The following is a 56,635-nucleotide window of genomic DNA, read 5'->3' as shown; positions in this document are numbered from 1 at the left end:
GCCGCGCCCTGCTCCTCGACGGCGGCGGCAATCGCCGCGGACACTTCGGACAGCCGCTCGATGGTGCCGCCGATCTCCTGGATGGCGCTGACCGATTCCTGGGTGGCGGATTGGATGCCCGACACCTGCGCGCCGATCTCGCCGGTCGCTTTCGCGGTCTGCTCCGCCAGCGCCTTGACCTCGGACGCGACGACCGCGAAGCCGCGGCCGGCTTCGCCCGCGCGCGCCGCCTCGATGGTCGCGTTCAGCGCCAGCAGGTTGGTCTGGCCCGCGATGGTGTTGATGAGCTCGACGACGTCGCCGATGCGCGAGGCCGCCTGCGACAAGGCGTTGACGCGCTCGTTGGTGCGCGCCGCCTGCTCGACGGCTTCCGCGGCCATCCGCGCCGAGTCCTGAACGCGGCGGCTGATCTCGGTGATGGAGGAGGACAGTTCCTCCGAGGCGGAGGCCACGGCCTGGACGTTGGTGGAGGCTTCCTCGGAGGCCGCTGCGACGACGGTCGCAAGCTCCTGACCGCGCTGCGCCGTATTGGTCAGCGTCGATGCGGATGCCTCGAGCTCGGTCGATGCCGAAGAGACGGTGCCGACGACCTCGCCGATCATGGCTTCGAACTTGCGGGTGATGGCATCGACGCGGCGGCCGCGCTCGATCTTGGCCTCGGCGTCGAGCCTGGCCGCCTCGTCGGCGGCCTTCTTGGCGATCAGCGCCTCCTTGAAGATCTGGAGCGCATCGGCCATCGCGCCGATCTCGGTGTTCTCGCCGCGATGCGGCACCTCGGCCGATAGGTCGCCTTCGCCGAGCGATTGCATCGGACGGATGATCGAGGCAATGCCGCGAGAGACGTCGCGCACGAGATAATAGGCCGCGCCGATCGCGATCAGGACGGCCGCGATGATGACGCCCACGAGCACGCGGAAGATCAAGGCGTAGCTGTCAGCCGCCTGCTTCGTCTCCAGTTCGGCGCCCTTGTTGTTGAGCTCGATGCCTCTCTGAAGCAGCGGATCGGCCGCCTGGGCCATCTTCGCCACCTTGGTCTGCAACATCTCGTTGGCGTCGGTCGGGAAGCGCCCGACGCTCTTGCGCGACAGCGCCATGACGTCCTGCACACCATTCAGATACTCGGCCCACGCCTTGGTCCATTGCTCGTAGAGTGAGCGCTCCTCTGCGGCGTTGATCAGCGGTTCGTAGACCTTGCGAGTCTTCTCGATGCGCTCGCGCAGGCCTGCGAGCCGCTTCTCGGCGGCCTCCTTGCCTTCGGCGGTGTCCTGCATCAGGTGCAGGCGCAGCGCGACGCGCAGCTCGTTGATGTCAGCGCGCATCGAGCCGAGAGCCCGCACGCTCGGCAGCCAGCTCTCCGCGATCTCAATGGTGTGGGCGTTGATGTTCTGCATCGTGCCGATCGCCATCACGCCGACACCGGCGAGCGAGAGCACGAGGATCGACAGCACGGTCAGCAGCTTGAAAACGATCGACAACTTCGACATCACACAAATCCCGATGATACCGGCAACGCGCACGTCACCCGCGCCTCAGGCGTCACGACGGACGACCGGGCGGGGTCAGTTCAACAATGCTGGCTGGTTCTTATCCCGTAAGATTGCGCCGCATTGTCGCAAGCAGTCGTTAACATGCTCCTACGTAAAACTACGGGACGACTGAACGGCCCTTGGACGTCGTTCCCGCCCTTGCTGCTCCAGCGGCGAAGGCGAATTTTGGTCTACCGGCTCACAACCTCTCCGACGAGGCTGATACAAAAGACCGGCTTCTTGTTTTCGTCGAGCAGCTCCATGCGCCACTCGCCGTTCGGCTTCAGGCCGCGGGCGATGCTGCCGAGCAGATTGGCGCAGACCTCGGTCATTTCGGTCCACGCCGCTGCGCGGTCCTCGAACTCGTAGGGCTGATCGGCGGCGCCGGAATAGCGGCCGGTGCTGATGCGGAAGAAGTAAAGCGACATCATTGAACCCTTGCATAGGGCCGCGTCCCCGGCCGTTCGCAAACTGTGACGCGAACAGCTACCAACGCATGAAAGCCGCCGCCCGTATGACTACGGCGCGGCAGCTTCGTGCCCGATCGATGCTTTCAACGAAAACGAGTGTATGGAGAGTCCCGCAGCCAACTCACTGCGTCGAGCGGCGGAGCTCCAACGGGGCCTCGGTCTTCGCGGGTTCCGATTTGGCTTCGGACTTCACCGGCTCCAGACGACCACTCTCGACGCGCGGCGTCTCAACCCGCGCGGCAACTTCGGTGTGGGGTGCAGCGATCGATCCAGTGCGCTCCGATGCGCGCAGCGAGCGCGGACGCGCGGCGGCGCGCGCCATCAGCATCTGATTGCCGCCCTGATGGTGGAAGTCGCAATAGGCAAAGCCCATGCCCGAGACCGAGCCGCGGAAGCTGCGATCATCGGTCTTTTCCAGGTTGAAACAGGGCTCGAACGGAATTCCCTTGATCGAGGCGCAGACGTTCTGGCCGCGGATCTGGAGCGTGTTGCCGGGCAGGCGGAGATGCTTGACCGGGCCGGCACCCGAGAACTGCACGGCACCGGCGGCGCCGAGGTCGTCGAGGATGCGGCCTGCACCACGTGTGCCGTCGAAACAGGTGAAGGCGAACACCTTGCCGGCGACGAAGCGGCGCGCCTCGTCGGCATTCATGCTTCCAGCAATGGCCGGCGCAAACATCGCCGTCGCCGTGACAGCCCCCAACACAATACGCGCAAGCATGCTCAACTCCGAACCGACCCCAGCAGCGGGCGATGCCTTATTTTCCTTTACCCGCTGCTTACCATACTAACCAAGGCAACATTGGAGCAGCTTGGTTGGTAAAGTCTGAACGCCGTCAGACAATTTTTACCACGATGCGGCCGCGGACTTCGCCGGCCAGGATTTTTGCGCCCCAGTCGGGCGCCTCGGACAGCGAAATTTCCTTAGTGATTTCAGTTAGTTTCGTCCGATCCAGATCGGACGCCAGACGCTGCCAGGCGGCTTTCCGCGGCTCGATCGGGCACATAACCGAATCGATGCCGAGAAGGCACACTCCGCGCAAAATGAACGGTGCGACCGATGACGGCAGGTCCATGCCGGCCGCAAGGCCGCAGGCCGCGATCGCTCCACCGTATTTCGTCATCGACAGGAGATTGGCGAGCGTGGTCGAGCCGACGCTGTCGACGCCACCCGCCCAGCGCTCCTTGGCCAGGGGCTTTGCCGGCGCCGACAATTCGTTGCGGTCGATCACCTCGGCCGCGCCCAGGTGCTTCAGGTAGTCGGCCTCCGCGGGGCGGCCGGTCGAGGCGATGACGTGGTAGCCGAGCTTCGACAGCACCGCGGTCGCAACCGAGCCGACGCCGCCGGCGGCGCCCGTCACCACGACCGGGCCGCTCTTCGGCGAGATACCGTGTTTCTCCAGCGCCAGCACCGAGAGCATCGCGGTGAAGCCGGCGGTACCGATCGCCATGGCGTCGCGCGCCGACAGGCCCTGCGGCAGAGCGACCAGCCAATCGCCCTTCACCCGCGCCTTCTCGGCATAAGCGCCGAGATGGGTCTCGCCCATGCCCCAGCCGGTGCAGACCACCTTGTCGCCCGCCTTCCAATGCGGGTGCGAGGACGCTTCGACCGTGCCGGCGAAATCGATGCCCGCGATCATCGGGAAGCGGCGCACTACCGGCGCCTTGCCTGTGAGCGCAAGGCCGTCCTTGTAGTTCAGCGTCGACCATTCCACGCGGATGGTGACGTCGCCGTCCATCAGTTCGGCCTCGTCGAACTGCGTCAGCTGCGCGGTGGTGCCCTTGTCCGCCTTGTCGATCCGGATCGCTTTGAATGTGCCCACGACTGAACTCCCTGACTTTGTTTGTCGGGGATGTTTAGCCGATCAGGCAGGCTGCGCAACCGCTCGCTGAACCGGTTTCTCCACGATCGGAAGATTGATCAGCGCGGAGAGCACACCGAACAAGATCGAGAGCCACCAGATCGGCGTGTAGGAACCGAAACGTTCGAACACGATGCCGCCCAGCCAGACGCCGAGGAAGCCGCCGATCTGATGGCTGACGAAGGCAAAGCCATAGAGCGTGGCGAGCCAGCGCGTGCCGAACATCAGCGCGACCAGCGCCGAGGTCGGCGGCACTGTCGACAACCAGGTCAGCCCCGAGACCGCACCGAATGCGATCGCCGAGAACGGCGTGATCGGGAACGAGATGAAGGCGAGCGTCGCGAGCGCGCGGGTGAAGTAGATGGTGGAGAGGATGTAGCGCTTGGGCAGCGAATTCTGGAGGTAGCCGACGCTGAGCGAGCCCACGATGTTGAATAGGCCGATCGCCGCGATTACCCAGCCGCCGGTTTGCGCCGTGATGCCGTTATCGACCAGGAAGGCCGGCAGATGCACGGTGACGAAAGCGAGCTGAAAGCCGCAGGTGAAAAAGCCGAGCACCAGGAGCACGTAGGAGCGGTGGCCGAAGGCTTCGGCGAGCGCCTTCGTGATGGTCTGCTCGTCGGCAGGCGCCGTGTCGGTCGGTGCTGCGACCGGCGGCGTCGACAGTGCCAGCGACAGCGGAATGATCAGCAGCATCAGGAAGCCGAAGACGGAGAGCGCCTGCTGCCAGCCGAAATTGTCGATCAGCGCGACGCCGATCGGCGCAAACAGGAACTGGCCGAACGATCCCGCCGCAGTGCCGGCACCGAGGGCGAGGCCACGCTTCTCCGGCGGCAGGAGCTTGCTGAATGCCGACAGCACCAGGTTGAACGAGCAGCCGGCGAGACCGAAGCCGATCATGACGCCGGCGCCGATGTCGAGTGATAGCGGTGTCGAGGAGTAGCGCATCAGGATCAGGCCGCCGGCATATAGGAGAGCACCGACACACATCACGCGGAACAAGCCGAAACGATCGGCAACCGCGCCCGCGACGGGCTGGCCCAGACCCCACAACAGGTTCTGCACGGCGATCGCAAGACCGAACACGTCGCGGCCCCAGGCGAACTCATGGCTCATCGGCTGCACGAAGAAGCCCAGCGCCGAGCGCGGGCCGAAGCCGAGCATGCCGATCGCACAGCCGCAGAGGATGATGACGGCCGGGGTGCGCCAGTTGGAGGCACGTGAGGCCTGCCTGAGCTCGCCTACCTGTGTCGACATGGTGTTCCTCGTCTGTCGTCGGATTCGCAAATCAGCAGCCGCTTGCAAGCCGTTTAATGCATCTGCATGAAAATCCCAAGTCGAAAACGATTGCATTCCACGAAGGGCTGCCGTGGGAGCATTGCGTTTCCTGCGTCCGGTCCGAGGCGGGCCCGCCGACTTGACGGGAATGTGTGCGCCTCCACCTAGCGCATCTTCGGAAAGCGTGTTATTTTTGTTTTACTCATACTGAGCATATAAGAGTCTCAATGACATTCTGGTCCGGCCTCTTGGCCGGATTACTCAGGCTCTACATATACTCATATTGAGTATATTACATGCAAGGGAGGCTCCGATGCCCATTACCGCAATCTACGGCCCCGACGATTTCGCCGAACGGCCGCACGGCCAAACCATCAGCCGCCCTAGCACCGCGCCCGCCCGGCCTGGACTCGCCCTGCCGATGCCCGCGCTGGAATGGACACCCGAAGTCGAGCGCGCCACGGCATCCCTCTACGAACGCGTGAAGCACGTGATCCCGCCGATCGAATGGCCGCTGATGGCACCGACGATCAAGGCCATCAACGAGCTGAAGCATGCGCGGAACGCCGTGATCCTCGCGCACAATTACCAGGCGCCGGAGATCTTTCACTGCGTTGCCGACATCGGCGGCGACTCGCTCCAGCTCGCGGTCGAAGCCACCAAGGTGAAGGCCGACATCATCGTGCAGTGCGGTGTGCACTTCATGGCGGAGACCGCGAAGCTGCTCAACCCGGGCAAGACCGTGCTGATCCCGGATTCGCGCGCCGGCTGCTCCCTCGCCGCCAGCATCACCGGCGCCGACGTGCGCCTGCTCCGCGAGAAATTTCCCCGCGTGCCTGTCGTCGCCTACGTCAACACCTCGGCGGAGGTGAAGGCCGAGGTCGACATCTGCTGCACCTCGTCGAACGCGGTGCAGGTGGTCGAGAGCCTGAACGCGCCCAGCGTGATCTTCCTGCCCGACCGCTATCTCGCAACTTACGTCGCGTCCAAGACCGACGTGAAGATCATTGCCTGGAAGGGCGCCTGCGAGGTGCATGAGCGCTTCACCGGCGATGAGCTGCGCGGCCTTCGCGAAGCCGATCCTTCGGTGCAGATCATCGCGCATCCCGAATGTCCGCCGGACGTGCTGGCGGAAGCCGACTTCACCGGCTCGACCGCGCACATGATCAGCTGGGTCCGCAACAAGCGGCCGCGGCGGCTGGTGATGATCACGGAATGCTCGATGGCCGACAATGTGCGTGCCGAGCTGCCCGATGTGGAGATGCTGCGCCCCTGCAATCTCTGCCCGCACATGAAGCGCATCACGCTCGCGAACATCCTGGAGAGCCTGTTGACGCTCCGCGAGGAGGTGACGATCGACCCCGCACTTGCGGCGCGTGCAAGGCGATCGGTCGAGCGGATGATCAATCTGAGGAACTGAGTACGAAGCGCAGCAACGACCACAGCTGTCGTCCCGGACAAGCGCAGCGAAGCGGAGCGAAGATCCGGGACCCATAACCACAGGCAGATATTTGGCGATGACTCGTGGTGACAAGCTCGCGTCGAAACTACTCCCTGGGGTTATGGGTCCCCGCCTTCGCGGGGACGACGGTGGAGCAAGAGGAAACGTCATGACAAACAACATCAACAACCTCACCCCCGGCACCGACCACGTCGTCATCGTCGGTGCCGGCCTCGCCGGATTGTTCTGCGCGCTGAAGCTTGCGCCGCGACCGGTGACGCTGATATCGGCCGCGCCGCTCGGACAGGGCGCCTCCTCTGCCTGGGCGCAAGGCGGCATCGCTGCGGCGATGGCCGACGGCGATACGCCGGAAGCACACGCCGCCGATACCATTGCCGTCGGCGGCGGCCTCGTCGACGAAGCGGTCGCGCTGAGGATCGCGCGAGAGGCTGCTCCCTGCATTCATGACCTGCTCGCCTATGGCGTGCCGTTCGACCGCGATCTCGAAGGCAGGCTCGCCACGGGGCGCGAGGCGGCACACTCGGCACGCCGCATCGTGCATGTGCGCGGCGACGGCGCGGGCGCTGCGATCATCGCCGCGCTGAGCGAGGCCGTGCGCCGCACGCCGTCGATCCGCATCGTCGAAGGTCTCGCCGCCGAAGCGTTGTTCACCGAGGACGGCGCGGTCACCGGTCTTCAGCTGCGCGATGCCAGCAATCCCTCGGCACGGCCGATCCTCCTCGCCGCGCGCGCGATCGTGCTCGCCACTGGCGGCCTCGGGCATCTCTACGCCATCACCACCAATCCGCGCGAGGCCGGCGGCTCCGGCCTTGCGATCGCCGCACGCGCCGGTGCCGTGATCGCCGATCCCGAATTCGTGCAGTTCCACCCCACCGCCATCATGGCCGGGCGTGATCCCGCGCCCCTCGCAACGGAGGCACTGCGCGGCGAAGGCGCCACGCTGATCAACGGCCGCGGCGAGCGCTTCATGACCGCGCGCCATCCGCTCGCCGAGCTCGCACCGCGTGACATCGTCGCGCGCGGCGTATTCGCCGAGATCGCGGCCGGGCGCGGCGCGTTCCTCGATGCGCGCCAGGCGCTGGGCGCGCGCTTCGCCGAGAGATTTCCGACCGTTCATGCGAGCTGCATCGCGGCAGGCATCGATCCCGCCAGCCAGGCCATCCCGATCGCGCCGGCCGCGCATTACCACATGGGGGGCGTTGCCGTGGATGCGCGCGGCCGCAGCTCGATCGACGGGCTGTGGGCGGCCGGCGAAGTGTCCTGCACCGGCGCGCATGGCGCCAACCGGCTCGCGTCCAATTCGCTGCTGGAGGCCGTCGTCTATGCTGCGCGCGTTGCCGAGGACATCGCCGGCTGTGCCGTTCCCTCGCCTGCGCGGCTACCCGAGGCGTTGGTGACGTCGCACGGCGCCGTACCGGATGCTGCGGCCGTGAAACGGCTCCGGGCGATGATGAGTGGACGTGTCGGCGTGATCCGCGAGGCCGATGGGCTTGCAGAGGCTGTGCGCAGCTTCGCCGCGCTCGAGCGCGAAGCTGCGAGCATCGCGCTGCGCAACATGGCGACGGCCGCGCTGCTCGTGACCGCCGCGGCCTGGACCCGGCGCGAGAGCCGCGGCGCGCACTTCCGCTCGGATCACCCGGCTGAGCTCCCTGATCCGGCGCGGAGAACGATGACCACGCTCGCCGCTATGCGCGAGGTCGCGGACGGCCTCGCCGATAGCTCAACACCGCGCATTGCGCAACCCATGCTGGCCTGAGGGAGTTCTCCATGATCACCGCAACCTCACTGCTCTATCCCGACGCCTTCCTCTCGCCGCTCGCGATTGACGCAGCCGTGCATCGCGCGCTCGACGAGGATCTCGGACGCGCCGGCGATGTCACCTCGCTGGCAACGATTCCGGAAGCAACGACGGCGCAGGCGATCCTGGTCGCACGCCAGTCCGGCGTGATTGCGGGATTGCTGCTCGCGCTGGCAACGCTGCAGAAGCTATCCTCCGACATCGAGGTGCGCGCGCATGTCCGCGACGCCGCACGAGTTGCCCGCGGGCAGCATGTGCTGACGATCTCAGGGCCCGCGCGCGCCATTCTCACGGCGGAGCGGACCGCGCTCAACTTCGTCGGGCGCCTCTCCGGCGTCGCGACGCTCACGGCCGACTATGTCGCCCGCACCGAAGGCACGAACATGCGCATTTGTTGCACGCGCAAGACGACCCCCGGCCTGCGCGCGCTGGAGAAATATGCCGTGCGCTGCGGCGGCGGCTTCAATCACCGCTTCGGCCTCGACGATGCGATCCTGATCAAGGACAACCACATCGCGGTCGCCGGCGGCATCCGCCCGGTGCTGGAGCGCGCTCGCGCCCATGCCGGCCATCTTGTCAAGATCGAGATCGAGGTGGACACGCTGGCGCAGCTGCGCGAGGTGCTGACCACCGGAATGGCCGACGCCGTGCTGCTCGACAACATGGACCTCGCCACGCTGCGTGAGGCCGTGAGGCTCAACGAAGGCCGGCTCGAGCTGGAGGCATCCGGCGGCGTCACGCTGGATTCGATCGCAGCCATTGCGGCGACGGGTGTCGACTACGCCTCGGCCGGTGCGCTGACGCATTCGGCGCCGAATTTCGACTGCGCGCTGGATATCGAAGCGTGAGCGGGGCGACCTGCACGAGATCGTCATGCCCGGGCTTGTCCCGGGCATCCACGGCCTTGCCGCACGGACCTAAGAACGTGGATGGCCGGGACAAGCCCGGCCATGACGCAATGGAGACCTTGACGCCCAGCTATCGCCGCTCGCCCATCTCGGCGGAACTCTTGGCTTCCTGCGCGAGTTCGGCGGAGAGCGCCGCGGTCTGTGCGGGCGTCCCCCAGGCCGGCGCCTCGCTGCCGTCGCCCCATTTGCGCGGGCGGTAGAAGGTGTGCACGCCGGTCTTGTACATCTTCTTCATCTCGGCGACCCAGGACGGGCGCACCCAATAGGCATGATAATGCGTGGACTTGCCGACCTCGGGCAGCCAGATCTGACCGTCGAGCATGGCCTTCGAAATCTTCTTGGCGCGCTCCCACATCTCGGGCTCGCGGATCACGTCGGTGTTGTTGTCGCAGGCGAAGGTGAACTGGCAGGCCAGGTGCCGGTGCTTGTTCTGGTAGACCGCGCCGCACACGGTGTCGGGATATTTGCCGGAGAAGACGCGGTTCATCACCACTTGCGCCACCGCGATCTGGCCGCGCACGGCTTCGCCGCGGGCCTCGAAGTAAACGGCTTCGGCAAGACACTTCTCGGACTTGGCGCGCGACTTGTCGTCGAGCGCGAGCCGCTCCGCCGGCGATTTGGTGCGTTGGTTGTCGGCGTTGACCTCGCCCTTCGGCGCGACGCTTTCGCCGCTCTCGATGTCCTTGGCAATCTCTGCCGTCGGCGGCGATAGCGAGGCCGTCACCTTCATGTCGGGATCAGGCGTCACGATCAGCGGCTCGGCCCCGGGCTGCCAGCTTTCGATGCTTTCGAGACTGCCGCCGAGCGACGAGCTGCCGAAGAAAAGATTCGACGTCTTGACGCTGAAGGGATCGCGCGCGGGCGCGGCCGGCGCAGCAACCCGCTTCAGCGCTTCCAGCGGCTGTACCGCGAGCGCGCGCGCAGCGTCGCTCGCCTGCGGCGTATTGGTGTATTGCGGCAGCGGCGGCGCGCGGAGCGCTTCCTGGAGCTCGGGATCGAGCGCGGCTGCGGTTTCCGGCGACATCGGTTGCGGCAAGGCGGCCGTCTTGGCACCGAACACTGAAATGTTCGACGTCGCGGGATCTTCCTGCGCGGGCGCTGACGGCGCAGCCGTGTCGGGAGACGTGGTCGGAGTTGCGATCGCGAGGCGGTCGCCCTTCAGCGAACGGTCGACCTTGGGAAAATCGGCGGCCTGGTAGCGCGGCGGCGCCTGCAGCGCCGGATTGCGGCTGATCGCGCCGGTGACGTCGCGGCCATCGATGCTCGCGAGGCGAACCATCGCGCTCTGCGGAACGGAAGTGCCAATGGGCCGGGAGAAGCTGTAAGTTGCCAGCTGAATGGAGGACGCGGCGGAAAAGACCTGCTTCTGCCACCGCTCGGCGACGCCGGGTTGACGTGCCAACAGCGAGGCAATGTCCTGATAGCCGATCTCTCTCGGCATCAATGCGAAGATGCAGAGACCGATGCCGAAGGACGCGAACCGCGCGCCCTTCGGATGGTTACGCAACACTGACATCGTTACGCTCACGCTACGCTTACGCCAGAAGGACCGAACGTCAGTACATCCGTGCAATTCGATCTTTATCGTAAGTATCCAATTTAGGTTGCCGGGGCGTTAATCCGCGTTGCGCGCACGGCACACTCAAGCGAACACAGGTGTTTTCACGGGAGATCGCGCGTGTTGCTGAATGCGCGCTTACGTGAAGCGGTAAACAATCGGTCAACGCGAATGGTGAAGGAACTCTTGCGCACGCGTATCATTACGGGACGACGGGGGTTCCGCTGTTTAGCGCTTCACAAGATGCCTCCGCACCACAGCTGTCATGCTCCGCGAAGGCGGGGCATCCAGTACGCCGCTGCCTCTCGAGTAAATCACTTCTGTCTCGGAGTACTGGGTCGCCCGGTCAAGCCGGGCGACGACACTGGCGAGCGCGTGCCACGCCCTCGTCATTGCGAGGAGCGGAGCGACGAAGCAATCCAGACTGCCTCTGCGGAGGGATTCTGGATTGCTTCGTCGCAAGGGCTCCTCGCAATGACAGGTGGTGAGAGCGTTGCGCAAAACAAAAGAGGCGGGGCTTGGCCCCGCCTCTTCGCATTCAACATTTCAACGCGTCTTACGCCTGGCTCGCGACGGCCTTGCCGAGCGCGGCCTGGGCGGCGGCGAGACGGGCGATCGGCACGCGGTAGGGCGAGCACGAGACGTAGTCGAGGCCGATCTGGTGGCAGAAGGCAACCGAAGCCGGATCGCCGCCGTGCTCACCGCAGATGCCGACCTTGAGCTGCGGCCGCGTCTTGCGGCCGCGCGCGACGCCGATCTTGACGAGTTCGCCGACGCCTTCCTGGTCGAGTGCGATGAACGGATCGACCTGGAGGATACCCTTCGCGACGTACGGACCGAGGAAGCTCGCCGCGTCGTCGCGGCTGATGCCGTAGGTGGTCTGCGTCAGGTCGTTGGTGCCGAACGAGAAGAACTCGGCGGACTGCGCGATCTCGGCCGCGAGCAGGCAGGCGCGCGGCAGCTCGATCATGGTGCCGACCTGATAGGCGAGCTTGGTGTTGGTGTCGCGCATCACCGCTTGCGCGGTGGCATCGATCCGCGCCTTGACGAGGTCGAGCTCCGCCTTGGTCGCGATCAGCGGCACCATCACCTCGAGGCCGACGGCCTTGCCGGTGCGCTTCTGCGCCTCGACCGCAGCCTCGAAGATCGCACGCGCCTGCATCTCTGCGATCTCGGGATATGCGATCGCGATGCGGCAGCCGCGGAAGCCGAGCATCGGATTGAACTCCGAGAGCTCGCGCGCACGGTCGGCGAGACGCCGCGGGTCGGTGTTCATGGCGCGCGCCACTTCCTCGACCTCGGCATGGGTGTGCGGCAGGAATTCATGCAGCGGAGGATCCAGAAGCCGGATCGTGACGGGCAGACCCTTCATGATCTCGAACAGCTCGACGAAATCGGCGCGCTGCATCGGCAACAGCTTGGCGAGCGCGGCACGGCGCGACTGCTCGTCTTCCGAGAGGATCATCTCGCGCACCGTGCGGATGCGGGTCTCCTCGAAGAACATGTGCTCGGTGCGGCAGAGGCCGATGCCTTCCGCGCCGAACTTGATCGCGGTGCGCGCATCATCGGGCGTGTCGCCGTTGACGCGGACGCCGATCTTGCGGACCTGGTCGGCCCAGGTCATCAGCGTGCCGAACTCGCCGGACAGCTCCGGCTCGATCATGGGCATGCGACCAGCCAGCACCTGGCCGAGCGAGCCGTCGATCGTGATGACGTCGCCGGTCTTGAAGGTGCGCGAGCCGATGCTCATGGTGCCGCGGCCGTAATCGACGCGGATGGTGCCGCAGCCGGAGACGCAGGGCTTGCCCATGCCGCGCGCGACCACCGCCGCGTGCGAGGTCATGCCGCCGCGCGTGGTCAGGATGCCCTCAGCGGCATGCATGCCGTGGATGTCTTCCGGGCTGGTCTCGATGCGGACCAGAATGACCTTGCGTCCGTCGCCCTGGAGCTTGGCCGCTTCGTCCGAGGAGAACACGATCTCGCCGGAGGCGGCACCCGGCGAAGCCGGCAGGCCGGTTGCGATCACGTCGCGCTTGGCATTGGGATCGATGGTCGGATGCAGCAGCTGATCGAGCGAGGCCGGGTCGATCCGCGTGACCGCTTCCTTCTTCGAGATCAGGCCTTCATTGGCGAGCTCGACCGCGATGCGGAGCGCAGCCTTGGCGGTGCGCTTGCCGCCGCGGGTCTGCAGCATCCAGAGCTTGCCGCGCTCGACGGTGAACTCCATGTCCTGCATGTCGCGGTAGTGCTTCTCGAGCTGCGTGTAGATCCGCGTCAGCTCCTTGAAGGCCTCCGGCATTGCCGATTCCATCGACGCCTTGTCGGAGCCCGACTCCTTGCGCGCATCCTCGGTGATGTCCTGCGGCGTGCGGATGCCCGCCACCACGTCCTCGCCTTGCGCGTTGATCAGGAACTCGCCGTAGAGCTTGCTCTCGCCAGTCGAGGGATTGCGGGTGAAGGCAACGCCGGTCGCCGAGGTCTCGCCCATGTTGCCGAACACCATGGCCTGCACGTTGACCGCGGTGCCCCAGGATTCCGGAATGTCGTGCAGCTTGCGGTAGGTCACCGCGCGCGCGTTCATCCAGGATGAAAACACCGCGCCGATCGCGCCCCACAGCTGGTCGTACGGATCCTGCGGGAATTCCTTGCCGATCTCGCGCGCGACCGCGTCCTTGTACTTGCCGACCAGCTCGACCCAGTCGTCGGCCGACAGGTCGGTGTCGAGCGTATAGCCCTGGCTGTCCTTGAAGGTGTCGAGGATCTCCTCGAAGTGATGATGCTCGAAGCCGAGCACCACGTCGGAATACATGGTGATGAAGCGGCGATAGCTGTCATAGGCGAAGCGGCGGTCGCCCGACAATTCGGCCAGCGCTTCCACGGTCTGGTCGTTGAGGCCGAGGTTGAGCACGGTGTCCATCATGCCCGGCATCGAAGCACGCGCGCCGGAACGCACGGAGACCAGCAGCGGGTTCGTGGTGTCGCCGAACACCTTGCCGGTCAACTTGCCGACATGGTCCAGCGCCTTCTCGACCTGCGACTGCAACTCCTTGGGGTAGGACTTGTCGTGTGCGTAGAAGTAAGTGCAGACCGAGGTCGGGATGGTGAAGCCGGGAGGCACGGGCAGACCGAGATTGGCCATCTCGGCGAGGTTGGCGCCCTTGCCGCCGAGCAGGTCGCGCATTTCCGAGCGGCCCTCGGCCTTGCCGTCGCCGAACGTGTAGACCCATTTGCCGGCCTTGACTGCTGCCGGCGCCGCCTTGGCGGGCGCAGCCTTCTTCGGCGCAGGCTTCGCAGCGACCTTCGGCGCAGCCGCCTTGGTCACGGCCTTCGCCGCCGGCTTGGCTGCGGGCTTTGCAGCGGGCTTGGCGATCGGCTTCGGCGCGCTCTTGGCCAGCGCCTTGCGCGCCGCCGGCGCGGCTTTCGCGGAGGCCGAGGACTTTGATTTCACTGGCATTTTCGCTGGGATTTTCTTCGGCTTCGAGGCGGCTTTGGCCATAGCTTGCACACAACCTGCGAGAGGAATGGGAAATCGCGGGCCTTACACCATTTTGGGCGGGCCCGCGCAAGACGGACAGTTCCGAAAAGTGAAACCGCCTAGAAGCGGAGCCACTTCAGGAGCCCGAGCCCGATCGCGCCGTTCACGATGAGGAAGATCGCGACGATCAGATTGAGCAGCCGCGGCATGATCAGGATGAGCACGCCCGCAATCAACGACAGGATCGGCGAAATGTGGGCGACGGTGATGTGCATGAATTATCTTTCTGTGGAGGTGGACGATTCGCGGGCGGATCATAGCGGCCCCGGTTCCGCGAGTAGAGACGCGTGACGCCAACGCGGGTTCCCGGCGCCCACGAAACTGCCCGAAATTGCCGCTGATGCGGCAGGGCTTTTCCCGGAACATTGCCAAGGGTGCATGCATTGGCAAGCGATCGCGCCATTGGCGCATCCGAAAAATCACGTCGAAGGAGTTGTCCATGCGGAACAGGATTCTTGCTCTTGCAGCGCTCGCGGCCGCGATCGGCTCGCCTCTTGCGGCGCAGGCGCAAAGCGGTGTGACCGTCGGACGCGCGCCCGCCGTGGTCGACAGTGAGCCGACCATTGCGGCCGATCAGCGGCCGGCCTTCCGCGATTATGTCGTCGAACAACGTGTGCCGGCCTTCCGTGTCCCGGATCGCGTGGTGGTCGGCGCCACCTTACCCGAGGCCGGCGTCACCTATTATGACGTGCCGCAACGTTTCGGCGCCACCACCTATCGCTACACCGTCGTGAACGGCGAGACCGTGCTGGTCGAGCCGCGCTCACGCCGCATCGTCGAGGTGATCGACTGAGAGAAACCAACTGAGATCGACTAGATGTCCGGCGCGTCACATCAGGCTGGCGCGAGCAGTGTAAAAAACGGACATCAGCCCCGCCCGGTTCTCCCCCCGCCGGGCGGGGCATTTTTTGTGACGTTACTCTCGTGTCCCGGACAAGGCGCAACGCGCAAGCGTTGCGCCGCAGAGCCGGGACCCAGGGGGCTACGAGCACGCGGCAACATGGGCCCCGGCTCTGCAGCGCATCACGCCGCGAAGACGCGGCGCACTGCGCAGCGTCCGGGGCACGAGCTGCGATACCTCGTCCTAATCCTGGATCTTCGAAAAATCCGCCACCGCGCGCGTGGCGCTGCGGATCTCGTTCAGCAGCTTCAGGCGGTTCTCGCGCACTTTCGCATCATCGTCGTTGACGCGAACCTTGTCGAAGAACGCATCGACCGGCGGACGCAGCTTGGCCATCGCGCTCATGGCGGCAGCGAAATCTTCCTTGGCGACGGCGGCGCTTGCTTCCGCCTTCACCTCGCCGATCGCCTTCGCCAGCGCCTTTTCTTCGTTGAGGCTGTACAGCGCAGCATCCGGCCCGCCGTCGAACGCGCGCTTGTCCTTCTTCTCCTCGATCGAGAGGATGTTGCTGGCGCGCTTGGTGCCGGCGAGCAGGTTCTTGCCGTCATCGCTGTCGAGCAACTTTCCGAGCGCCTCGACACGGCGGACGATCATCAGGAGATCATCCTGGTCGCCGAGCGCGAACACGGCATCGACGAGATCATGCCGCGCGCCCTGCTCACGGAGCTGGACTTTTAGGCGGTCGGCGAAGAAGGCGAGCAGGTCGCTTGGGAGCTTGTTCGGATCAGTGAGGGCGTAGTTTGTGCCCGTTTCCTTCAACCCAAGAATTGCGGACTCGGCTACCTTCATCAGCGACAGCCGCAGCGCGTTCTCGGCAATCAGCCGGATCACACCCAGCGCCGCACGTCGCAGCGCATACGGGTCCTTGCTGCCCGTCGGCTTCTCGTCGATCGCCCAGAAGCCGACCAGCGTATCGATCTTGTCGGCGAGCGCCACCGCAACGCTGACCGGATCAGTCGGCACACGATCGGCGGGGCCTTGCGGCTTGTAGTGCTCCTCGCAGGCGGCGGCGACGGAAGCATCCTCGCCCTGCGCCAGCGCGTAATACTTCCCCATCAGGCCTTGCACCTCGGGGAATTCGCCGACGACTTCGGTCAGCAAATCCGCTTTCGCCAGATGCGCAGCGCGCGTCGCCTTGGCGACATCGGCGCCGATCAGCGGCGCGATCTCCGCGGCAAGCCGCTCAATGCGCTTGATGCGTTCCGCTTGCGTGCCCAGCTTCTCGTGGAACACGATCTGCTCGAACTTCGGCAGCCGCTCCTCAAGCCTGGTCTTCAGGTCCGTCTCGTAGAAGAACTTCGCGTCCGACAGCCGTGCGCGGATCACGCGCTCGTTGCCGGCGATGATGGTCGCGCCACCGTCGGTCGCCTCGATGTTGGCGACCAGGATGAACTTGTTGGCGAGCTTGCCCGTTTTGGGATCGCTGACGACGAAGCATTTCTGGTTGTTGCGGATGGTGGCGCGGATCACTTCGGAGGGCGTCGCCAAAAATTCCGGCTCGAACGAGCCCATCAGCACGACCGGCCATTCGACGAGGCCGGCGACCTCATCGAGCAGGTTCGGGTCCTCGACGAGCTCGTAGCCTTGCGCAAACGCAAGCTGCTTGGCGTCAGCCAGGATCGTGTTCTTGCGTCGCTCCGGATCGAGCACGACTTTCGCGGCGAGCAGCTTCGCCTCGTAATCCTCGAACCGGCGCACCTGAATGGGCGCCGGCGCCAGGAAGCGATGACCATACGTGGTCTGGCCCGCCTCGATGCCGTCGACCTCGAACTTCACGACGTCGGGCTCTTCGGTCTCGGGGCCGAAGGTCGCGGTGATCGCGTGCAGCGGACGCACCCAGTTCAGCGAGCCCGGCTTGCCGGAGCGCGCGCCCCAGCGCATCGATTTCGGCCAGGGGAAGGTGCGGATGATCACGGGCAGGATTTCGGCGAGCACGTCGATGGCGTCGCGGCCGGGCTTCTCGATCAATCCGATGTAGAAATCGCCCTTGGGATCGCGCTGGATCTTTGCCTCATCCAGCGACTTCAGACCTGTCCCCTTCAGGAAGCCCTGCACGGCCGCATCGGGCGCGCCGACTTTTGGTCCCCGGCGTTCGGTCTTCAGGTCGGGCTGGCGCGCAGGGATGCCGTGCACGGTCAGCGCGAGGCGGCGCGGGGTCGCGAACGCCTTCGCGCCTTCGTAAACGAGGCCCTCGGCGACCAGCTTGTCGGTGACCATGCGGCGCAAATCGTCCGCTGCTTTGGCCTGCATGCGCGCGGGGATTTCTTCCGAGAACAGTTCAAGCAAAAGATCGGGCATCAGGCCGCTCCGCCCGCTTCAGTATGGATCCAGGCTTCGCCGCAGGCTTTTGCCAATTCCCGCACACGCAGAATGTAGCTCTGCCGCTCGGTCACGGAGATCACGCCGCGTGCATCGAGCAGGTTGAAGACGTGGCTCGCCTTGATGCATTGATCGTAGGCCGGCAGCGCCATCAAATGTTGCTTCTTGTTGCCGCCTTCGCGCCAGCCGGCTTCGAGATATTTCCGGCAGGCTGCTTCGGCCATCTTGAACTGCTCGAACAGCATCGCTGTGTCGGCATACTCGAAATTGTGCCGGGAATATTCCTGCTCCGCCTGCAGGAAGACGTCGCCATAAGTGACCTTCTGATCGCCATCGCGGCCATTAAAATTGAGGTCGTAGACGCGGTCGACGCCCTGCACATACATCGCGAGGCGCTCGAGCCCGTAGGTGAGCTCACCCGCGACCGGCGCGCATTCGAAGCCGGCGACCTGCTGGAAATAGGTGAACTGGCTGACCTCCATGCCGTCGCACCAGCACTCCCAACCGAGGCCCCAGGCACCCAGCGTCGGGCTTTCCCAATCGTCCTCGACGAAGCGGATGTCGTGCACGGCGGAATCGATGCCGATCGCGGCGAGCGACTTCAGGTACAGCTCCTGAAGGTTCGGCGGCGATGGCTTCATGATCACCTGGAACTGGTAATAGTGCTGCATCCGGTTCGGATTTTCGCCGTAGCGGCCGTCCTTGGGCCGGCGCGAGGGCTGCACATAGGCCGCGTTCCAGGGTTTCGGCCCGAGCGCGCGCAGCGTGGTCGCCGGATGGAAGGTGCCCGCCCCCATCTCCATGTCGTAGGGCTGCAGGATCACGCAGCCTTGCTCGGCCCAGAACCGCTGGAGCGCGAGGATGAAGCCCTGGAACGAGCGTTCCGGGCGCATATGGGCGGGCAAGGAGGCGTCCATCGTCAGATCGGGCTCTCGCGGGGGGTTGAATCGCGCGGGACCGTATCGACGGCGGGGGTGGGAATCAAGGCGAAGGGGGGTGGATTCGGGCCCAGTTCTCCGTTATGGCAGGGCTTGTCCCGGCCATCCACGACACTTCTCGCGGTTCGAAGAACGTGGATGCCCGGGACAAGCCCGGGCATGACGAGTAGTGCAACTAACCCGGCCGGTAGGCTCCGGTCACGGGGTCACGCTTCAGCGTCTTGATGTCCCCCATGGGGGCGGCCTCGGCGACGCGCGACAGGCGCATCTCCTCCAGCTCCTGGTTGATCCGGAGTGCGGTCTTGTAGGCCCAGCGGACCACGGCAAGCCCGCCCAGGACGCCCGCGAAAGCGACGAACGGCGGCATCGGTCGATCCTTGTCTCATGCTCAGCCCCCACGCGCATTGTTGCGCAGATGGACCTGCGCCGCAATTGGCGCCGCCCGGGCCAAATGGCGCGGGAGGGCGTTGCCTAGAACCCGAATTTCGCCCAAATCGCCCGCGTCTCGACCGCCGAGATCAGCTCGTCCGGCAGGCCGGCGATTGATTCCAGAGCCGAAAGCTGCCCCGCGCCCGGCGATTTCCGCCCCATCAGGCCGGACAACAGGCCGGTCGGCTGGGCAATCACGGGGGTGAGAACCTTCTCGCCATAGCGGGCACGAAGAGTTGAGCGGAGGTCGCCGATGCTGTCGGCCAGTCCCAGCGCGACCGCACTCTCGCCGGCCCAGTATTCGCCCGTGAACAGCGTGTCGTCATCACCCTTCAGCCGCGTGCTGCGGCTGTCCTTGACCAGCGCGATGAAGATGCGGTGGATCTCGCGCTGGATCGCCTTGAGCTTGGCGACGTCATCCGGGTTCTCCGGGAGGAACGGGTCGAGCATCGCCTTGTGCGCACCGGCGGTGTAGAGGCGCCGCTCGATGCCGAGCCGCCTGATCGCGTCCTGGAAACCGAAGCTGCCGCCGACGACGCCGATCGAGCCGAGGATCGAGGAGGGATCGCAGATGATCTCGTCGCCCGCGCAGGCGATCATGTAGCCGCCGGAGGCCGCGACGTCCTCGACGAAGACGAGCACAGGCAGCTTCTTCTCAGCCGCGAGCTGCTTGATGCGCAGATAGATCTGGCGCGACTGCACCGGCGAGCCGCCGGGCGAGTTGATCACCAGCGCCACCGCCTTGGCGTTGCGATAGGAAAACGCCCGCTCCAGCACGCGCGCGACACCCGCGAGGGTCATGCCCGGTCGCAGCGGCGTCACCGCGCCGATCACGCCAGAGAGGCGGATCACCGGCACCACCGCCGTGCCCGGACGGAACCGCGCCGGAAGATATTGCATGAGCTTGTCGGCCAGGCCGGAACTCTCACGATCGTTCAATTGTTCGGCCATGCCGTTACCTCTGTTTAACCATTTCTTATCACGCGACTGTCATTGGAAGTGCCTGGAACGTGTTTTGCAGATTTTCCGTTGGGAGGCTGCAATGAGGCAGTGGAGAACGCCATGAAAATCTATCTGCTGATGCTGCTGATCGGTGCGCTGTTCATGGCGATCCGCCTGACGACGCCGCAAGAGCAGCAGTCGGAATCGCTTCCGCAGTAAGCCGTCACGGCACCGCCAGCGGCAAGACCGCTCTCCCTTCCAAAATCTCCTTCACCTCGTTCTTGGGCACGCGTGACTCGTCGTTGAGCACGAGCCCCGGCAGCAGGCGCGGCGCGGCGCGGCCGCCTTTCACCGCGCGCACCAGGATGCGGATCGCCGGCCGTCCCGCTTCGCCATGAACCGGCTGAACCGACAGGCTGCCGAAGCCACGTGACAGCGCTGCCAGAACGTCCGCAATCCCATCCGCGCGCCAGATCAGCGTCAGCACACCATTCGAACGAAGGATGCGCCGTGCTGCATGCACCCACGCATGCAGGGTCTGCTCCGTCGCGACATGCGCACTATGGCGTGCCTGGTCCGGCGAGCCACGATGTCGCGCCGGATCGTTGAAGGGCGGATTCATCAGCACCACATCGGCGCTGTCAGGCCCGAGCCCATTTTCGGCAAACGCCTGCGCATCGGCTGTGACGTCGAGCAGGATCGTCTTCGCCGTCATCCCATTCGCCGCCGCATTGGTGCGCGCGAGCTCCGCCAGTTCCGGATCGATCTCGACCAGGCTGAGGTGGATTCCCGCCACGCGCCGGGCCAGCGCAAGGCCCGCCGCGCCGATGCCGGCGCCGAGATCCACCACATGATCGCCTGCCTTGGCCTGTGTCGCCGCCGCGAGCAGGATGGCGTCGTGCCCGGCGCGATGGCCGCTCCGCTTCTGCCTCAGCCGCAGCTGACCGCCGAGAAAGGCGTCCTCGGTGATGTCAGTTGCGGCCTCAATCATCGCCGCGCAATTCGTGGCTGAGGCCGGCCTCGGTGAGGAGCGCCCTGGCCTCCTCGGCGTCGTCCTCATGCACCAGGATCCGCCGCGGCAGGATGCCGAGGGAGCCCTCGATGATGCTCATGTTCTGGTCGAGCACCAGATGATGGATATTGGCGCCGTCGAGCAGCGCACCGATCGCCGACACCAGTACCATGTCGTTGGTCCGAACCAGTTCACGCAAATGCAGGTCTCCTGCCTGAAAGGGGGCAGCGGCAAATGTCAATGGTTCTGCGGGCCTTGCCGCATCCGCCGCCAGTTTCTATTGTCTTTCCATCAGAATAGCCCTTCCGGGGCAAATATTGGAGACCGGCGTGGCCGTCATCGTACCTTTCGAAACTCCCGGCGCGTCGATCGAAGAGCTGGTTGACCTTGTCGCCCCTGACATGGCGCGCGTCAACGCCACGATCCTGTCGCGGACCGGCTCGGACGTGACCATGATCCCGGAGGTCGCCAACCATCTGATCTCCTCCGGCGGCAAGCGCCTGCGGCCGATGCTCACCCTCGCCATGGCCAACCTCGCCGGATACGCCGGCGACGGCCACATCAAGCTCGCGGCCTCCGTCGAGTTCATGCACACGGCCACCCTGCTCCATGACGACGTCGTCGACGAGAGCGAGATGCGCCGCGGCAAGCTGTCGGCGCGCATGCTCTGGGGCAACGAGGCGAGCGTGCTGGTCGGCGACTTCCTGCTCGGCCAGGCCTTCCGCATGATGGTCGAGGTCGGCTCGCTGCGCGCGCTCGACATCCTCTCCGCGGCCGCCGCCACCATCGCCGAGGGCGAGGTGATGCAGCTTGCGGCCGCCAAGAACACGGCGACCACCGAGGACGAGTATCTCGCCGTGATCCGCGGCAAGACCGCCGAGCTGTTCGCGGCCGCCTGCGAGGTCGGCCCCGTGATCGCCAACCGTCCGAAGGCCGAGCAGACCGCCTGCCGCTCGGTCGGCATGAATCTCGGCATCGCCTTCCAGCTGGTCGACGACGTGCTCGACTACGGCGGCAAGAGCGCAAAGCTCGGCAAGAACACCGGCGACGATTTCCGCGAGGGCAAGATCACCCTCCCCGTCGTGCTCGCCTTCCGCCGCGGCAACGACACCGAGCGCGCCTTCTGGATCCGCGCGCTCGAGCGCGGCGAGATCGGCGATTCCGATCTCGATCACGCCATCGGCTTGATGAACAAGCACCGCGCGCTCGAGGACACGCTGAGCCGCGCCCAGCACTACGGCGCCATGGCCGTGGACGCGCTGGCCCTGTTCCCGTCCTCGCCGATGAAGAGCGCGCTGGAGCAAGTCGTGGCGTTCTGTCTGGCACGGTCGCATTAGGCTTCTCGTCGGACAGCGCCGTTGAAGTAGTCGCGACTGAATCAACCGTCATTGCGAGGGGCGCAGCGACGAAGCAATCCAGAATCATTCTGCGGAAGCGGTCTGGATTGCTTCGCTTCGCTCGCAATGACGAAGCAAGGTGCGCCGACTCTTTCCCCAACTCGCATTCACAGAATGAAGCTACTGCTCCGCGCCTCGCGGCTTTCTGCCTTGTGACTTGCATTTTGCAAGTCACTGACCTACGTTCCGCTCATGCAGCCCAAATCCCCGTCCGTCCAGGAATGCCCCGTCGGCCGCGCCGTGGAAACCGTCGGCGAATGGTGGAGCATCCTGATCCTGCGCGATGCGCTTCAGGGGGCGACGAAGTTCGACGAGTTCTCGCAGAGCCTCGGCATTGCGCCGAACATCCTGTCGCGGCGGCTTGCGCATCTCACCGAAAGCGGCATGTTCGTCCGCCGCCGCTATCAGGAGCGACCGCCGCGCTACGAATATGTGCTGACGGACAAGGCGCGGGACTTCTTCCCGGTGATCGTGGCGCTGCTCGCCTGGGGCAACAAGCATCTCGCGCCCAAGGGCGAATCCATCCTGCTGGCGAACCGCAGCGACGTCCGCCCGCTCGATCCGGTCGTGGTCGATGCCGCCGACATGCGGCCGATCACGCTCGCCAATGCGGTGGTGGTCGCAGGCCCCCGCGCCAGCCGCGGGATGCGCGCGCGCCTCGCTTCGCTCAAAGCCATGAACCCGGCCATCGCGCCGGCTGGAGACTGACATGCGCCGTATCGTCGTGACGGGAATGGGCGCGGTGTCGCCCCTCGGCTGCGGTGTCGAATTGTCGTGGCGGCGGCTGCTCGCAGGTCAAAGCGGACTGCGTCCGTTGCCCGAATGGGCGCAGGTGCTGCCGGCGCGCATCGCCGGGCGCGTGCCGGACCGGGCCGATGACGCCGAGGGCGGCTTCGATCCCGCGCAGGCAGCCGCGCCGAAAGACCAGCGCAAGATGGACCGCTTCATCCTGTTCGCGCTGCTCGCCACCGCAGAAGCGGTCGCGCAGGCCGGATGGACGCCGCAGGACGCTGGCGCACTGGAGCGCACCGCGACGATCATCGCCTCCGGCGTCGGCGGCTTTCCGGCGATGGCGGAGGCTGTGCGCATCACCGAGCAGCGCGGCGTCCGCCGGCTCTCGCCCTTCACGATCCCCTCGTTCCTCGCCAATCTCGCCGCCGGTCATGTCTCGATCAAATACGGCTTTAGGGGCGCGCTGGGCACGCCCGTCACGGCCTGCGCCGCCGGCGTGCAGGCCATCGGCGATGCCGCGCGCATGCTCCGATCAGGCGAAGCCGATGTCGCGATCTGCGGCGGCGCGGAGGCTTGCATCGACATCGTCAGCCTCGGCGGCTTTGCAGCGGCCCGCGCGCTCTCGAGCGGCTTCAACGACGCGCCCGCCCGCGCCTCGCGCCCGTTCGATCGCGATCGCGACGGCTTCGTGATGGGCGAAGGCGCCGGCATCCTGGTGATCGAAGCGCTGGAGCATGCGCTGGCGCGCGGTGCGACACCGATCGCGGAGATCATCGGCTACGGCACGACCGCGGATGCCTATCACATGACGTCGGGCCCACCCGATGGCGACGGCGCCCGTCGCGCCATGGAGATCGCGCTACGGCAGGCGAAGCTTGCACCCGCGGATGTGCAGCACCTCAATGCGCATGCGACCTCGACCCCGGCCGGCGACGAGAGCGAGCTCGGCGCGATCGCCGCCCTGTTCGGCCGCAACCGCGGCATTGCCGTCAGCGCGACCAAATCGGCCACCGGCCATCTGCTCGGCGCCGCCGGCGGGCTGGAAGCGATCTTCGCCGTGCTCGCCTTGCGTGACCAGATCGCGCCGCCGACGCTCAATCTCGAAAACCCTGATCCCGGCGCGGATGGTATCGACATCGTCGCAGGCAGCGCGCGGCCGATGCCGATGCAGCATGCCATCTCCAACGGATTCGGCTTCGGCGGGGTGAACGCGAGCGTGATCTTCCGCCGGATGGGCTGAACGACGTCTTGGAACGAGAGCCTTGCAATCGCGGCAGGCTTCGTTACCAAAACAGCATGATCGAACCGAATTTCTGGCTGTTCCTGGCCGCCGCTGTCCTCATTGCCGCCGTTCCCGGCCCCGGCATCTTCTACGTCGCCGCACGGACCTTGTCGGAGGGGCGCGCCAGCGGTTATGCATCGACCGCGGGCACGGCACTGGGCGGACTGGTTCATGTGGTGGCGGGCAGTCTCGGTATCTCCGCGATCATCCTGGCCAGCGCCGAGCTGTTTGCGGCCGTGAAATTCGTCGGCGCGCTCTATCTGGTCTGGCTCGGCATCAAGACGTTTCGCAACGCCGGCCGCGTGCTGACGCTCGCGGGCGAGCCCATCGGCGACAAGCGCGCGTTCCGCGACGGCGTGCTGGTCGAGGCGCTGAACCCCAAGACCGCGGCGTTCTTCCTCGCCTTCATTCCACAGTTCCTCGATCCTGCGGGATCGAACCCCACGCTGCAATTCATCGTGCTCGGTGCGATCTCGGTGGCCCTGAACACGCTCGCCGACGTCGTGGTGGTGCTGATGGCCTCGGCAACGCGCGCGCAGCTGATCGGACGGCCGCATCTGATGCGGCGTCTCACGCAGGGCTCCGGCGTCTTCATCGCGGGGCTCGGTCTCTCGCTTGCGCTGGCGCGGCGGCCGGCAAATGGCTGATGCGCCGCAAAGCCGCTATTACGAGTCGCACGGCCTGCGGCTGCACTACGCGGACTGGGGCAACGAAAGCGCGCCCGTCGCCATCCTGGTTCACGGCGGCCGCGATCATTGCCGGAGCTGGGACGTGATCGCGCGATCGTTGCAGCCGCATTTCCACGTCATCGCACCGGACCTGCGCGGTCACGGCGATTCCGACTGGACCAAGGGCGGCAGCTACGCGCTGACGGAGTATGTTTACGATCTTGCGCAGCTGATCCGCAGCATCGCAGCACCTGACGTCACTCTCGTCGGCCATTCGATGGGCGGCATGGTGAGCCTGATCTTTTCAGGATCGTTCCCCGAGCTGGTCACCAAGCTGGTCGTGCTCGACGGTGTGACCATGTCGCCGGATGCGCAAAAACCGCCGGTGCATGAGCGCATCGGCAAATGGGTGGCCCAGCTCGACAGGCTGCACGACCGTACGCCGCGCCGCTACCGGACCCTCGAGGAGGCAGCCGCGCAGATGGTACTTCATAACAAGCGGCTCTCTCGCGACCTCGCGCTGCATCTCGCCACGCATGGCGCGCGGCAGAACGAGGACGGCACCTTTAGCTGGAAGTTCGATCCCTATCAGCGCGCCAGCGTCCCGCACCGGCTCTGGCCGGACGACCACGTCGCGCTGTGGTCGCGCATCGCCTGCCCGACGCTGCTGCTGAATGCCGGCGAAAGCTTTCTGGCGGGCGCAAAAGCGGCAGGCCTGGAGCGCTATTTCCCGAACGCGCGCATCGAGACCATCGCCGGCGCGGGCCACTGGCTGCAGCATGACAAGCCGGAGGAGGTGTTGGGCGAGATCCGGCGGTTTCTCGGGTTGGACCCGGACAGCGCGGAATAACGTAACTACATCCACGTCATTGCGAGCGCAGCGAAGCAATCCAGGCTGTCACCGCGGAGCGATTCTGGATTGCTTCGCTGCGCTCGCAATGACGGTCGGACCTAGCTCAACGTCCCCGCATGCACCCACCAGCCGGGGTGATCGCGCCGGATCCTTTCGGCGGCGGCGTGCGCATCGGCCGGCACGCTATAGATGGCGAAGCAGGTCGCGCCCGAGCCGGACATGCGGGCGAGCTTGACGCCGCCGGAATCGCGCAAGGCTTGCAGCACATCGCCGATCACGGGCTCGATGCGCATCGCGGGCGCTTCGAGGTCGTTGCCCACCGTCTCGAGAACCTCGATCCAATCGGCGATGGAGCGGCCCTCCTCCGGCCAGGCCGCGGCGCGGATGACGTCGGTGACGCCGACCAAGAGCTCGCCGTTGCGCAAGCCCAGCGCCTTGAACACGTCCTGGGTCGCGACCGGCAGGCGCGGATTGACCATGACACAGGGCATGCTCGGCAACGCCAGCGGCAACAGCTGCTCGCCGACCCCGGTCATGTCGCAGGCGCGCGAGACGAGGCACACCGGCACGTCCGCGCCGGTCGCGAGCGCGACCTTCTTAATGCGGGGATCATCGAGCGGCAGATCGTTGAGACGCGCCAGGAGCCGCAGCGCCGCCGCGGCATCCGCCGAGCCGCCGCCGATGCCGGCTGCGACGGGGAGCACCTTGTCGAGCGCGAAGGCGCCGAGCTTCAGGCCCGGCACCGCCTCGGCCAGGAGCCTCGCCGCCTTGATCACGAGATTGTCGGCGGTATCGCCGCAAGCCGCAGCCAACGGTCCGGTGGTGGTGAGCTTCAGCTCGCCGCCCGGCTCCAGCGTCAGCCGGTCGGCGCAGTCGGCAAACGCGACCACGCTTTCGAGATCATGATAGCCGTCGGCACGACGGCCGACGACGCGAAGGCTCAAATTGACCTTCGCGCGCCCCTCTTCAATCAACGCCGACATCGGCCACACGCCCCAACTTCAGATTCTCGTTGCGCATGATCTCCGCGGAAACGCGTTCAGCGTTTGTCGCGAGGAAAACCGCTACACACTTTTCCGGATCAAGCGCCAGCTCAGCCGCCCCTGCCGTCGTCCTTCTTCTTCTCGGCCTGCGCCGCGGAAGAGTTCGAGTTGTCGTCCGGAAGGCCGTTGGCGATCTTGGCCTCGATCTTCGGCAGCTCTTCCGGCTCGGGCTTGAGATCGCGCGCATGCGACCACTGGAATTTGGCTTCCAGCGTGCGGCCGACGCGCCAATAGGCATCGCCGAGGTGGTCGTTGATGGTGGGGTCCTCGGGCTTGAGATCGATCGCGCGCTCGAGGTTCTTCACCGCTTCCTCGTAATTGCCGATGCGGTAGTAGGCCCAGCCGAGGGAATCGACGATATAGCCGTCGTCGGGACGCTGCTCGACGGCACGTTTGATCATCTTCATGCCTTCGTCGAGATTCACGCCCTGGTCGATCCAGGAATAGCCGAGATAGTTGAGGACATGAGGCTGGTCGGGCTGGAGCTCCAGTGCCTTCTTCATGTCGGCCTCGGCCTTGCTCCACTGCTTGGAGCGCTCCTCGCAGATGCCGCGATAATAGTACCAGACGCTGTTGGCCTTGTCGTTGCCGGCCGGGAGCACCTCGATGCCTTGCGAATAGGTCGCGCCGCAATCGTTGAACCGCTTGCGGCCGCGCTCGATGTTGCCGAGCGCCATGATGGCTTCGAGGTCCTTGGGATCCTCCGACGTGACGCCCTTCAGTATCTTGATCGCCTCGTCGGTGCGGTCGGCGGAATCGAGGTCGATGGCCAGCTGGATCTGCGCGTTGCGCTTGAGGGGCGAGGACGCGGGCACGCGCTCGTAGACCTTGATCGCCATCTTCGGCCGCTTCACCGATTCATAGAGATCGGCGAGCGAGAGCAGCGCCAGCGGATGGCTGGGCTGGAGGTAGAGCGCCAGTTGAAGATAGACCAGCGCCAGATCCTCGCCGCCGCGGCGGGTCAGCGTGGCGCCGATGCCGTAGAGCGCTTCGGCAGCGCCCGCTTGCGCCGAATCGACCAGCGGCGACATCTTCTTGCCGGCCTTGGTGTCGCGCAGGCCTTCCTGAATCAGCGGATGACGCGCGAGCTTCTTGTCGAAGGCCTGGTAGACATTGGTCGCCGCGGCGGAATCCTTGTTGCGCGACAGCCAGCGCCCATAGGCTTCAGTGACGCGCAGCATGGAATCGTCGAGCTTGTAGGCGCGCTCGAAGCGCGTGCCGGCGTCCTTCTCCTTGCCGGAGAGCTCGAGGATCATGCCGGTGTGGAGGTCCTTGAACAGCGGATACCATTCGGGACCTGTCAACTTGTCGATGGTGGCGACACCACCCTTGGCATCGCCCGCGCCATAGGCAGCCCAGCCCGACAGCAGCGTGGCGACGAGATCGGTGATGGGACCACGGATCGACTGGTTGATGTTGGTTTGGGCCGACGCGTACTTCTTCAGCTTGAGATCGTGCACGCCGACGACGAGGCGCGCGACGCGGTTGGTCTTGTCGATGGTGAGGATGCGCTCGGCGAGCTTGACCGCCTCCTCGATGTCGCCGTCGGCGACCGACGAGATGAAGGCGCGGTCGAGCAGCTCGTTGTTCTTCGGGTCGGTGCGCAGGGCGGAGCGGTAGAATGCGGCGGCCGAGGCCGCGTCACGCTCGACGCTGGCGTGGCGGGCGGCGAGATAGCTGCCGGCACCGGTCAGCGACTTCAGATCGTTTCGCGTCGGAAACTGCGCCGCCGTGTTCTCCGGGTGGTCCGGCGTCTGCGCCAGGACCGCGCCGGGGACCGCCACGAGCGCGGTGCCCATGAGGGCGATGGCGGCAGCAGTCCAGCGGTTGAAACGATTTGAAAACATCAGGGCTCGCCTTGAGTTGGTAGTGCCTGGGTTTGCAGCAGAGGGCCGTATCGCATGCGAACGCGGCCGGTGGCATCGGGACCCGGAACCGTCAGGCCGACAATGCCGCTTTTGGCGCTTCGCCGCAAGGATTCGGACCGGGCGATCGCGCCGCACGCCCCAGACCGGCCAAGTGAATCCGCCAACAGCGCCCCAAGACGCCGCTACTATGGCCTTATCGTGGCCGCGAGCCGCTTCCGCCGCCCGGTTCTCACGCGAACGTGCGCACACGCCAGAGCCACGTAACCTTGGTCACATTGGCCCGGGCTGGACGGGATTCGGCCTTACATCGCCTCGTAGTTCGGACCGCCGCCTCCCTCCGGAGGAACCCAGGTGATGTTGCCGTTGGGGTCCTTCACGTCGCAGGTTTTGCAGTGGACGCAATTCTGGGCGTTGATCTGGAAGCGCGGGCTCGTCCCCTCCTCGACCCACTCATAGACGCCAGCGGGGCAATAACGGTTCGAGGGACCGGCATAGACGTCGTGCTCGGAGGTCTTCTGGAGGTTCATGTCGGTCACCTTGAGATGGACCGGCTGGTCCTCCTCATGATTGGTGTTGGACAGGAATACCGAGGACAGCTTGTCGAAGGAGATCTTGCCGTCCGGCTTGGGGTAATTCTTGGGCGCGTGCTGCTTGGCCGGATCGAGCGTGGCGCGGTCATGCTTGAGGTGGGACTGCGTGCCGAACAGCGACGCGCCAAACAGCGTGTTGCACCACATGTCGAAGCCGCCCAGCGCAACGCCCAGCACGGTGCCGAATTTCGACCACAGCGGCTTGACGTTGCGGACCAGGAACAGGTCCTTGCCGACCGACGAGGACCGCCAGGCGTTCTCGTATTCGACGAGCTCGTCATTGGCGCGCTCTGCGGCAAGCGCGGCTGCGACATGCTCGGCCGCGAGCATGCCGGTGCCCATCGCATTGTGCACGCCCTTGATGCGCGGCACGTTGACGAAGCCGGCCGCGCAGCCGATCAGCGCGCCGCCGGGAAAGCTGAGCTTCGGCACCGACTGATAACCGCCTTCGGTGATGGCGCGCGCGCCGTAAGCGAGCCGCTTGGCGCCGTCGAACGTGCCGCGGATCGAGGGATGGGTCTTGAAGCGCTGGAACTCGTCGAACGGCGACAGATAGGGATCGTCGTAGTTGAGATGCACGACGAAACCGACGGCGACGAGATTGTCGTCGTAGTGATAGAGGAACGAGCCGCCGCCGGTCTTCATGTCGAGCGGCCAGCCGAAGGAATGCTGGATCATTCCCTTCTGGTGCTTGGCGGGATCGATCTGCCAGACTTCCTTGAGGCCGATGCCGAATTTCGGCGGCTCGCTCTTGGCGTCCAGCGCGAATTTGTTGATGAGCTGCTTGGTCAGGCTGCCGCGGGCGCCTTCGGCGAACAGCGTGTACTTGCCGAGCAATTCCATGCCGCGGGTGAAGGAATCCTTCGGCTTGCCGTCACGCCCGATGCCCATGTCGCCGGTGGCGATGCCCTTGACCTTGCCCTCCTCGTCATAGAGCACTTCAGCGGCGGCAAAGCCCGGATAGATCTCGACCCCGAGCGCCTCGGCCTTGCGCGCCAGCCAGCGGCAGACATTGCCAAGCGAGCCGATGTAGCAGTGATGGTTGTTCATCAGTGGCGGCATCATGAAGTTCGGCAGCTTGATCGCGCCGGCGCCGGTCATCCAGTAAAAGCGGTCGTCCTTCACCTGCGTCTTCAGCGGACAATCGGAATCCTCGCGCCAGTCCGGGATCAGCTTGTCGAGCCCGGCTGGATCGATCACGGCGCCCGAGAGAATGTGCGCGCCGACCTCGGAGCCCTTCTCCACCACGACGACATTGAGATCGGCGTTGAGCTGCTTCAGCCGGATCGCCGCGGCAAGGCCCGAGGGGCCGGCGCCGACGATGACGACGTCGAATTCCATGGATTCGCGCGGGGGAAGTTCTTCGGTGCTCATCTGATCTCAGCCCTTGAGACGGTCCTTGGTCATTGCGCCCTCTTGTTTCCGATTTTTCCGGGCAGGACAACCTCGGAAATGCGTTTCGCCGGTGTGCAAGGGGGTGCAAGGCGCCTTAAACTGAACTAATAGTCAGACTTTCCAATGATACCCGAACCCGCACCCACCGTCCGCGAGCTTCTCGCCTTCTATCTGGAGGCCGGCGTCGACTGCGCGCTCGCGGAGGAACCGATCGACCGCCTGGCGGAATTGGATGCCCCACCGCCGGCGCCGCGCGCGGCAGCTCCGGTCGAGGCGCCGCGGCCGCTCGCCGCGCCCACGGTCATGCGCGGCGAGACCGCCCCTGCACCGGACGTTGCGATCGCGTCCGCACGCGAGGCCGCGCGCACCGCGCCGACACTGGAGGCGCTGCGCGAGCTGATGCAGAGCTTCGAGGGCTGCGCGCTGAAGCACACCGCGACGCGGCTGGTGTTCGCCGACGGCAATCCCAAGGCGCGCGTCATGTTCGTCGGCGAGGCGCCGGGGCGCGACGAGGACATCGAAGGGCTGCCCTTCGTCGGCCGCAGCGGCAAGCTGCTCGATCTGATGATCGGCGCCATAGGCCTCAATCGCACCACCGCCTACATCGCCAACGTCATACCCTGGCGGCCGCCCGGCAACCGCACGCCGACGCCGCAGGAGACTCAGATCTGCCTGCCCTTCATCCAGCGCCAGATCGAGCTGGTCGATCCGGATGTGCTGGTGACGCTCGGCAATCCCTCGACGCAGACGCTGCTGTCGACGCGCGACGGCATCATGCGCACGCGCGGGCGCTGGTTCGACTATGAGACCGGCCAGCGCACCATTCGCGCGCTGCCGACGTTTCACCCGGCCTATCTGTTGCGCTCGCCGGCCTACAAGCGGCTGGCGTGGCAGGATCTACGGTCGATCGCGAAGGCGCTGGCGCAAGACGCGTGACGCTCCATCCTCGTCATTGCGAGCGCAGCGAAACAATCCAGACCGCCCCCGTGGAGATATCCGAGAGCGCTAGGTCCCCTTCGGCCGCACGATGGCCCAGCCGATGCGCAGCAGCTGCTGGCGGCCGGTAACCAGCCATTCGAAGGCGCGCGGGACTTCCGGCACGATGCCGGGGAAGCGCTTCAGGATCTCCGGCGGCGGCGTGCCCGCGGTGTCGGAAGCGCGCCAAACCACGACACCGCCGGTCTCTCTGAATTTGGTCTGGTTCATCCACGGCGTGCGCGCAGGATCGTCGTCGATGAACAGATGCGGCCGGCCGGAATGCAGCGTGATCAGGCTCGCAAGCTGAGTCTCGCCGGCGACCGCGCGCAGGCGTTGGTTGGTGCGGCGGGCAAAGCTTTCGTCGAAGAAATCCGCGATGGCGCGCCCCGGCATCGAGGTCGCGATCTCGTTGGTGCCGGTCCAGGGCATGAGCAGGACGGCAAGCACGACGCCGATGGCAGGCGCCACGACCGCGGCGGCCCAGACCATGCGCAGCATTCGCGCGCGGCGCATCGCGATCAGATCGCCGGCGGCAACGACCACGGCGAGGCCCGACATCAGCAGCACGACGCCGGCGCCGCCGACGACGGATTCGAGCCCGAGCAGGCCGGAGATCAGCACCGCGCCGAGTGCGGGCGCGACCGCGAAGAAATAGACGAAATTGCGCGCGAGCGGCGCGACCGGCGGCCGGTAGATGATCGGCGGCTCCTCGCCCTTGCCGGCAAACAGGCCGGTATTGAGGAAAGTCAATGCGGGGATCGCCGCCGCGCCAAGCACGAGCCCACCAAGCAGCCAGGCTGCGTGCAGCGCGCGCGCGTTGAGCTCGGATCCCTGCGGCAAGGCCGGCAGCGTCAACGTCTCGGCACGCATCAGCCAGACCGCATAGGGCAGCGCCAGCACGGCGACCACGATCAATGCGAACAGCGGATCGAGCCCACGCAACGTCCTGCGGCCGCCGGCGGTCGAAACCGCGAAGGCGACGATCAACAGGAGGAGGAAGATCGCGGCAGGCGTCGTGAGCAACAAGAGGCCGGCCTCGATCGACCAGGCAAACCAGGCATTGCCGCGGCGCTGGCCGATGATTTGCCAGGAGTGCAGCAGCAACAGCGCCCAGAGCGGCCGCGCCAGCACCAGGGGCCCGAAGTCCAGCGCAGGCGAGGAGAAGGCCAGCACCGTCATGGTCAAGAGCACGGCGAGCACCGCCTGCTGCGAGCCGACCACGGCGCGGGCGAGATGATAGAGCGCAATGAAGGTTGCGATCTCGCAGAGCTGGGCGAGCACATAGACGCCCAGCATGTGGCCGCCGGCGGCGCGATAGGCGATGTCGGCCAGCCAGATCGGCAAGGGCGGGCCGAGATCGGTGCCGACCTGGTACTCGCGGCCGAAGGCCAGCAGCGTCGCAAGGGTGCCGGGCGGGCTGCGGTAGAACACCAGCGCGACGAACAGCCACATCGCAGCCTGCAGCAGCACGGCGATCCACACGATCAGCCGCGGCCGGGCGCGAATGAGCTCGATGACCAGGGAGGTAAACCGCATGCAACGTCCGAAAGATGCAGCCAACCCGTCCAGCCGGCCCTATTCGCTCATGGCTACTTTGATAAGGGGCGCTGTGCGTCGTGGCAACCGCTGCAGGTCGTCATGCCGAGGCTTGTCCCAGGCATCCACGTTCTTCCTGCCGCGGGAAAGACGTGGATGGCCGGGTCAAGCCCGACCATGACGGATGGAGAAGCCGTGGAGCCAACCCTAGAGATTTGCCGTCGCGTTGATCTCCACGGCCGCCTCCACCTGCACCTCGACCTCGGTCACCGTGAACAGGTCCTGCACCGGCTCGACCGTCCACGGCATGTGCTTGGCGCGAGCGGCGGCGACGGGGGCGAAGAAGCTGCGGTGGTGGATGGAGGGGCCGAGACGGTCGAGGGCGTCGAGATGCTCGGGGACGGCGTAGCCCTTGTGTTGCTCGAAGCCGTAGCCGGGGCAGTCCTGTGCCAGCGCGCACATCAGACGGTCGCGGGTGACCTTGGCGACGATGGATGCCGCCGCGATCGACGACACGATGCCGTCGCCGCCGATCACCGCCTCGCAGTCGCATTCGGTATCGAGCCGATCGCGGCCGTCGACGAACACGTGCCGGGGCTGTTCGGGCAAAGCCACCACCGCGCGCTTGAGCGCCCACAACGAGGCACGCAGGATATTGTCGCGGTCTATTCGCGAGGGCGAGGCGACGGCGACAGAGACCTGCGCGGTGGCGCAGATCTTGTCGAACAATTTTTCGCGCTCCTCGGCGGTCAGCCGCTTGGAATCGTCGATGCCGCGCGGGATACGGTCGGGATCGAGGATCACCGCCGCCGCCACCACGGGGCCGGCGAGCGGGCCGCGGCCGGCCTCGTCGCAACCGGCGACCGGCCAGACGCCGCGCTTGATCAGCGCGCGCTCGCGGCGGAAGCTCGGCGGCGCGATGGCGATGATGCCCTTCTTGCCGGCAGGAGCTTTGGCCGCCTTGCCGGGCGTAGCATCCTTCGCTGGTGTGCCCTTCTCTGGCGCACCCCTGGCCGGCTTCTTGGCAGACTTGTCCCGAATCATGCCGGGATCGTGCGCAAGCTGCCCGGCCGGCGCAACCGGGAACCCGAGATAATTCCCGCTATTCAGGCTGGCCCTACGCCGCCAGATGCACCCGTCGGTCTTCACCGACCTCGATGCCGGGAGCGACCACGGCCTCCCAGACATGGCCGTCCGGATCGGCAAAATAGCCGCAATAGCCGCCGTAATCGGTCTCACCCGCGGCCTTCAGCAGCCTCGCTCCCTTGCTGACCGCGAAGGCCAACACGGTGTCGACCTCCTCGCGCGTTGCGCAATTCCAGGCGAGCGTCATGCCGCGGAAGGCCTGCGGCCGCGGCTTGTCCGGCAAGGTGGCATCGGCCGCAAGCTGATCCCAGGGAAACAGGGCAAGCACCGGGCCGCCGGTATCGTAGAAGGCGACGGCGTCACCGGTTGCCTTCAGCCGGCGTGAAAAACCGAGCGCGTCGTAAAAAGCGATGCTGGCGCGGATGTCGCTCACACCTAACGTGATGACGGTGAGCCGCGGCACCGGCACGGGGAGTTTCTTGGCCATGCGAGCCTCTTCTAATTCTCCGGTCAGAACAGGCTGAGCTGATCACCGTTCCGCTTCGGCCGCGCGAAGTGATCCGTCGTCAGCCTGGAGCGGCGCTTGTTGAGGCCGAGCCTGTCGCAGGCGATCTCGAAGCGGCGGCCGATGGTCCAGGCCATTGGGCCGGTTCCCTTCATCCGCTCGCCCCATTTCGCATCGTAGTCGCGGCCGCCGCGCATGTCGCGGATCAGCGTGAAGACGTGCCGATAGCGATCCGGATAGTTCGCCATCAGCCATTCGCGGAAGAGATCGCGCACCTCCAGCGGCAGCCGCAGCAGCACGTAAGCAGCTTCCTTGACCCCGGCATGGGCGGCGGCATCGAGGATGCGCTCGATCTCGGAATCGTTCAGCGCGGGGATCACCGGCGCGACCATCACCGTCGTCGGAATGCCGGCCTCAGAGAGCTGCTTCAGCGCCTCCAGCCGCTTCGGCGGCGTCGAGGCGCGCGGCTCCATGGTGCGTGCGAGCTTCGGATCGAGCGTAGTGACGGAGATGGCGACCTTGGCGAGATTGCGCTTGGCCATCCGCGAAAGAATGTCGATATCGCGCACTACCAGCGCCGATTTGGTGACGATGCCGACGGGATGGCCGGCGCGCTCCAGCACTTCGAGGATGCCTCGCATGATCTTCCGCTCGCGCTCGATCGGCTGATAGGGATCGGTGTTGGTGCCGATCGCAATCATGCGCGGCTCATAGCTGGACGCGGCGAGCTCCTTCTCGAGCAGCGTCGGCGCATCGGGCTTGGCGAACAGTTTCGACTCGAAGTCGAGCCCGGGCGACAGGCCGAGATAGGCGTGGGTCGGCCGCGCGAAGCAATAAACGCAGCCGTGCTCGCAGCCGCGATAGGGATTGATCGAGCGGTCGAAGCCGATATCGGGGGAATCGTTGCGGGTGATCACCTTGCGCGAGGTGTCGACGCCGACGCTGGTCTTGAACGGCGGCAGCTCCTCGAGACTCTGCCAGCCATCGTCGAAGGCGACCCGCGCCTCGGCCTCGTAACGGCCGCTGGCGTTGGACTGCGCACCCCGCCCGCGCCGGCGCGCGCGGCCGATGGCGACGCCAAGTTCTGGAAAGTCCTCCGGTAAGTCAGAGTCCGCACCCGCCGGCTCGGAGGGCGCCTTGACCGGCGGGTGCTTGAGAGCATGAGAGGATGCTGGACTCATGCCGCGAAGATAGCACGCGTCCAGAACAAATCAAGAACACAAACCAAAAGCGTGAAAACAACCCCATGCACAGTAGCGCCAATATTACGGGCGCACGCCTTTGACCTCCCGCAACACCCCTGTCACCACGATTTCGTTTGATGCCCGTCACGGATCGATCGCGCCGGAACACAGTTGGTGACGATCGCTGGGTGAAGGTCGGCAACAACATGACAAATCAACAACAATCGCGAGCGGCGAGCAACGACCTCGATCTGCTCGATCGCTATTGGCGCGCTGCGAACTACCTTTCCGTCGGGCAAATCTACCTGCTCGACAATCCCCTGCTGCGCGAGCCGCTGCGGCCCGCGCATATCAAGCCGCGTTTGCTCGGCCATTGGGGCACGACGCCCGGCTTGAACTTCATCTATGCCCATCTCAATCGCGTGATCCGTGCGTTGGACATCAGCGTGATCTAGGTCTGCGGCCCCGGCCATGGCGGCCCGGGCATGGTCGCCAACACCTATCTCGAAGGCAGCTACAGCGAGATCTATCCCGACATCGCCCGCGATGCGGACGGAATGCGCAAGCTGTTCAGGCAGTTCTCCTTCCCCGGCGGCATTCCGAGCCACGCCGCTCCGGAGACGCCCGGCTCGATCCATGAAGGCGGCGAACTCGGCTACGCGCTGGTTCACGCCTATGGGGCCGCATTCGACGATCCTGATCTGATCGTTGCCTGCGTCGTCGGCGACGGCGAGGCGGAGACCGGCCCGTTAGCTGCGTCCTGGCACTCCAACAAGTTCCTCAACCCTGCGCATGACGGTGCGGTGCTGCCGATCCTGCATCTCAACGGCTACAAGATCGCCAACCCGACCGTGCTCGGGCGGATGCGGGACGAGGAGATCCGCGACCTCTTCCGCGGGTTCGGCCATGAGCCGCTGTTCGTCGAAGGCGACGATCCCAGATTGATGCACCAGACCATGGCCGATGCGCTCGACGTCGCACTCGCCAGCATCCGCTCGATCCAGCAGCACGCCCGCGACGGGCGCAAGACGATCGAGCGGCCGCGCTGGCCGATGATCGTGCTGCGCAGCCCCAAGGGCTGGACCGGGCCGAAGGAGGTCGACGGCAAGAAGGTCGAAGGCTTTTGGCGCGCTCACCAGGTTCCCGTTTCAGGCTGCCGCGACAACCCTGCGCACCTCAAGGTGCTCGAAGACTGGATGCGCAGCTACGAGCCGGACAAGCTGTTCGATGACAACGGTGCACTCATTCCCGAGCTTCAGGCGCTGGCACCCGACGGCCAGCGGCGGATGGGCGCCAATCCGCACGCCAATGGCGGTCTCCTCAAGAAGGAGCTGAAGCTGCCGGACTTCCGCAGCTTCGCCGTGGAGGTGCCGCAGCCCGGCAGCGTCATCGCCGAAGCCACGCGCGAGCTCGGCAAATTCCTGCGCGACGTCATCCGCCTCAATGCAAAGGAACGCAACTTCCGCATCATGGGTCCGGACGAGACCGCGTCAAACCGGCTGGACGCGGTGTTCGAGGCCACCGAACGCGTCTGGATGGAGCCGACCGAACCTTACGACGTTCATCTCGCGCAGGACGGCCGCGTGATGGAGGTTCTCAGCGAGCATCTCTGCCAGGGCTGGCTCGAGGGCTATCTGCTCACCGGCAGACACGGCTTCTTCTCCTGCTACGAGGCCTTCATCCACATCGTCGATTCCATGTTCAACCAGCACGCCAAATGGCTGAAGGTGACACGCGAGTTGCCGTGGCGCCGCCCGATCGCCTCACTCAATTACCTGCTCACGTCGCATGTCTGGCGCCAGGACCATAACGGCTTCAGCCATCAGGACCCCGGCTTCGTCGACCTCGTCGCCAACAAGAAGGCCGACATCGTCCGCATCTATTTCCCGCCGGACGCCAATACGCTGCTGTGGATCGCCGATCACTGCCTGCGCACCTATAACCGCATCAACGTCATCGTCGCCGGCAAGCAGCCGGCGCCGCAATGGTTGTCGATGCAGGATGCGGCGACGCATTGCGATGCCGGGATCGGCATCTGGAGCTGGGCCGGCACGGAGGATGCAAATGCAGAGCCCGACGTGGTGATGGCCTGCGCCGGCGACGTGCCCACATTGGAGACGCTCGCCGCCGTCGACCTCCTGCGCAAGGCGCTGCCTGACCTGAAGATCCGCGTCGTCAACGTCGTCGATCTAATGACGCTGCAACCCCGGGAACAGCATCCGCACGGCCTCTCCGACCGTGACTTCGACGGCCTGTTCACAGCGGACAAGCCCGTCATCTTCGCCTATCATGGCTACCCTTACCTCATTCACCGGCTGACCTATAACCGCACCAACCATGCCGGCATGCATGTGCGCGGCTTTATCGAGGAAGGCACCACGACGACGCCGTTCGACATGGTCGTGCTAAACAAGCTCGACCGCTATCATCTCGCCATCGAGGCAATCGAGCGCGTGCCGGGCCTCGCGACGAAGGCAGCACAGGTGAAGCAGCAGTTCCGCGACAAGCTGATCGAACACTCGCGCTATGTCCGCGAGCACGGCGAGGACATGCCCGAGGTTCAGGGCTGGGTCTGGCCGAACAGCGCCGGCGGCAACACGCCGGCCGAAGCCGGCGACTGAAGCCATGTCGGACATGGTCCTTGTCCTCAACGCGGGATCGTCGAGCATCAAGTTCGGCCTGTTCGAGCTGACGGCCGCCGGCCCTGCCCTGCTCTGCAACGGCCTGGTCGACGAGCACGAGGCAATGCCCCGGCTCATGGTGAAAAGTCCCGCAGGCGAGGATCTATTCGAGAAGCGGAGGGATGCGTCAGATACGGACGGCGGTCATCTGTTCGCCGACGTGCTGGCGTTCATCGAGGAGCGTTTCGGGGCGCGCCGCCTGCGCGCGGTCGGTCACCGCATCGTCCACGGCGGACCGGACTATTCCGGACCGGTCGTCCTGACGGACGAGGTCTACGCAAGGCTGGAGGCGCTGACGCCGCTGGCTCCGTTGCACCAGCCGCGCTGTCTGGAGTCCGTCCGCACCATCCAGGCGATCCAGCCGGATCTGGTGCAAATCGCGTGCTTCGACACCGCCTTCCACCACAGCCTGTCGCCGACGGCGCGCCGTTTCGCGATTCCCAGGCAATTCGAGCAGCGCGGCATCCGACGCTACGGCTTCCACGGCCTCTCCTTCGAATACATCGCCAGGCGCCTCGCCGAGATCGCGCCTGAGCTTGTTGCAAAGCGCACGGTCATCGCCCATCTCGGCAATGGCGCGAGCCTGTGCGCCCTGCGCGATGGAAGCAGCGTCGACACCACGATGGGACTGACGCCGCTCGACGGCCTCGTGATGGGCACGCGCTGCGGCACGATCGATCCCGGCGTGCTGCTCTATGTGCAACAGCACGAGAACATGTCCGTCGAGCAGGTCCAGCACCTGCTCTATCACGAGTCCGGCCTGCTCGGCGTCTCCGGTCTCTCCGCGGACATGCGCACGCTGCTCGCGAGCGGCACGGCCGCGGCGCGCGAAGCAATCGGTCTCTTCGTCCTCCGCGCGGCGCAAGAGATCGCGATGATGGCGACCACGCTCGGTGGACTGGACTGCCTGGTCTTCACCGGCGGCATCGGCGAGCATGCCAAGGAGATCCGTAGCGCGATCGGTGAGCGTCTTGGCTGGCTCGGCGTGCGGATAGATGCTGCTGCAAATGATGCCGCGCGCGAACGGATCGGCTGGGGCGATGGCGCTGTTGAGGTGTACATCGTTCCGACGAATGAGGAGCTGGCGATCGCGCGGCATTGCGCGGCGGTGCTGCAAGGGATGGAGATCTCGTCCGATTAGCGCGTGACGTCAGCCAAACCGTCATTGCGAGCGAAGCGAAGCAATCCGGACTGACCCTGCGGCGGGATTCTGAATTGCTTCGCTCCGCTCGCAATGTCGAAGAATGCGGCACGGCGCGTCCCACGACGCACCACGCGAGCGCGCGGAGACACCCCTGACCCAAGTGAGTTCGTATCTGCTTGCGTTGCTGCCCTCTCCCACAAGGAGAGGGCACAACAACACGCAGCTCGCTCGCGGGCTCCTCGATCGAGCGGCACGTTCGCTCCACCCCCGCCCTAATGCGGCATCCCCGACCACAACTGGAAGGACCCCATCGCGACCTCGATCAAAATCAGGACCACCACTGCGATCTCCAGGCGGAGCGAGCGCTGGGTATCGATGATGTCGGTCAGGGCGTTGGCGGTCTCCGACACGGCCGTGAGCTTGCGCTCGAGCGTGTCGAGGCGCTCTTTCAGCTCGTACTCGTCCTCGAGGCGGGCGTAGAGGCGGTCGAGCTCGGGCTTCTCCCAGAGCACATCGGGTTTCTCGGCCACCGCGACACGTCCGGCGACGCGCTGCTGCACCAGCAGCGCGTTGCCGATGAGCTGCAAGATCCCCTTGCGCCGGCGCGGGGTGCGGCCGTTCTCGGCGAGCTCCCGCGCGAACGGCTCGATCACGTCGAAGACCGCGGCGACGCGCCGCTCGTCGCGCGCGAGCGAGGTGCTCTTGGCGAGCGCGTCCGCAACCAGGAGCAGGCGGTCATCGGTGAATTTGGCGAGGCAGATCGGCCCGCCCGGCTGGATCGCCTCGGCGTTCTCGTCCTTGCACAGCTGCGCCTGCGCGGTCTCCTCCTCAGAGGGGCTGAGCTCGCCGATCACGCGCGGCTTCAGACTGTCGATCACGACCTTCTCCTCCGAAGGCAAAAGACCGATCAGCACCACGACGCCGTAGCGGAAGACCACGACGAGACCGGCATGGACGCGGAAGGCGGCCGGCGTCGAGGACACCAACGTGCCGAGCTCGAGGCCGGAAGCGTTGATGCGGTCGCCGAGCATCAGCGCGCGAATCCGCAACGTTGGCGCAGCGTCCTGCTTCGGCGTTGCGGCCGCGGCGCTGGCGGCAAGGTGATCGGCGTTCATGCAAAGCCTCCGTCGGCACAAATCCCATGCTCTTCCCGTTCGCCAGGGCGTTGCAGCCCGATCCACTACCTCTACGATTGCAGACGCGGCTGGGTGCTCCACGGTCGTCCGGATTAATACGGTCCGGATGAACTCGTGCCGAAACATTCGGCAGTATTACATCCTGCGCACGACATATTCGGCTGCGATGGAGTTTACCATTGCATGCCGAGACGCCGCCGGAAAGTTGCACTCGGCAGCGTCACGTGTTTATGACAACATCATGAAGAGCTACGCTTCTCCCGAATTGCAGACATTGAAGTCTCAATCATGCTGAGCGTCATCATTCCGACCGAGGGTGTCGAGCAGACGGCAGTCGCAACGCTGGCCGCGCTCGTTCCCGGCGCGGCTGCCGGCATCATCCGGGAAGTGCTCCTGGTCGATGGCGCCGGTAACGGCGTCATCGAACGCGTCGCCGACGTTGCCGGTTGCCGTTTCATCGGCATCGAGCCTTCCTCCCAAGCTTCCGCCTTCGCCGCCGGCGCACGCCAGGCTCGCTCGCCGTGGCTGATGTTCCTGCCGGCCGGCGCTGTGCTGGAGACCGGCTGGATCGAGGAGACCACCCAGTTCATCCAGGCCGTATCCGCGAGCGGGCGGGATCGCGCGGCGGTGTTTCGCTATGCGCGCTCACCTTATGCCGACACCGGAGTCCGCGACGTCCTTCGCGCCGTGGCCCGCAAGCTCGTGGGCCCGCTCGGCGATCAGGGGCTTTTGATCGCGCGCGATCATTATGATCGGCTCGGCGGATACCCGCCGCAGGCCCGCCGCGCCGAGGCACGGCTGCTCCGCCGGGTCGGGCGCTCGTCCCGCACCATGCTGCGCAGCCGGATCGTCATGGCCGGGTGACGGCGCCAGATACTTGCCAAAGTCAAATAATTATTTGACAATGGCAAGCATTGAGGTGACCTCATGGCAATCAACGGCATCGACGACCAGATCGCTGCGGTTCGCGCTTTCAACCGCTTTTATACCCGCAAGCTCGGCGTACTCGACCAGCACCTTGGACAGAGCCCGTTCTCGCTCAGCGAGGCCCGCGTGCTCTACGAGCTCGCCCATCGGGATGACATCGCAGCCAAGGAGATCGGCAACGAGCTCGGTCTCGACCCCGGCTATCTCAGCCGCATCGTGCAAAGCTTCGACGAAAAGGGGCTTATCACGCGGAGGCCCCTACCCGCCGATCGCAGGCAATACCAGCTCAGCCTCACCGCCAAGGGTCGCCAGATATTTGCCAAGCTGAATCAGAGCTCGCACAACGAGGTCGCGGCCATGCTGGCTCCGCTTTCGGCCGACGATGCAACGCGGCTGACGCAGGCGATGGCGACCATTGAGGCCGTGCTGGAGCAATGTCGATCCCAGCCTGCGGCTTTCATGCTGCGCAGCCACCGCGTGGGCGACATGGGATGGGTCATCTCGCGACAGGGCGCCGCCTATGCCGCCGACTACGGCTGGGACATCAGCTACGAGGCGCTGGTCGCCGAGATCTGCGCGCAGTTCATCAGGAACTACGACGCCGCGCGCGAGCACTGCTGGATCGCGGAAGTGGACGGCGAGCCCGTCGGCTCGGTCTTTCTGGTCAAGGCCAGTGACGAGGTCGCCAAGCTGCGCCTGTTGCAGGTGGAGAAGAAAGCGCGGGGACTCGGCGTCGGCCGCGCGCTGGTCGAGCAATGCATCCAGGGCGCCCGCGAGAGAGGCTACAGCAGGATGACGCTGTGGACGCAGAGCATCCTCGTCGCTGCCCGCGGCATCTACAAAAGTGCGGGCTTCAAGCTCGTCGCCGCCGAGCCGCATCGCAACTTCGGGCAGGATCTGGTTGGGGAGACCTGGGAAATGGATCTGTAGCGCTCTCGCAGCGAGCAAGATGCGCATGACCGTGCCCTCGCCCCTTGTGGAGAAGCCATGTCACCTGACCGACCAGAAATCGTAGGGTGGGCAAAGGCGCATTAGCGCCGTGCCCACCGATCAAGCCTTGCGGCAGACGTCGTGGGCAGCTTCGCTTTGCCCCTACGATACTGATCGTGTGACAAGACGCCCGAGAGCTATCCGCGACTATACCGTCGCGCCCTGCGCCTTCGGCCTTCGCAGATGCTCGTCCAGGCGCGGCATGATCTCGACGAAATTGCAGGGGCGCGTACGATAGTCGAGCTGGGCCTTGAGGATGCCGTCCCAGCCGTCGCGGCAGGCGCCGGGCGAGCCGGGCAGGCAGAAGATGTAGGTCGCGCCCGTGACGCCCGCGGTTGCGCGGCTCTGGATCGTCGACGTGCCGATCTTGGCGTGGCTCAGCATGTGGAACGCGATCGAGAAGCCGTCCATGCGCTTCTCGAACAACGGCTCGATCGCCTCCGGCGTGACGTCGCGTCCCGTAAAGCCGGTGCCGCCGGTGGTGATGACGACATCGACGCCGGCATCCGCGATCCAGCGGCGGATCACGGCGCGGATCGCCTCGACGTCGTCGGTGACGATCTCGCGCGCGGCCAGATGATGGCCCGCCTCGGTCAGGCGGTCGGCCAGCGTCTGCCCCGACTTGTCGTCGGCGAGCGCGCGGGTGTCCGACACGGTGAGCACCGCGATGTTGAGCGGGATGAACTGCTTTGTCTCGTCGATGGAGGCCATTGTGCTCTATCCTCTTGTGTCCCGGACGCGATGCAGCGCGTAAGCGCTGCTTCGCAGAGCCGGGACCCATCTGCTTGAACCGAGGCTGTGGGGCCCCGGCTCAGCAGCGCAGCGATCCATGCTGCGCCGCGTCCGGGGCACGAGGCCTCCGCTATTGCCCACCACCGAACGTGTTGCAGGCCTGGACCGTGCCCTGCTGATAGCCGGTCATGAACCACTGCTTGCGCTGCGCCGCCGAGCCGTGGGTGAAGGAATCCGGCACGACGCGTCCCGTGGCCTGGCGCTGCAGCGTATCGTCGCCGATCGCGCTCGCCGTGGACAGGGCGGCGTCGATGTCGCCGGGCTCGAGGAAGTTCGGCCGCTTCTTGGCCTCGCGATTGACCCAGACGCCGGACAGGCAGTCGGCCTGCAGCTCCACCTTCACCTGAAGCGCATTGGCCTCGGCCTTGCTGCCGGCCTGCTGCTGCAGGCGTGTCACGCGCGGAATGATGCCGAGCAGATTCTGGATGTGGTGTCCGACCTCGTGCGCGATGATGTAGGCCGTGGTGAAATTGCACGCCGACTTGCCGGAGCAGCCGCGGAAGCGGGTCTCGACCTCGCGGAAGAAGCTGGTGTCGAGGAAGATGGTGCGGTCCGGCGGGCAATAGAACGGGCCCATCGCCGACTGCGCCATGCCGCAGCGGCCGCCATTGGTGGCGTTGCGGAACAGCACGATCTTCGGACCGGTATAGGTCTGGCCGTTGGCCTGGAAGATCTCGGTCCAGCGGTCGTCGATTTCGCCGAGGATGCCCGAGATCATGCTGCCCATCTCGTCGGTGGGCGCGCCGCGCTTGCCGGAAGAGGACTGGCGATCGGTCTGGTAGGTCGGCGCATGGCCGCCGCCGGTGAGAATCTCGGCGCCGCCGATCAGGATGCGCGGATCGATGCCGAAGGCATAGCCGACCAGGCCGAGGATGATGATGGTGCCGATGCCGAGCCCGCCGCCGCCCATGGGCAGGCCGAACCCGCCGCCTCCGCCGCCGCCAAAGCCACCACCTTCGTCGCGACGATCCTCGATGTCGTCGCTGCGGCGGAAGTCATCGTAACGCATGGCGGCCGTCCCCTCGGGGTCCTGGTTCAAGTTCGTCGGTGCGCATCAACGCAAAAGCTCAACGCGCCACACACGTAAAATTTCCGTTGCTTTTATCAATATCGTGGCCGGCAAAAATTGCCTAGTGCGACAGCATGCCGGTGCCAGCAAATTTTTCCGAGGGTCGAGCAATTTTTTCCGAGAGAAATTTGCGGCCTTTTTGGAGCCTTGATTGCTTCCGCAACGCAAGCAACCGCGAAATACACTGTAAAACACGGCGTATGCGCACGACGACATGCACGCAGAACGCGATGCGAGCGTTGCCCACGAAAGCGGCGGGTTAAGTCGATTTTTACTTTGCCGCTTCAATGTAACGGTCAGTCGGTTGTTTGGTCCCGCGTCGCCGACAGCGTCGCCTGAGTCAGAGTTCTTGAGTCATGGTAGAGTCGCGTCGCGGGGCGTCTGCAAGGGCGCCCCGCACAAACTTTGAGTCCCCTTCGCATCGCATCATCCTCGGCGATTGCGTCGCCGAGATGTCGAAGCTTCAGGCTGGTTCGGTCGACCTCGTGTTCGCCGATCCGCCCTACAATCTCCAGCTCAAGGGCGATCTCAAGCGCCCCGACGAATCCCATGTCGACGCCGTCGACGACGACTGGGACAAGTTCGATTCGTTCTCAGCCTATGACGATTTCACCCGCGCCTGGCTGCTTGCCGCACGCCGCGCGATGAAGCCGTCGGCGACGATCTGGGTGATCGGCTCCTATCACAACATCTTCCGCGTCGGCGCCATCATGCAGGACCTCGGCTTCTGGCTCCTGAACGACATCGTCTGGCGCAAGACCAACCCGATGCCGAATTTCCGCGGCCGCCGCTTCACCAATGCGCACGAGACCATGATCTGGGCCGCGCGCGACGAGAAGGCCAAGGGCTATACGTTCAATTACGAGGCGCTGAAGGCCGCCAACGAGGACGTGCAGGCTCGGTCCGACTGGCTGATCCCGCTCTGCACCGGCGAGGAGCGCCTCAAGGGCGCCGACGGCAAGAAAGTGCATCCGACGCAGAAGCCGGAAGGCCTGCTCGCGCGCGTGCTGCTGTCCTCGTCCAAGCCCGGCGATCTCGTGATCGATCCCTTCAACGGCACCGGCACCACGGGCGCGGTCGCCAAGCGTCTCGGCCGCTCCTATATCGGCTTCGAGCGCGACAAGACCTATGCGAAGGCCGCGGAAGCGCGCATCGCCGCGGTCGAGCCACTGCCGGAAGCGAGCCTCGCCCCGTTCATGACCGCGCGCGAAGCGCCACGGGTGGCGTTCTCCGAGCTGATCGAGCGCGGCATGATCATGCCCGGCACGAAACTGTTCGACGCCAAGAAGAAGCTCGGCGCCCTCGTCCGCGCCGACGGCGCCATCATGCTGGGCGACAAGGTCGGTTCGATCCACCGCATCGGCGCCGTGGCGCAGGGCTCGCAAGCCTGCAATGGCTGGACCTTCTGGCACGTCGAGACCAAGAAGGGCCTCAAGCTGATCGACGAGCTCCGCGCCGAGATCCGCGCCGGCATGGCGGAGTAGCGGCTTTCGCGATCTCGTAGGGTGGGCAAAGCGAAAGCTTGCCCACCCTGCGGCATCTTGAAGGAGGCGCCAGGCAGGACTAGATTTCCCTGATCAGTCCCGTCCCGGTCCGGCTCCCATGCGACGACAGTCCGAGACATTGCTGCTGGTGCCGCTCTTGCCGATCTTCCTGCTCGGCATGTTCCCGATGTTCCTGATCGCGCTGCTGGGCTTCTTCGGCCTCGCCCTGTTCGGCGTGCTCGTGGTCTGCGTCGGGCTCGCCAGCAGCAACGAGGCGCACGACAATTTCAACCATGACGTCATCGTGCACGGCTACGCGCGCGGATCGGAGCGCAAGGCGCGGGCGTCGGATATGCATCTCGCCGCGAGGCTCGGATTGCGGCTGGAGGCCGTGGGCGCGGCGATGGTCGTTACGGCGGCCATCGGCCTTTGTTACGCCTCCTGATCTGCGCAACGCGCAGACACCGCCCGGCAAACTCGCCGGTTGCTCTCGCGGAGCAGGTTCGGGCAAGAGGGGAGTGCGGCAATGACACCGCGCCCGCTCTCGGCAACAACATTGGGGAGATCGATGCTCAAATTCTATTTCAACGGATCGCCGAACCCGACCAAGGTCGCGCTCTATCTCGAAGAGGCGGGACTGCCGTACGAGCCGGTGAAGATCGACACCCGCAAGGGCGAGCAGTTCACGCCGGACTACCTCGAGATCAATCCGAACGGCAAGGTGCCGGCGATCGACGACAACGGCACCATCGTGTTCGACTCAAACGCCATCCTGCTCTATCTCGCCGAGAAGACCGGCAAGTTTCTGCCCCCGCCCAGCGTGCGCGGCGAGACGCTGTCCTGGCTGATGTTCGTTGCGACCGGCGTCGGGCCGTATTCGGGACAGGCCGTGCACTTCAAGCACTTCGCGCCGAAGGAGCAGAATCACGACTACGCCCACAACCGCTACCAGTACGAGACCGACCGCCACTACAGGATTCTCGACGGTCACCTCAAAGGCCGCCCATACATGGTCGGCGACAGCTATTCGATCGTCGACATGGCGATGTGGGGCTGGGCGCGGATGGTGCCGTTCAAGCTCGGTGACGACGCCTTTGCGCGATACCCGAACGTGAAACGGCTGGTGGACGAGATCTCGGCGCGGCCGGCAGCCGCGCGCGCCATCGCGCTGAAGGACAAGTTCACCTTCAAGGCCGAGATGGACGAGGAGGCGCGGGCCAACATGTTCAAGCACATGACGACCAAGGTGGCCTGATCGCGCCGCGCCGTTGTTCGAGGCCACGCGGATGCGCGTGGCCTCTTGCTTCCAAAGCTCAGGCGGCGTGAACCGTCTCCAGGAATCTCGCAACCTCGACCTTGAGACGATTGCTGTCGGCCGACAACGACCGCGCCGCGGAGAGCACCTGCGAGGAGGCCGAGCCGGTCTCGGAGGCGCCGCGCTGCACGTCGCCGATATTGGTCGAGACGCGCTGGGTGCCCTGGGCGGCCTGCTGCACGTTGCGGGAGATTTCCCGCGTGGCTGCCCCCTGCTCCTCCACGGCGGCCGCAACCGTCGCGGAGATCTCCGACAGCCGCTCGATGGTGCCGCTGATCTCCCTGATGGCGCCGACCGACTGCTCGGTGGCGGCCTGGATGCTCGCGATCTGCTGGCCGATCTCGCCCGTGGCCTTCGCGGTCTGCTCGGCCAGCGCCTTGACCTCGGTCGCGACGACGGCAAAGCCGCGGCCGGCTTCGCCCGCCCGGGCGGCCTCGATGGTGGCATTGAGCGCGAGGAGATTGGTCTGGCCGGCGATGGTGCTGATCAGCTCGACCACGTCGCCGATCCGCGCCGCCGCCTTGGAGAGCTCGCCGACGCGGTCATTGGTCCTGCTGGCCTGGCCGACGGCCTCGCCTGCGATCCGGGCGGATTCCTGCACCTGACGGGCGATCTCGCCGACCGAGGAGGACAGCTCCTCGGTGGCCGAGGCGACTGCCTGCACGTTGGCGGTGGCTTCCTGCGATGCGGAGGCCACCTCGGTCGAAAGGTCCTGGGCGCGCGAGGCGGTCGTGGTCAGCGTGCCGGCCGAGGCCTCGAGCTCGTTCGATGCCGACGACACGGTATTGACGATCTCGCCGACGGCCTGCTCGAACTGGTCGGCGAGCCTGACCATGTCTTGCTTGCGGGTCTCGGCCTGCCGCGCCTCGAGCTCGGTCTGTTCGGCGCGCATGCGCTCGGTGTCGATCATGTTGTCCTTGAACACCTGGATCGCCTTGGCCATGTCGCCGATCTCGTCGGCCTTGCCGCGCCCGGGAATCTCGACCGCGAGATTGCCGCCGGCCAGTTGCCCCATCGCGCGCGTCATCGAGGCCAGCGGCCCGACGATGCTGCGGGCGATCAGGAAGGCGACGATGCCGCCGAACAGGATGGCGAGACCGCCTGCGACTTCCTGAACGGTCGTCGTGCCCGCGATCACGGCTTCGGCATGGCTGCGCGAGTCCTGATAGTCCGTCTTCAGCGTCACTTCCGCGGCCTTGAGCCTGGCGATGCTGTCGACGATCAGCGGCGCGAGGCTCTTGTGATAGATCTCGTCGGCCTGAAGCATCGCGGCCGACGTCGTCTCGAACGCGGATTTGTACATTCCGAGCGAGGTCTTCACCGGCGCGAGCGTGGCGCGCAACTCCGCGGCTTGCGGGCTCTTCTCGATGCCTGCGAGCCGTTGTGCCGCCCTGTCCACACTCGCCCTGAAATTCGCCGGTCCCTGCGCGTCGCGCAGCGCCAGGAAACGCCAGTTTGCGATCCGGACCAGGAGAACCCTGGATTCGAGGTCGGCGACCAGGGCCGCGGTGTCTTCGTCGACGGCAGCGCGCGCCGTATCGACCAGCTTGCCCGTCTTAACGGCCAGGTCCTCTCCGCTCGGCAGCAGCGTCGCCTTGCCCGTCCTCGCTTCATTGACGGCGTCGGCGAGATTGTCGCGCAGGCGTCGCATCTTGGCGATGTCGTCGATGAGGCCGTTGTAGAGCTTCTTCCGCTCCTCCGAGAGCGCGCCTTTGGCCCCGACCTGCAACAGCTCCGTCGCCGCGGCTTCCCGCTCCTGGGCTTCCTTCATGGCGGACTCATTGGCGTCATAGACGTAGCGCAGATTGGCGCGCTGGATCGCCTGCAGATGGGTCGAGATCTCCAGCACCCGCGCCGTGCTGTCCGATAGCGCGGATTGTCTTGCGACCTGATCCTGCACCGTCCGCAAATTCCAGACGGCAACCACCGCCATCACCAGACCGACCGCCACGAGGGCCATGAAGCCTGCGTACAGGCGTCCCCTGATCCGCAAACGAAACTTCGGCATTCCCACTGTCCACCCAGATGCATGTCACTTCGGGCGGCCGAACGATTCCGGCGATGGCGCCGGCCACCCTGGCAGCCGCGTATCGCGTCGATGCGACTCACGCTGCACCGCGACACAATGGGGGACACTCGTTAATTGAACCTTCAAATTGTTCGCGCGCGCAGGGCCGGCCCGCACAAAACGTGCTGATTTTATCGGCATCCATGCAAAGGCGCGCAGAAGTCCGCAGCGCCATGCAGAGCTCGGCACGCGAAGGTTTACCCGGCGCTAACCTGCTGCAATTTACCGAGCGCGTTCTCGACCACTTCCAGCGTGTAGGGCTTCTGAACCACCGGCACCGAGGCCAGCTCCGCCGGGAGCGGCGCGCGCTCGCCATAGCCGGTCGCGAACATGAAGGGCACGCCGATCTCCTTCAGCTTCTGCGCCACCTTGATGCTGCTCTCGCTGCCGAGGTTGAGATCGAGCAGGGCAAAGCTCGGCCGGGCGCGCTCGATCGAGCGCAGCGCCTGATCGACGGTCGCGGCGGTGTCGACGTGGCGGGCGCCGAGGTCGAGCAGGATGACCTCGGCGGCCATCGCGATGATCAGGTTGTCCTCGACAATCAGGGCCGTCTCGGAAATCCTGGGCTTGGCGGATTTCTGCTCTTCAATGCGCATGGCGGCTCCCGCGATGGACGGCAATAGCTGGACGAAATTGGGGGGAATGACGAATTTCGCCTGCACACCCAGGAGGTCGAAGCGGATTTCGGCATCGCCCTTGAGATCGAACGGCACCGAGCGCTCGATGATCGTGGTGCCGAAGCCGCGCCGCGAGGGCGGCTGCACCGGCGGGCCGCCGCTCTCCTTCCATTCGATGACGAGGCTGGAAGACGGATCGAGGCGCCAGACCACTTCGACATTGCCGGTGGAATCGGCAAGCGCGCCGTATTTGGCGGAGTTGGTCATCATCTCGTGCACGACGAGCGCCAGCGTCGCGAAAGCCTTGGGATCGAGCGCCACGTCGGGGCCGCCCATCTTCACGCGGTCGGCGCGCGAGCCGAGATAGGCGCCCGCCTCGGATTCGACCAGGGTGCGCAGCGCCACCGGTGCCCAATTGAGGTTGGTGATCTGGTCATGCGCGCGCGCCAGTGCCTGGATACGGCCGCCGAGAACGCTGGCGAATTCCTCGATGCTAGTTGCCGTGTCCTTGCTCTGCGCCACCAGCGCGCGGACGAGGCTCAGGATGTTGCGAACCCGGTGATTGAGCTCGGCGATCATCAGCTCCTGCCGCTCCTGCGCGCCGCGCCGCTCACGCGCGGCGAGGTCGGACAGTTGCAGGATGACCTCGAGCAGGGTGACGCGCAGGCTCTCGGCAATGCGGATGTCGGCGACCGACCACGGCTTCGATTGGCCTGCCACGGTCTCCTGCCACAGCTCAAAGCTCTTGCGCGGTGTCAGCCGGGGACCGTTGGGGCCCTCGTCATAGACCTTGTCGGGAGCACCGGCCCAATTGACCGAGCGCGTGACCTCGCGGCGGAAGAAGATCAGGCAGTCGCGCGGCGTGCGCGAAATCGGGATGGCGAGAAACCCGGCTGCGCGGTCGCGGAAAGCCTCACCGGCGGCGTAGACCTTGGCGATCTCGGCGCCGGCGAAGATCCGGCCCGGCGAGGTGCGGTTGATGAAGGCGACGAGCTCCTTCACCTCGTCCTCCGTCGGCGTCTCGCCCTCGCATGCAATCTTGTCGTCGGACCAGACCGCGACGCCGTCGCACGCGATCATCTTGCGATAATCGCCGAGGAAATCGACGATGGCGCGCCGGCTGTGCTCGTGCGCGGCCGCGATCTCGATCAGCCGCTCCTGAACCTGGTGCGCGCGGGCCTCGTAGACCACGTCGCCCTCGCGCTCACGCCCTTCGACGATCCAGGAGAACATCTGCCCGAACAGCTCGGACGCCGTGCGCTTGTCGAACGAGATGTAACGCGGCGAATAATGGTGGCAGGCGAACAGGCCCCACAGCTTGCCGTCGCGCAGGATCGACACCGACATCGAGGCGGCGACTCCCATGTTGCGGAGGTATTCGATGTGGATCGGCGACACCGAGCGCAGCACGCTCATCGAGAGGTCGAGCAGTCCGGCGTTATGCGTGGCCGTCGACACCAGCGCGGCCGGCCGGGTATTGACGTCGGCGATGATGCGCAGCCAATTGCGCTGGTAGAGCGCGCGGGCCTGCCGCGGGATGTCCGAAGCGGGATAACGCAGGCCGAAGAACGATTCGAGCCCGGGCTCCGCCGTCTCGGCGATGACCTCGCCCGATCCGTCCGGGTGAAACTGGTAGACCATCACCCGGTCGAAGCCGGTCAGCCCCTTGAGCTGGCGCGCCGCCTCGCGGGCGAGATCGGTCATGCCGCGCGTCTTGCGGATGCGCTCCAGCATCAGGCGCACGAGCTCGCCGGAATTGACGCCGGGCTCGTTGACGCTGGGCTCGGCTTCCACCACGAGATAGGCGCCCGAGAAATGAATCGACAGATCGTAAAGCGGCTTGCCGGCCTGGAGCTCGACCCCGAACAGACGCTCGGTCGCGTCCGGCCCTGCGAGATGATCGACACGGTTGCGGATGGTCTCGACGGCCGCTTCCGAGATCACGCTCGATAACGGCCGCTGCACCAGGTCGGCGACATCGGCCCCGAGGAAGATGCCGGCATTGTCCGAGGCCATGCAGATCGTGAAGTCTGAGAGCACCGCGAGCAGAAAGCCGAAAGGCTGCACGCTGCCGGGAATGTGGATCGGCTCGCGATCGCAATTCGTGAGATTGACGGCCTCGTTCATGCCCTGTCCGCCGCCCGCTCGAACGCCGCGAAGGCAGCGCGCGCCGCCTCGATCACCTCATCCTCGTCGCTGACCTCTTCGCTTTCGAGCTTGGACAGGAAGCTCTGCCACAGCCGCTTGCCCGCGCCATGGCTCAGATAGCGGGTCGCCTGGCTGATATGCGGATCGGCGGCGTCGGCGACCTCCTTCAGCAGGAACTTGGCTCCGAGCCGGGAGCCTTCCAGCACATACAGGGTGCCGAGCATGCCGCCGGACGTCAGCGGCGGCACGGACACGGTGGATTGCGCGGCGCTGCCGAGCCGCCGGAGATCAGCCGAGATCGCGGCACTGCGCGACCGCTCCGGCCAATCCGGAAACATGCTGGCTACGCCTCCCTCCACGAGCGCCGCTTCAAGCGGAAGTAGCGCGCCAGCGCTTGCTTGAAGAAAGCGACGATAGCCCGTCACGACGGTGAGATCGAACGATGAAAGCTGCGCATCGAGCTCCCGGTGCGCAGCCGCAGTCGCATCTCTCAGTCGCTCACGGAGTTTGGGGAAGCTGCGGCCCACCTGTGTCGAAACGTTCGAAGCCCCAGCCAGCATGAAATTCCCAAACGCGCGCGATGCCGGGGGCGCAATTGCCCCGGAAGCGAAGGAAACGCCGGCGGAACCTAAAAGGTTCCGCCGGCGACGGGAAAACCGGGCGAGCGACGGGGCGCATCCCTCGTCATTTCCTTCGCCGGGGCTTATGCAGTTCGTACATGATCTCCGCCCGGGTCATCCCAAAGTCCAGCAACTCCCGCTCAGTCATGGCAGCGAGATGATACCGGGCCCGGGACCGCTCGCGTCTGATGCGGACCATTTCGACCAGCGCCTGCCAGGCCCGCACTAGCCCGACCGGCTGCGCCTGTTGAGATCGAGCGGCGGAGGCGGGATGGCTCAGTCCACTCAGCTCGCTGCCCTCAGCGGTGCCTGCGGAAAAGGACCGAGCGCCTTCTCGGTCAGGATCGAGTCGCAATACTCCCGGATCTCCTTGATCTTGCCGTCCTCCAGCCGAAACACGAGACAATAGTCGTTGTCGTAGCGGACGCCCTCGGGCGTGACGTTGTCACCCTTCGCTTCCACCACCACGACATCACCATCGGCGATGAAGCGATGGGCGACGGTGCGCGTGCGGTCACGCAGGCGGGAGCGGACATAACCGTGCAGATCGTTGAGGATCGCCTCCTTGCCGGCAAAGGTGCGCGACCAGGAATACTGCCCGGTCACGATCCATTGGGCGTCGTCGGCGAGGCTTGCGGTGAATAGCGCGCGGTCGCGCGCGGCGGGATCAGGGTTGGCGGCCGCGGCAAAGATATCCTGCAGCAGTTTCTTGTTGGCGCTCGCACTCATGGCGGCATCTCCTTGTGTGACAACGCCGAGATGATCGCCGAACAAATGGCATTCTTCAAATCGATATAGAATATGATATCTATTCACCTTATGAATTTGAATTCGCTTGACCTCAATCTGTTGACCGCCCTCGACGCATTGCTGCGCGAGGCCAATGTCAGCCGCGCGGCCATGCGCATCGGCCTGTCGCAGCCGGCGACGAGCCACGCGCTCCAGCGCCTGCGTGACATCTTCGGCGATCCGCTCCTGGTGCGCACCGGCGCACGGATGGAGCTGACGCCGCGAGCGCTGGCCCTGCGCGTGCCGCTGGCGCAGGCGCTCGACCAGGTGCGCGGGCTGTTCGTGCCGGAGGATTTCGACGCGGCGCGCAGCGAGCGGCAATTCCGCCTGATGATGCCGGATCTCGCGGTCGAGCTGTTGATGCCGCCCTTGATGGAGAAGGTAACGCGGGCCGCCCCCAATGTCCGCATCGACGTGGTGCCGTGGCGCGGATCGGCGATCTTCCATGCCGAATTCGCCCGCACCATCGACCTCGTGATCTCGATCGGCAATGCCTTCAAGGGCTTCCACCGCCAGCTGCTCTACACCGACAGCGACGCGCTGGCAGTGCGGCGCGGCCATCCGATTGGCGCGAAGCTGAAGCGGCGGGAGACGTTCCTGGCCGCGCGTCATGTCGGCGTGATCATTCGCGGCGGCAATGAGGACTTGATCGACCCCTGGCTGCGCACCAAAGGCATCGAGCGGCACATCGCGCTGGTGGTGTCAGGCTATCTCGAAGCGCTGCACGTCGCCGCCCGCACCGATCTCGTCGCCTTCGTGCCGCGCCGGCTGATCGCAGCGCTGTCGAAGCAGCTCGGCCTCGTCACGGTGACGCCGCCGCTCGACCCCGGGATCGACGAGCAGTTCATGTTTCATCCGACCCGCGCGCAGATGGACCCGGGCTCGATCTGGCTGAGAAGGCTGATGTTGGAGACGGGACGGGAGTTGGAGAAGAAAGAGCGCCGCGTGGGCTGAACACAGCTTCAAAGCAAATGGTGTCGTCCCGAACAAGCGCAGCGAAGCGGAGCGCCGATCCGGGACCCATAACCACGGGGTGTGGTTTGACGAAAACTCTTAGCTGCGATCTCGTGCCACAGCTTCTCCCTGGGGTTATGGGTCCCGGGTCTGCGCTTCGCTTGCCCGGGACGACAGGGAATACGTGGCCGCGCCCCTACGCCTTCTGCGCGTCCATCACCTTGCGGACCGCGGGCCGGTCCGACATGCGCTTGAAATGGTCGGCAATCTTCGGCGTCGCATTGATGTCGACGCTGTCGCCTTCGAGCCAGGTCGAGAGCGTGTAGAGGTAGGGATCGCAGATCGTGAACTGCTCGCCCATCACCCAGGGCCCCCTGAACATCTTCTGCTCCATCAGGGAGAAGCAGGCGGCCATGGTCTGCGGGACCTTCGCCTTCATGTCGGCGAACGAGCTTTCCTGCGTCGCCCAACGCGCGCCGCGCATCTTGTGGGCATGGTTGATGTGCACGGTGGAGCAGAGATAGGAGTTGAACGACTGCACCTGGGCGAAATCGAAGGGATCATCGAGCGGCGCGAGCTTCGCCTTCGGGAAGACTTGCGCGAGATAAGCCAGCATGGCCGGCGTCTCGGTCAGGACGCCGCGATCGGTCACCAGCGCCGGGACGCGCCCCTTCGGGTTGATGGCGAGATAGTCGAGGCTGTTCTGCTGGTTGTCCTTGAAGCTCAGCCGTTCGGCGGTGTAGTCGGCGCCGGCCTCCTCCAGGGTGATGTAGGTGGCGAGCGCGCAGGTGCCGGTGGCGTAGTAGAGCTTGAGCATGTCGGACCTCATGGAAAAGCCGGAAAATAACGGCTGTCGTCCCCGAGGTCCATAGCACGAAATCCTCTTCGCAGTTGCCCACCGCCGCCCGCCTGTGCCAAGACGCCTCCGATTGGAGGGGCTTTGTCATGACGGTACTCATCGCCGGTGGCGGCATCGGCGGGCTGACGCTTGCGCTCAGCCTGCACGGAATCGGCGTTCCCGTAAAAGTGTTCGAGAGCGTCGCGGAATTTAAGCCGCTCGGCGTCGGCATCAACGTGCTGCCGCATGCGGTGCGCGAGCTGATCGAGCTCGGCCTGATGGAGAAGCTGGACGCCAGCGGCGTGCGGACGCGCGAGCTCGCCTATTTCTCCAAGCACGGCAAGCCGATCTGGAGCGAACCGCGGGGCCTCGAAGCCGGCTACAAATGGCCGCAATTCTCGATCCATCGCGGCACGCTCCAGCAGCTCCTGCTCGACACCGCGGTCGAGCGGCTCGGCCGCGAGAACATTCTCACCAGCCATCATCTGACCGGTTGGACCGAAACCGCCGACGGCGTGCGCGCCGACTTCATCGACAGGGCGACCGGCAAAGCTGCAGGGAGCTACGACGGCGCAATCCTGATTGCCGCGGACGGCATCCATTCCGCCGCGCGAGAAAAGCTCTATCCCGGCGAAGGCCCGCCGATCTGGAACGGCCGCATCCTCTGGCGCGGGGTCACGCCAGCGAAGGCCTTCCTCACCGGCCGCACCATGATCATGGCCGGGCATGAGATCCTGAAATTCGTCTGCTATCCGATCTCGAAGGAGCCGGATGAGGCGGGCAACCACCTGATCAATTGGGTCGCCGAGCGCCACATGCCACCGACCTATCAATGGCGGCGTGAAGACTATAACCGCACCGCGCGGCTGGAGGAGTTTCTGCCCTGGTTCGAAAGCTGGCGGTTCGACTGGCTCGACGTGCCCGGCCTGATCAAGAACTGCCCGCACGCCTATGAATATCCGCTGGTCGACCGCGATCCGGTCTCGCAATGGACCTTCGGCAAAGTCA

47 protein-coding genes and 1 pseudogene (2 of these 48 only partly in view) are annotated in these 56,635 nt (G+C 65.6%); 19 read left to right on the top strand and 29 right to left on the bottom strand.

All coding sequences use genetic code 11. The annotated features are described in order from the left end of the window. From LPJ38_RS15530 to LPJ38_RS15510, 5 genes are all read right to left on the bottom strand, one after another. Positions 1 to 1,484: the 5' portion of a methyl-accepting chemotaxis protein gene (locus LPJ38_RS15530; protein WP_167520542.1), read on the bottom strand. Its footprint begins 205 nt before the window's first position; only the first 1,484 of its 1,689 coding nucleotides appear in the window; its start codon is at positions 1,482 to 1,484; its stop codon lies off the left edge, out of view. A gap of 233 nt (positions 1,485 to 1,717) precedes the next feature. After that, on the bottom strand, positions 1,718 to 1,954 hold the full coding sequence (locus LPJ38_RS15525) for a DUF6894 family protein (RefSeq protein ID WP_145637235.1): 237 nt from the start codon (positions 1,952 to 1,954) through the stop codon (positions 1,718 to 1,720). 163 nt (positions 1,955 to 2,117) lie between these two features. Beyond that, entirely contained in the window at positions 2,118 to 2,717 is a 600-nt protein-coding gene (locus LPJ38_RS15520) for a hypothetical protein (protein ID WP_145637054.1), read from the bottom strand. Between the two features lie 115 nt (positions 2,718 to 2,832). After that, positions 2,833 to 3,819, bottom strand: a complete 987-nt coding sequence (acuI, locus tag LPJ38_RS15515) for an acrylyl-CoA reductase (NADPH) (protein ID WP_145637051.1) — start codon at positions 3,817 to 3,819, stop codon at positions 2,833 to 2,835. Positions 3,820 to 3,861: 42 nt separating this feature from the next. Then, on the bottom strand, positions 3,862 to 5,115 hold the full coding sequence (locus LPJ38_RS15510) for an MFS transporter (protein WP_145637048.1): 1,254 nt from the start codon (positions 5,113 to 5,115) through the stop codon (positions 3,862 to 3,864). Between the two features lie 334 nt (positions 5,116 to 5,449). Between LPJ38_RS15510 and nadA the strand changes: the two genes are divergently transcribed. The 3 genes from nadA to nadC all read left to right on the top strand — a co-directional run bounded on the left by nadA (position 5,450) and on the right by nadC (position 9,244). Beyond that, entirely contained in the window at positions 5,450 to 6,556 is a 1,107-nt protein-coding gene (gene nadA / locus LPJ38_RS15505) for a quinolinate synthase NadA (RefSeq protein ID WP_145637045.1), read from the top strand. A 190-nt stretch (positions 6,557 to 6,746) separates the two neighbouring features. Beyond that, on the top strand, positions 6,747 to 8,354 hold the full coding sequence (locus tag LPJ38_RS15500) for an L-aspartate oxidase (protein ID WP_167520541.1): 1,608 nt from the start codon (positions 6,747 to 6,749) through the stop codon (positions 8,352 to 8,354). A gap of 11 nt (positions 8,355 to 8,365) precedes the next feature. Continuing rightward, positions 8,366 to 9,244: a carboxylating nicotinate-nucleotide diphosphorylase gene (nadC, locus tag LPJ38_RS15495; RefSeq protein ID WP_145637039.1), complete on the top strand. Its 879-nt coding sequence runs from the start codon at positions 8,366 to 8,368 to the stop codon at positions 9,242 to 9,244. A gap of 130 nt (positions 9,245 to 9,374) precedes the next feature. Here nadC and LPJ38_RS15490 read toward each other — a convergent pair whose 3' ends face one another. From LPJ38_RS15490 to LPJ38_RS15480, 3 genes are all read right to left on the bottom strand, one after another. Then, positions 9,375 to 10,820, bottom strand: coding sequence for a cell wall hydrolase (locus LPJ38_RS15490; protein WP_167520540.1), 1,446 nt, complete (start codon positions 10,818 to 10,820; stop codon positions 9,375 to 9,377). A gap of 598 nt (positions 10,821 to 11,418) precedes the next feature. Further along, on the bottom strand, positions 11,419 to 14,358 hold the full coding sequence (ppdK, locus tag LPJ38_RS15485) for a pyruvate, phosphate dikinase (RefSeq protein WP_167520539.1): 2,940 nt from the start codon (positions 14,356 to 14,358) through the stop codon (positions 11,419 to 11,421). A gap of 98 nt (positions 14,359 to 14,456) precedes the next feature. Then, positions 14,457 to 14,612 carry a DUF3096 domain-containing protein gene (locus LPJ38_RS15480; RefSeq protein ID WP_008562090.1) on the bottom strand — a complete coding sequence of 52 codons (156 nt, stop codon included), beginning with the start codon at positions 14,610 to 14,612 and terminating at the stop codon, positions 14,457 to 14,459. A gap of 224 nt (positions 14,613 to 14,836) precedes the next feature. On the opposite strand from LPJ38_RS15480, the gene LPJ38_RS15475 reads away from it, so the two are divergent. Beyond that, a complete protein-coding gene (locus LPJ38_RS15475) occupies positions 14,837 to 15,190 on the top strand; it encodes a DUF1236 domain-containing protein (RefSeq protein WP_145637030.1) in 354 nt (117 codons plus the stop codon). Between the two features lie 291 nt (positions 15,191 to 15,481). Here LPJ38_RS15475 and glyS read toward each other — a convergent pair whose 3' ends face one another. The 6 genes from glyS to LPJ38_RS15445 form a co-directional block, all read right to left on the bottom strand. Continuing rightward, positions 15,482 to 17,596 carry a glycine--tRNA ligase subunit beta gene (gene glyS, locus LPJ38_RS15470; protein WP_145637027.1) on the bottom strand — a complete coding sequence of 705 codons (2,115 nt, stop codon included), beginning with the start codon at positions 17,594 to 17,596 and terminating at the stop codon, positions 15,482 to 15,484. Then, positions 17,596 to 18,534 (bottom strand): glycine--tRNA ligase subunit alpha, encoded by a 939-nt coding sequence (locus LPJ38_RS15465; RefSeq protein ID WP_145637024.1) that lies wholly within the window; start codon positions 18,532 to 18,534, stop codon positions 17,596 to 17,598. Before LPJ38_RS15465 ends, glyS begins: the two co-directional genes overlap by 1 nt. A gap of 196 nt (positions 18,535 to 18,730) precedes the next feature. Next, complete coding sequence (locus tag LPJ38_RS15460; RefSeq protein ID WP_008562073.1) at positions 18,731 to 18,922, bottom strand: hypothetical protein; 192 nt, start codon at positions 18,920 to 18,922, stop codon at positions 18,731 to 18,733. A gap of 104 nt (positions 18,923 to 19,026) precedes the next feature. Beyond that, the gene (locus LPJ38_RS15455; RefSeq protein ID WP_145637021.1) at positions 19,027 to 19,935 is read right to left on the bottom strand and encodes a S49 family peptidase; all 909 of its coding nucleotides are present in this window, start codon (positions 19,933 to 19,935) and stop codon (positions 19,027 to 19,029) included. A 214-nt stretch (positions 19,936 to 20,149) separates the two neighbouring features. Then, entirely contained in the window at positions 20,150 to 20,917 is a 768-nt protein-coding gene (locus LPJ38_RS15450) for a tRNA1(Val) (adenine(37)-N6)-methyltransferase (protein WP_145637018.1), read from the bottom strand. Beyond that, on the bottom strand, positions 20,910 to 21,137 hold the full coding sequence (locus LPJ38_RS15445) for a putative signal transducing protein (protein ID WP_008562067.1): 228 nt from the start codon (positions 21,135 to 21,137) through the stop codon (positions 20,910 to 20,912). Before LPJ38_RS15445 ends, LPJ38_RS15450 begins: the two co-directional genes overlap by 8 nt. Positions 21,138 to 21,267: 130 nt before the next feature. On the opposite strand from LPJ38_RS15445, the gene LPJ38_RS15440 reads away from it, so the two are divergent. The 5 genes from LPJ38_RS15440 (at position 21,268) to LPJ38_RS15420 (ending at position 25,867) form a co-directional block, all read left to right on the top strand. Continuing rightward, positions 21,268 to 22,275, top strand: coding sequence for a polyprenyl synthetase family protein (locus tag LPJ38_RS15440; RefSeq protein WP_145637015.1), 1,008 nt, complete (start codon positions 21,268 to 21,270; stop codon positions 22,273 to 22,275). Between the two features lie 252 nt (positions 22,276 to 22,527). Next, positions 22,528 to 23,043, top strand: coding sequence for a winged helix-turn-helix transcriptional regulator (locus LPJ38_RS15435; protein WP_145637012.1), 516 nt, complete (start codon positions 22,528 to 22,530; stop codon positions 23,041 to 23,043). 1 nt (position 23,044) lies between these two features. Then, positions 23,045 to 24,307: a beta-ketoacyl-ACP synthase II gene (gene fabF / locus LPJ38_RS15430; RefSeq protein WP_145637009.1), complete on the top strand. Its 1,263-nt coding sequence runs from the start codon at positions 23,045 to 23,047 to the stop codon at positions 24,305 to 24,307. Positions 24,308 to 24,363: 56 nt separating this feature from the next. Further along, a complete protein-coding gene (locus tag LPJ38_RS15425) occupies positions 24,364 to 24,996 on the top strand; it encodes a LysE family translocator (protein WP_145637007.1) in 633 nt (210 codons plus the stop codon). Next, positions 24,989 to 25,867 (top strand): alpha/beta fold hydrolase, encoded by an 879-nt coding sequence (locus LPJ38_RS15420; RefSeq protein ID WP_145637004.1) that lies wholly within the window; start codon positions 24,989 to 24,991, stop codon positions 25,865 to 25,867. The genes LPJ38_RS15425 and LPJ38_RS15420 overlap by 8 nt, the downstream gene beginning before the upstream one ends. A 101-nt stretch (positions 25,868 to 25,968) precedes the next feature. On the opposite strand, the gene LPJ38_RS15415 is transcribed toward LPJ38_RS15420, so the two are convergent. The 3 genes from LPJ38_RS15415 to LPJ38_RS15405 form a co-directional block, all read right to left on the bottom strand. Next, on the bottom strand, positions 25,969 to 26,853 hold the full coding sequence (locus tag LPJ38_RS15415; RefSeq protein WP_167520538.1) for a 4-(cytidine 5'-diphospho)-2-C-methyl-D-erythritol kinase: 885 nt from the start codon (positions 26,851 to 26,853) through the stop codon (positions 25,969 to 25,971). A gap of 110 nt (positions 26,854 to 26,963) precedes the next feature. Continuing rightward, on the bottom strand, positions 26,964 to 28,760 hold the full coding sequence (locus tag LPJ38_RS15410; RefSeq protein ID WP_145636998.1) for a tetratricopeptide repeat protein: 1,797 nt from the start codon (positions 28,758 to 28,760) through the stop codon (positions 26,964 to 26,966). Between the two features lie 323 nt (positions 28,761 to 29,083). Then, positions 29,084 to 30,745: an electron transfer flavoprotein-ubiquinone oxidoreductase gene (locus tag LPJ38_RS15405; protein ID WP_145636994.1), complete on the bottom strand. Its 1,662-nt coding sequence runs from the start codon at positions 30,743 to 30,745 to the stop codon at positions 29,084 to 29,086. Positions 30,746 to 30,889: 144 nt separating this feature from the next. Between LPJ38_RS15405 and LPJ38_RS15400 the strand changes: the two genes are divergently transcribed. After that, positions 30,890 to 31,702 carry a uracil-DNA glycosylase gene (locus LPJ38_RS15400; protein ID WP_145636991.1) on the top strand — a complete coding sequence of 271 codons (813 nt, stop codon included), beginning with the start codon at positions 30,890 to 30,892 and terminating at the stop codon, positions 31,700 to 31,702. Between the two features lie 69 nt (positions 31,703 to 31,771). On the opposite strand, the gene LPJ38_RS15395 is transcribed toward LPJ38_RS15400, so the two are convergent. The 4 genes from LPJ38_RS15395 to LPJ38_RS15380 form a co-directional block, all read right to left on the bottom strand. Next, positions 31,772 to 33,280: a glycosyltransferase family 39 protein gene (locus LPJ38_RS15395; protein ID WP_145636988.1), complete on the bottom strand. Its 1,509-nt coding sequence runs from the start codon at positions 33,278 to 33,280 to the stop codon at positions 31,772 to 31,774. Positions 33,281 to 33,487: 207 nt separating this feature from the next. Next, positions 33,488 to 34,324 (bottom strand): ribonuclease HII, encoded by an 837-nt coding sequence (gene rnhB / locus LPJ38_RS15390; protein WP_145636984.1) that lies wholly within the window; start codon positions 34,322 to 34,324, stop codon positions 33,488 to 33,490. Between the two features lie 73 nt (positions 34,325 to 34,397). Further along, entirely contained in the window at positions 34,398 to 34,853 is a 456-nt protein-coding gene (locus LPJ38_RS15385) for a VOC family protein (RefSeq protein ID WP_145636980.1), read from the bottom strand. A gap of 23 nt (positions 34,854 to 34,876) precedes the next feature. Continuing rightward, on the bottom strand, positions 34,877 to 36,052 hold the full coding sequence (locus LPJ38_RS15380; protein ID WP_145636977.1) for a PA0069 family radical SAM protein: 1,176 nt from the start codon (positions 36,050 to 36,052) through the stop codon (positions 34,877 to 34,879). Between the two features lie 209 nt (positions 36,053 to 36,261). Between LPJ38_RS15380 and LPJ38_RS15375 the strand changes: the two are divergent. Then, positions 36,262 to 38,676: pseudogene (locus tag LPJ38_RS15375) on the top strand (phosphoketolase family protein). Positions 38,677 to 38,680: 4 nt separating this feature from the next. Next, positions 38,681 to 39,877 (top strand): acetate/propionate family kinase, encoded by a 1,197-nt coding sequence (locus LPJ38_RS15370; RefSeq protein ID WP_145636974.1) that lies wholly within the window; start codon positions 38,681 to 38,683, stop codon positions 39,875 to 39,877. A gap of 275 nt (positions 39,878 to 40,152) precedes the next feature. Here the strand turns inward: LPJ38_RS15370 and LPJ38_RS15365 are convergent, their stop codons facing one another. Continuing rightward, the gene (locus tag LPJ38_RS15365) at positions 40,153 to 40,995 is read right to left on the bottom strand and encodes an RMD1 family protein (RefSeq protein ID WP_145636971.1); all 843 of its coding nucleotides are present in this window, start codon (positions 40,993 to 40,995) and stop codon (positions 40,153 to 40,155) included. Between the two features lie 309 nt (positions 40,996 to 41,304). Between LPJ38_RS15365 and LPJ38_RS15360 the strand changes: the two genes are divergently transcribed. Beyond that, a complete protein-coding gene (locus LPJ38_RS15360; RefSeq protein WP_145636968.1) occupies positions 41,305 to 41,880 on the top strand; it encodes a glycosyltransferase family protein in 576 nt (191 codons plus the stop codon). A gap of 63 nt (positions 41,881 to 41,943) precedes the next feature. Further along, entirely contained in the window at positions 41,944 to 42,873 is a 930-nt protein-coding gene (locus LPJ38_RS15355) for a bifunctional helix-turn-helix transcriptional regulator/GNAT family N-acetyltransferase (protein WP_145636965.1), read from the top strand. A 207-nt stretch (positions 42,874 to 43,080) separates the two neighbouring features. Here LPJ38_RS15355 and moaB read toward each other — a convergent pair whose 3' ends face one another. Next, entirely contained in the window at positions 43,081 to 43,644 is a 564-nt protein-coding gene (gene moaB, locus LPJ38_RS15350; protein WP_145636962.1) for a molybdenum cofactor biosynthesis protein B, read from the bottom strand. Positions 43,645 to 43,795: 151 nt separating this feature from the next. After that, on the bottom strand, positions 43,796 to 44,734 hold the full coding sequence (ypfJ, locus tag LPJ38_RS15345) for a KPN_02809 family neutral zinc metallopeptidase (protein ID WP_060736737.1): 939 nt from the start codon (positions 44,732 to 44,734) through the stop codon (positions 43,796 to 43,798). Between the two features lie 416 nt (positions 44,735 to 45,150). Between ypfJ and LPJ38_RS15340 the strand changes: the two genes are divergently transcribed. The 3 genes from LPJ38_RS15340 to LPJ38_RS15330 all read left to right on the top strand — a co-directional run bounded on the left by LPJ38_RS15340 (position 45,151) and on the right by LPJ38_RS15330 (position 47,533). Next, positions 45,151 to 46,278 (top strand): site-specific DNA-methyltransferase, encoded by a 1,128-nt coding sequence (locus LPJ38_RS15340; RefSeq protein ID WP_145636960.1) that lies wholly within the window; start codon positions 45,151 to 45,153, stop codon positions 46,276 to 46,278. Positions 46,279 to 46,396: 118 nt separating this feature from the next. After that, positions 46,397 to 46,723: a hypothetical protein gene (locus LPJ38_RS15335; protein ID WP_061847022.1), complete on the top strand. Its 327-nt coding sequence runs from the start codon at positions 46,397 to 46,399 to the stop codon at positions 46,721 to 46,723. Positions 46,724 to 46,846: 123 nt separating this feature from the next. Further along, positions 46,847 to 47,533, top strand: coding sequence for a glutathione S-transferase family protein (locus LPJ38_RS15330; protein ID WP_145636957.1), 687 nt, complete (start codon positions 46,847 to 46,849; stop codon positions 47,531 to 47,533). A gap of 58 nt (positions 47,534 to 47,591) precedes the next feature. Here LPJ38_RS15330 and LPJ38_RS15325 read toward each other — a convergent pair whose 3' ends face one another. The 4 genes from LPJ38_RS15325 to LPJ38_RS15305 form a co-directional block, all read right to left on the bottom strand. Further along, on the bottom strand, positions 47,592 to 49,601 hold the full coding sequence (locus tag LPJ38_RS15325) for a HAMP domain-containing methyl-accepting chemotaxis protein (protein ID WP_167520537.1): 2,010 nt from the start codon (positions 49,599 to 49,601) through the stop codon (positions 47,592 to 47,594). 257 nt (positions 49,602 to 49,858) lie between these two features. Beyond that, positions 49,859 to 52,405 carry an HWE histidine kinase domain-containing protein gene (locus LPJ38_RS15320; protein WP_145636950.1) on the bottom strand — a complete coding sequence of 849 codons (2,547 nt, stop codon included), beginning with the start codon at positions 52,403 to 52,405 and terminating at the stop codon, positions 49,859 to 49,861. Continuing rightward, positions 52,402 to 52,986 (bottom strand): biliverdin-producing heme oxygenase, encoded by a 585-nt coding sequence (locus LPJ38_RS15315; protein WP_145636947.1) that lies wholly within the window; start codon positions 52,984 to 52,986, stop codon positions 52,402 to 52,404. The genes LPJ38_RS15320 and LPJ38_RS15315 overlap by 4 nt, the downstream gene beginning before the upstream one ends. Positions 52,987 to 53,331: 345 nt before the next feature. Beyond that, complete coding sequence (locus LPJ38_RS15305; protein WP_145636942.1) at positions 53,332 to 53,775, bottom strand: nuclear transport factor 2 family protein; 444 nt, start codon at positions 53,773 to 53,775, stop codon at positions 53,332 to 53,334. Positions 53,776 to 53,865: 90 nt separating this feature from the next. Between LPJ38_RS15305 and LPJ38_RS15300 the strand changes: the two genes are divergently transcribed. Further along, positions 53,866 to 54,789, top strand: coding sequence for a LysR family transcriptional regulator (locus tag LPJ38_RS15300; protein WP_145636939.1), 924 nt, complete (start codon positions 53,866 to 53,868; stop codon positions 54,787 to 54,789). A 196-nt stretch (positions 54,790 to 54,985) separates the two neighbouring features. Here the strand turns inward: LPJ38_RS15300 and LPJ38_RS15295 are convergent, their stop codons facing one another. Beyond that, positions 54,986 to 55,606, bottom strand: a complete 621-nt coding sequence (locus LPJ38_RS15295) for a glutathione S-transferase family protein (protein ID WP_145636936.1) — start codon at positions 55,604 to 55,606, stop codon at positions 54,986 to 54,988. Positions 55,607 to 55,734: 128 nt separating this feature from the next. Between LPJ38_RS15295 and LPJ38_RS15290 the strand changes: the two genes are divergently transcribed. Then, positions 55,735 to 56,635: the 5' portion of a flavin-dependent oxidoreductase gene (locus LPJ38_RS15290; RefSeq protein ID WP_145636933.1), read on the top strand. 377 nt of this gene lie beyond the right edge of the window; only the first 901 of its 1,278 coding nucleotides appear in the window; its start codon is at positions 55,735 to 55,737; the stop codon falls past the right edge of the window.

Origin of the sequence: Bradyrhizobium daqingense (genome assembly GCF_021044685.1) — a bacterium.
In the GTDB taxonomy this organism is placed as follows: domain Bacteria; phylum Pseudomonadota; class Alphaproteobacteria; order Rhizobiales; family Xanthobacteraceae; genus Bradyrhizobium; species Bradyrhizobium daqingense.
This window is presented reverse-complemented; position numbering and strand designations above follow the sequence as displayed.

Excerpts from the sequence above, each read along its gene's own strand:
- LPJ38_RS15525 (WP_145637235.1), bottom strand. The coding sequence starts at position 1,954 with ATGTCGCTTTACTTCTTCCGCATCAGCACCGGCCGCTATTCCGGCGCC.
- LPJ38_RS15520 (WP_145637054.1), bottom strand. The coding sequence starts at position 2,717 with ATGCTTGCGCGTATTGTGTTGGGGGCTGTCACGGCGACGGCGATGTTT.
- LPJ38_RS15510 (WP_145637048.1), bottom strand. The coding sequence starts at position 5,115 with ATGTCGACACAGGTAGGCGAGCTCAGGCAGGCCTCACGTGCCTCCAAC.
- nadA (WP_145637045.1), top strand. The coding sequence starts at position 5,450 with ATGCCCATTACCGCAATCTACGGCCCCGACGATTTCGCCGAACGGCCG.
- LPJ38_RS15500 (WP_167520541.1), top strand. The coding sequence starts at position 6,747 with ATGACAAACAACATCAACAACCTCACCCCCGGCACCGACCACGTCGTC.
- nadC (WP_145637039.1), top strand. The coding sequence starts at position 8,366 with ATGATCACCGCAACCTCACTGCTCTATCCCGACGCCTTCCTCTCGCCG.
- LPJ38_RS15490 (WP_167520540.1), bottom strand. The coding sequence starts at position 10,820 with ATGTCAGTGTTGCGTAACCATCCGAAGGGCGCGCGGTTCGCGTCCTTC.
- ppdK (WP_167520539.1), bottom strand. The coding sequence starts at position 14,358 with ATGGCCAAAGCCGCCTCGAAGCCGAAGAAAATCCCAGCGAAAATGCCA.
- LPJ38_RS15480 (WP_008562090.1), bottom strand. The coding sequence starts at position 14,612 with ATGCACATCACCGTCGCCCACATTTCGCCGATCCTGTCGTTGATTGCG.
- LPJ38_RS15475 (WP_145637030.1), top strand. The coding sequence starts at position 14,837 with ATGCGGAACAGGATTCTTGCTCTTGCAGCGCTCGCGGCCGCGATCGGC.
- glyS (WP_145637027.1), bottom strand. The coding sequence starts at position 17,596 with ATGCCCGATCTTTTGCTTGAACTGTTCTCGGAAGAAATCCCCGCGCGC.
- LPJ38_RS15465 (WP_145637024.1), bottom strand. The coding sequence starts at position 18,534 with ATGGACGCCTCCTTGCCCGCCCATATGCGCCCGGAACGCTCGTTCCAG.
- LPJ38_RS15460 (WP_008562073.1), bottom strand. The coding sequence starts at position 18,922 with ATGCCGCCGTTCGTCGCTTTCGCGGGCGTCCTGGGCGGGCTTGCCGTG.
- LPJ38_RS15455 (WP_145637021.1), bottom strand. The coding sequence starts at position 19,935 with ATGGCCGAACAATTGAACGATCGTGAGAGTTCCGGCCTGGCCGACAAG.
- LPJ38_RS15450 (WP_145637018.1), bottom strand. The coding sequence starts at position 20,917 with ATGATTGAGGCCGCAACTGACATCACCGAGGACGCCTTTCTCGGCGGT.
- LPJ38_RS15435 (WP_145637012.1), top strand. The coding sequence starts at position 22,528 with ATGCAGCCCAAATCCCCGTCCGTCCAGGAATGCCCCGTCGGCCGCGCC.
- fabF (WP_145637009.1), top strand. The coding sequence starts at position 23,045 with ATGCGCCGTATCGTCGTGACGGGAATGGGCGCGGTGTCGCCCCTCGGC.
- LPJ38_RS15425 (WP_145637007.1), top strand. The coding sequence starts at position 24,364 with ATGATCGAACCGAATTTCTGGCTGTTCCTGGCCGCCGCTGTCCTCATT.
- LPJ38_RS15420 (WP_145637004.1), top strand. The coding sequence starts at position 24,989 with ATGGCTGATGCGCCGCAAAGCCGCTATTACGAGTCGCACGGCCTGCGG.
- LPJ38_RS15415 (WP_167520538.1), bottom strand. The coding sequence starts at position 26,853 with ATGTCGGCGTTGATTGAAGAGGGGCGCGCGAAGGTCAATTTGAGCCTT.
- LPJ38_RS15410 (WP_145636998.1), bottom strand. The coding sequence starts at position 28,760 with ATGTTTTCAAATCGTTTCAACCGCTGGACTGCTGCCGCCATCGCCCTC.
- LPJ38_RS15405 (WP_145636994.1), bottom strand. The coding sequence starts at position 30,745 with ATGAGCACCGAAGAACTTCCCCCGCGCGAATCCATGGAATTCGACGTC.
- LPJ38_RS15400 (WP_145636991.1), top strand. The coding sequence starts at position 30,890 with ATGATACCCGAACCCGCACCCACCGTCCGCGAGCTTCTCGCCTTCTAT.
- LPJ38_RS15395 (WP_145636988.1), bottom strand. The coding sequence starts at position 33,280 with ATGCGGTTTACCTCCCTGGTCATCGAGCTCATTCGCGCCCGGCCGCGG.
- rnhB (WP_145636984.1), bottom strand. The coding sequence starts at position 34,324 with ATGATTCGGGACAAGTCTGCCAAGAAGCCGGCCAGGGGTGCGCCAGAG.
- LPJ38_RS15385 (WP_145636980.1), bottom strand. The coding sequence starts at position 34,853 with ATGGCCAAGAAACTCCCCGTGCCGGTGCCGCGGCTCACCGTCATCACG.
- LPJ38_RS15380 (WP_145636977.1), bottom strand. The coding sequence starts at position 36,052 with ATGAGTCCAGCATCCTCTCATGCTCTCAAGCACCCGCCGGTCAAGGCG.
- LPJ38_RS15370 (WP_145636974.1), top strand. The coding sequence starts at position 38,681 with ATGTCGGACATGGTCCTTGTCCTCAACGCGGGATCGTCGAGCATCAAG.
- LPJ38_RS15365 (WP_145636971.1), bottom strand. The coding sequence starts at position 40,995 with ATGAACGCCGATCACCTTGCCGCCAGCGCCGCGGCCGCAACGCCGAAG.
- LPJ38_RS15360 (WP_145636968.1), top strand. The coding sequence starts at position 41,305 with ATGCTGAGCGTCATCATTCCGACCGAGGGTGTCGAGCAGACGGCAGTC.
- LPJ38_RS15355 (WP_145636965.1), top strand. The coding sequence starts at position 41,944 with ATGGCAATCAACGGCATCGACGACCAGATCGCTGCGGTTCGCGCTTTC.
- moaB (WP_145636962.1), bottom strand. The coding sequence starts at position 43,644 with ATGGCCTCCATCGACGAGACAAAGCAGTTCATCCCGCTCAACATCGCG.
- ypfJ (WP_060736737.1), bottom strand. The coding sequence starts at position 44,734 with ATGCGTTACGATGACTTCCGCCGCAGCGACGACATCGAGGATCGTCGC.
- LPJ38_RS15340 (WP_145636960.1), top strand. The coding sequence starts at position 45,151 with ATGGTAGAGTCGCGTCGCGGGGCGTCTGCAAGGGCGCCCCGCACAAAC.
- LPJ38_RS15335 (WP_061847022.1), top strand. The coding sequence starts at position 46,397 with ATGCGACGACAGTCCGAGACATTGCTGCTGGTGCCGCTCTTGCCGATC.
- LPJ38_RS15330 (WP_145636957.1), top strand. The coding sequence starts at position 46,847 with ATGCTCAAATTCTATTTCAACGGATCGCCGAACCCGACCAAGGTCGCG.
- LPJ38_RS15325 (WP_167520537.1), bottom strand. The coding sequence starts at position 49,601 with ATGCCGAAGTTTCGTTTGCGGATCAGGGGACGCCTGTACGCAGGCTTC.
- LPJ38_RS15320 (WP_145636950.1), bottom strand. The coding sequence starts at position 52,405 with ATGAACGAGGCCGTCAATCTCACGAATTGCGATCGCGAGCCGATCCAC.
- LPJ38_RS15315 (WP_145636947.1), bottom strand. The coding sequence starts at position 52,986 with ATGCTGGCTGGGGCTTCGAACGTTTCGACACAGGTGGGCCGCAGCTTC.
- LPJ38_RS15305 (WP_145636942.1), bottom strand. The coding sequence starts at position 53,775 with ATGAGTGCGAGCGCCAACAAGAAACTGCTGCAGGATATCTTTGCCGCG.
- LPJ38_RS15300 (WP_145636939.1), top strand. The coding sequence starts at position 53,866 with ATGAATTTGAATTCGCTTGACCTCAATCTGTTGACCGCCCTCGACGCA.
- LPJ38_RS15295 (WP_145636936.1), bottom strand. The coding sequence starts at position 55,606 with ATGCTCAAGCTCTACTACGCCACCGGCACCTGCGCGCTCGCCACCTAC.